The organism is Pseudomonas sp. FW305-25 (genome assembly GCF_017351415.1).
GTDB classification, from domain to species: domain Bacteria; phylum Pseudomonadota; class Gammaproteobacteria; order Pseudomonadales; family Pseudomonadaceae; genus Aquipseudomonas; species Aquipseudomonas chlororaphis.
In genome coordinates this window covers 1-50,195 of the sequence record NZ_JACNDE010000044.1, presented here as the reverse complement: position 1 = coordinate 50,195, position 50,195 = coordinate 1, and the positions used below count along the sequence as shown (strand labels likewise).

The 50,195-nt window shown below is 62.5% G+C and carries 54 protein-coding genes and 2 tRNA genes; 18 read left to right on the top strand and 38 right to left on the bottom strand.

From position 1 onward, the window contains the following. The coding region (locus tag J4E58_RS28115) for a cysteine hydrolase family protein (RefSeq protein ID WP_207255344.1) at window positions 1-556 on the bottom strand (556 nt) is incomplete at its 3' end. A gap of 147 nt (window positions 557-703) precedes the next feature. Between J4E58_RS28115 and J4E58_RS28110 the strand changes: the two genes are divergently transcribed. From J4E58_RS28110 to J4E58_RS28080, 7 genes are all read left to right on the top strand, one after another. Beyond that, window positions 704-1,348, top strand: coding sequence for a glutathione binding-like protein (locus J4E58_RS28110; RefSeq protein WP_007923035.1), 645 nt, complete (start codon window positions 704-706; stop codon window positions 1,346-1,348). Between the two features lie 184 nt (window positions 1,349-1,532). After that, the gene (locus J4E58_RS28105) at window positions 1,533-3,956 is read left to right on the top strand and encodes a penicillin acylase family protein (RefSeq protein ID WP_087091474.1); all 2,424 of its coding nucleotides are present in this window, start codon (window positions 1,533-1,535) and stop codon (window positions 3,954-3,956) included. Window positions 3,957-4,274: 318 nt separating this feature from the next. Then, window positions 4,275-5,057 carry a transporter substrate-binding domain-containing protein gene (locus J4E58_RS28100; protein WP_007923900.1) on the top strand — a complete coding sequence of 261 codons (783 nt, stop codon included), beginning with the start codon at window positions 4,275-4,277 and terminating at the stop codon, window positions 5,055-5,057. Window positions 5,058-5,113: 56 nt separating this feature from the next. Beyond that, window positions 5,114-5,842: an ABC transporter permease gene (locus J4E58_RS28095; protein WP_009042461.1), complete on the top strand. Its 729-nt coding sequence runs from the start codon at window positions 5,114-5,116 to the stop codon at window positions 5,840-5,842. After that, entirely contained in the window at window positions 5,839-6,549 is a 711-nt protein-coding gene (locus J4E58_RS28090) for an ABC transporter permease (protein WP_087091473.1), read from the top strand. Before J4E58_RS28095 ends, J4E58_RS28090 begins: the two co-directional genes overlap by 4 nt. A 20-nt stretch (window positions 6,550-6,569) precedes the next feature. Beyond that, a complete protein-coding gene (locus J4E58_RS28085) occupies window positions 6,570-7,688 on the top strand; it encodes a succinylglutamate desuccinylase/aspartoacylase family protein (protein ID WP_087091472.1) in 1,119 nt (372 codons plus the stop codon). A gap of 13 nt (window positions 7,689-7,701) precedes the next feature. Then, window positions 7,702-8,466 carry an ABC transporter ATP-binding protein gene (locus tag J4E58_RS28080; RefSeq protein WP_087091471.1) on the top strand — a complete coding sequence of 255 codons (765 nt, stop codon included), beginning with the start codon at window positions 7,702-7,704 and terminating at the stop codon, window positions 8,464-8,466. Window positions 8,467-8,543: 77 nt separating this feature from the next. Here the strand turns inward: J4E58_RS28080 and J4E58_RS28075 are convergent, their stop codons facing one another. Then, complete coding sequence (locus tag J4E58_RS28075; RefSeq protein WP_007923905.1) at window positions 8,544-8,750, bottom strand: hypothetical protein; 207 nt, start codon at window positions 8,748-8,750, stop codon at window positions 8,544-8,546. 105 nt (window positions 8,751-8,855) lie between these two features. Further along, the gene (dcd, locus tag J4E58_RS28070; protein WP_062823490.1) at window positions 8,856-9,422 is read right to left on the bottom strand and encodes a dCTP deaminase; all 567 of its coding nucleotides are present in this window, start codon (window positions 9,420-9,422) and stop codon (window positions 8,856-8,858) included. 352 nt (window positions 9,423-9,774) lie between these two features. Between dcd and J4E58_RS28065 the strand changes: the two genes are divergently transcribed. Then, a complete protein-coding gene (locus J4E58_RS28065) occupies window positions 9,775-9,984 on the top strand; it encodes a cold-shock protein (protein ID WP_002554837.1) in 210 nt (69 codons plus the stop codon). A 161-nt stretch (window positions 9,985-10,145) separates the two neighbouring features. Further along, a complete protein-coding gene (locus J4E58_RS28060) occupies window positions 10,146-11,528 on the top strand; it encodes a toxin-antitoxin system YwqK family antitoxin (protein WP_256583205.1) in 1,383 nt (460 codons plus the stop codon). A 104-nt stretch (window positions 11,529-11,632) separates the two neighbouring features. Here J4E58_RS28060 and J4E58_RS28055 read toward each other — a convergent pair whose 3' ends face one another. Further along, window positions 11,633-12,640 (bottom strand): DUF481 domain-containing protein, encoded by a 1,008-nt coding sequence (locus J4E58_RS28055; RefSeq protein WP_087091469.1) that lies wholly within the window; start codon window positions 12,638-12,640, stop codon window positions 11,633-11,635. A 164-nt stretch (window positions 12,641-12,804) separates the two neighbouring features. Here J4E58_RS28055 and J4E58_RS28050 point away from each other — a divergent pair, with 164 nt between their 5' ends. The 4 genes from J4E58_RS28050 (at window position 12,805) to J4E58_RS28035 (ending at window position 17,596) form a co-directional block, all read left to right on the top strand. Then, window positions 12,805-13,158: an MGMT family protein gene (locus J4E58_RS28050; protein ID WP_009042455.1), complete on the top strand. Its 354-nt coding sequence runs from the start codon at window positions 12,805-12,807 to the stop codon at window positions 13,156-13,158. 44 nt (window positions 13,159-13,202) lie between these two features. Continuing rightward, window positions 13,203-14,780 (top strand): AmpG family muropeptide MFS transporter, encoded by a 1,578-nt coding sequence (locus tag J4E58_RS28045; RefSeq protein ID WP_007923912.1) that lies wholly within the window; start codon window positions 13,203-13,205, stop codon window positions 14,778-14,780. Between the two features lie 129 nt (window positions 14,781-14,909). After that, complete coding sequence (locus J4E58_RS28040) at window positions 14,910-16,625, top strand: proline--tRNA ligase (RefSeq protein ID WP_007923915.1); 1,716 nt, start codon at window positions 14,910-14,912, stop codon at window positions 16,623-16,625. Window positions 16,626-16,642: 17 nt separating this feature from the next. Next, window positions 16,643-17,596 (top strand): hypothetical protein, encoded by a 954-nt coding sequence (locus tag J4E58_RS28035; protein WP_087091468.1) that lies wholly within the window; start codon window positions 16,643-16,645, stop codon window positions 17,594-17,596. A 65-nt stretch (window positions 17,597-17,661) separates the two neighbouring features. On the opposite strand, the gene dinB is transcribed toward J4E58_RS28035, so the two are convergent. Further along, entirely contained in the window at window positions 17,662-18,726 is a 1,065-nt protein-coding gene (dinB, locus tag J4E58_RS28030) for a DNA polymerase IV (protein ID WP_009042451.1), read from the bottom strand. Between the two features lie 299 nt (window positions 18,727-19,025). Between dinB and J4E58_RS28025 the strand changes: the two genes are divergently transcribed. The 4 genes from J4E58_RS28025 to J4E58_RS28010 all read left to right on the top strand — a co-directional run bounded on the left by J4E58_RS28025 (window position 19,026) and on the right by J4E58_RS28010 (window position 23,589). Further along, a tRNA-Met gene (locus J4E58_RS28025) sits at window positions 19,026-19,102 on the top strand. A gap of 187 nt (window positions 19,103-19,289) precedes the next feature. Further along, window positions 19,290-19,366, top strand: a tRNA-Met gene (locus tag J4E58_RS28020). 279 nt (window positions 19,367-19,645) lie between these two features. After that, entirely contained in the window at window positions 19,646-22,294 is a 2,649-nt protein-coding gene (gene mprF, locus J4E58_RS28015) for a bifunctional lysylphosphatidylglycerol flippase/synthetase MprF (RefSeq protein WP_087091467.1), read from the top strand. Beyond that, complete coding sequence (locus tag J4E58_RS28010) at window positions 22,294-23,589, top strand: virulence factor family protein (RefSeq protein ID WP_087091466.1); 1,296 nt, start codon at window positions 22,294-22,296, stop codon at window positions 23,587-23,589. Before mprF ends, J4E58_RS28010 begins: the two co-directional genes overlap by 1 nt. Window positions 23,590-23,764: 175 nt before the next feature. Here J4E58_RS28010 and J4E58_RS28005 read toward each other — a convergent pair whose 3' ends face one another. The 3 genes from J4E58_RS28005 to J4E58_RS28000 form a co-directional block, all read right to left on the bottom strand. Beyond that, window positions 23,765-25,666, bottom strand: coding sequence for a potassium transporter Kup (locus J4E58_RS28005; protein ID WP_087091465.1), 1,902 nt, complete (start codon window positions 25,664-25,666; stop codon window positions 23,765-23,767). A gap of 416 nt (window positions 25,667-26,082) precedes the next feature. Further along, window positions 26,083-26,331 (bottom strand): hypothetical protein, encoded by a 249-nt coding sequence (locus J4E58_RS32075; protein WP_087091463.1) that lies wholly within the window; start codon window positions 26,329-26,331, stop codon window positions 26,083-26,085. Beyond that, entirely contained in the window at window positions 26,291-26,584 is a 294-nt protein-coding gene (locus tag J4E58_RS28000; protein ID WP_087091462.1) for a hypothetical protein, read from the bottom strand. The genes J4E58_RS32075 and J4E58_RS28000 overlap by 41 nt, the downstream gene beginning before the upstream one ends. Before the next feature lie 128 nt (window positions 26,585-26,712). On the opposite strand from J4E58_RS28000, the gene J4E58_RS27995 reads away from it, so the two are divergent. Next, window positions 26,713-27,405: an SOS response-associated peptidase gene (locus J4E58_RS27995; protein WP_087091461.1), complete on the top strand. Its 693-nt coding sequence runs from the start codon at window positions 26,713-26,715 to the stop codon at window positions 27,403-27,405. Between the two features lie 48 nt (window positions 27,406-27,453). Here J4E58_RS27995 and J4E58_RS27990 read toward each other — a convergent pair whose 3' ends face one another. The 30 genes from J4E58_RS27990 to J4E58_RS27845 all read right to left on the bottom strand — a co-directional run bounded on the left by J4E58_RS27990 (window position 27,454) and on the right by J4E58_RS27845 (window position 50,114). Next, complete coding sequence (locus tag J4E58_RS27990) at window positions 27,454-27,639, bottom strand: hypothetical protein (protein WP_053259989.1); 186 nt, start codon at window positions 27,637-27,639, stop codon at window positions 27,454-27,456. Window positions 27,640-27,724: 85 nt separating this feature from the next. Next, window positions 27,725-28,519, bottom strand: coding sequence for a DNA adenine methylase (locus tag J4E58_RS27985; protein ID WP_087091460.1), 795 nt, complete (start codon window positions 28,517-28,519; stop codon window positions 27,725-27,727). 150 nt (window positions 28,520-28,669) lie between these two features. Beyond that, complete coding sequence (locus tag J4E58_RS27980) at window positions 28,670-29,158, bottom strand: lysis system i-spanin subunit Rz (RefSeq protein ID WP_087091486.1); 489 nt, start codon at window positions 29,156-29,158, stop codon at window positions 28,670-28,672. Between the two features lie 29 nt (window positions 29,159-29,187). After that, window positions 29,188-29,739, bottom strand: coding sequence for a glycoside hydrolase family 19 protein (locus tag J4E58_RS27975; RefSeq protein WP_087091459.1), 552 nt, complete (start codon window positions 29,737-29,739; stop codon window positions 29,188-29,190). Window positions 29,740-29,762: 23 nt separating this feature from the next. Beyond that, the gene (locus tag J4E58_RS27970; RefSeq protein ID WP_087091458.1) at window positions 29,763-30,815 is read right to left on the bottom strand and encodes a phage late control D family protein; all 1,053 of its coding nucleotides are present in this window, start codon (window positions 30,813-30,815) and stop codon (window positions 29,763-29,765) included. A 57-nt stretch (window positions 30,816-30,872) separates the two neighbouring features. Beyond that, window positions 30,873-31,079 carry a tail protein X gene (locus tag J4E58_RS27965; RefSeq protein WP_087091457.1) on the bottom strand — a complete coding sequence of 69 codons (207 nt, stop codon included), beginning with the start codon at window positions 31,077-31,079 and terminating at the stop codon, window positions 30,873-30,875. Continuing rightward, window positions 31,054-31,899, bottom strand: coding sequence for a phage tail protein (locus tag J4E58_RS27960; RefSeq protein ID WP_087091456.1), 846 nt, complete (start codon window positions 31,897-31,899; stop codon window positions 31,054-31,056). The genes J4E58_RS27965 and J4E58_RS27960 overlap by 26 nt, the downstream gene beginning before the upstream one ends. A 9-nt stretch (window positions 31,900-31,908) precedes the next feature. After that, the gene (locus tag J4E58_RS27955; RefSeq protein WP_087091455.1) at window positions 31,909-34,509 is read right to left on the bottom strand and encodes a phage tail tape measure protein; all 2,601 of its coding nucleotides are present in this window, start codon (window positions 34,507-34,509) and stop codon (window positions 31,909-31,911) included. A gap of 131 nt (window positions 34,510-34,640) precedes the next feature. Then, window positions 34,641-34,937 carry a phage tail assembly protein gene (locus J4E58_RS27950; protein WP_087091454.1) on the bottom strand — a complete coding sequence of 99 codons (297 nt, stop codon included), beginning with the start codon at window positions 34,935-34,937 and terminating at the stop codon, window positions 34,641-34,643. Window positions 34,938-34,962: 25 nt separating this feature from the next. Further along, window positions 34,963-35,472 (bottom strand): phage major tail tube protein, encoded by a 510-nt coding sequence (locus tag J4E58_RS27945; protein ID WP_087091453.1) that lies wholly within the window; start codon window positions 35,470-35,472, stop codon window positions 34,963-34,965. Window positions 35,473-35,484: 12 nt separating this feature from the next. Beyond that, window positions 35,485-36,654: a phage tail sheath family protein gene (locus J4E58_RS27940; RefSeq protein ID WP_087091452.1), complete on the bottom strand. Its 1,170-nt coding sequence runs from the start codon at window positions 36,652-36,654 to the stop codon at window positions 35,485-35,487. 100 nt (window positions 36,655-36,754) lie between these two features. Continuing rightward, window positions 36,755-37,069 carry a phage tail assembly chaperone gene (locus J4E58_RS27935; protein WP_256583209.1) on the bottom strand — a complete coding sequence of 105 codons (315 nt, stop codon included), beginning with the start codon at window positions 37,067-37,069 and terminating at the stop codon, window positions 36,755-36,757. Window positions 37,070-37,158: 89 nt separating this feature from the next. Further along, the gene (locus tag J4E58_RS32070) at window positions 37,159-38,520 is read right to left on the bottom strand and encodes a phage tail protein (RefSeq protein ID WP_087091450.1); all 1,362 of its coding nucleotides are present in this window, start codon (window positions 38,518-38,520) and stop codon (window positions 37,159-37,161) included. Continuing rightward, on the bottom strand, window positions 38,513-39,124 hold the full coding sequence (locus tag J4E58_RS27925; RefSeq protein ID WP_087091449.1) for a phage tail protein I: 612 nt from the start codon (window positions 39,122-39,124) through the stop codon (window positions 38,513-38,515). Before J4E58_RS27925 ends, J4E58_RS32070 begins: the two co-directional genes overlap by 8 nt. Before the next feature lies 1 nt (window position 39,125). Then, window positions 39,126-40,007, bottom strand: coding sequence for a baseplate J/gp47 family protein (locus J4E58_RS27920; protein WP_087091448.1), 882 nt, complete (start codon window positions 40,005-40,007; stop codon window positions 39,126-39,128). Continuing rightward, the gene (locus tag J4E58_RS27915; protein ID WP_009047523.1) at window positions 40,004-40,330 is read right to left on the bottom strand and encodes a GPW/gp25 family protein; all 327 of its coding nucleotides are present in this window, start codon (window positions 40,328-40,330) and stop codon (window positions 40,004-40,006) included. Before J4E58_RS27915 ends, J4E58_RS27920 begins: the two co-directional genes overlap by 4 nt. Window positions 40,331-40,332: 2 nt before the next feature. Next, window positions 40,333-40,548: a hypothetical protein gene (locus J4E58_RS27910; protein ID WP_087091447.1), complete on the bottom strand. Its 216-nt coding sequence runs from the start codon at window positions 40,546-40,548 to the stop codon at window positions 40,333-40,335. A gap of 69 nt (window positions 40,549-40,617) precedes the next feature. Further along, window positions 40,618-40,923: a hypothetical protein gene (locus J4E58_RS27905; protein ID WP_087091446.1), complete on the bottom strand. Its 306-nt coding sequence runs from the start codon at window positions 40,921-40,923 to the stop codon at window positions 40,618-40,620. 7 nt (window positions 40,924-40,930) lie between these two features. Beyond that, window positions 40,931-41,512, bottom strand: coding sequence for a phage baseplate assembly protein V (locus J4E58_RS27900; RefSeq protein ID WP_087091445.1), 582 nt, complete (start codon window positions 41,510-41,512; stop codon window positions 40,931-40,933). Beyond that, complete coding sequence (locus tag J4E58_RS27895; RefSeq protein WP_087091444.1) at window positions 41,509-42,042, bottom strand: hypothetical protein; 534 nt, start codon at window positions 42,040-42,042, stop codon at window positions 41,509-41,511. Before J4E58_RS27895 ends, J4E58_RS27900 begins: the two co-directional genes overlap by 4 nt. Next, on the bottom strand, window positions 42,035-42,697 hold the full coding sequence (locus tag J4E58_RS27890) for a hypothetical protein (RefSeq protein ID WP_087091443.1): 663 nt from the start codon (window positions 42,695-42,697) through the stop codon (window positions 42,035-42,037). Before J4E58_RS27890 ends, J4E58_RS27895 begins: the two co-directional genes overlap by 8 nt. Then, window positions 42,694-43,023 (bottom strand): hypothetical protein, encoded by a 330-nt coding sequence (locus J4E58_RS27885; RefSeq protein WP_256583206.1) that lies wholly within the window; start codon window positions 43,021-43,023, stop codon window positions 42,694-42,696. The genes J4E58_RS27890 and J4E58_RS27885 overlap by 4 nt, the downstream gene beginning before the upstream one ends. Beyond that, entirely contained in the window at window positions 43,016-43,195 is a 180-nt protein-coding gene (locus J4E58_RS27880; RefSeq protein ID WP_087091442.1) for a hypothetical protein, read from the bottom strand. Before J4E58_RS27880 ends, J4E58_RS27885 begins: the two co-directional genes overlap by 8 nt. A 1-nt stretch (window position 43,196) precedes the next feature. Beyond that, entirely contained in the window at window positions 43,197-44,228 is a 1,032-nt protein-coding gene (locus J4E58_RS27875; protein ID WP_087091441.1) for a major capsid protein, read from the bottom strand. 11 nt (window positions 44,229-44,239) lie between these two features. Next, on the bottom strand, window positions 44,240-44,590 hold the full coding sequence (locus tag J4E58_RS27870) for a head decoration protein (RefSeq protein WP_009047514.1): 351 nt from the start codon (window positions 44,588-44,590) through the stop codon (window positions 44,240-44,242). 11 nt (window positions 44,591-44,601) lie between these two features. Next, entirely contained in the window at window positions 44,602-45,822 is a 1,221-nt protein-coding gene (locus tag J4E58_RS27865; protein WP_087091440.1) for a S49 family peptidase, read from the bottom strand. Window positions 45,823-45,824: 2 nt separating this feature from the next. Then, on the bottom strand, window positions 45,825-47,432 hold the full coding sequence (locus J4E58_RS27860; protein WP_087091439.1) for a phage portal protein: 1,608 nt from the start codon (window positions 47,430-47,432) through the stop codon (window positions 45,825-45,827). 2 nt (window positions 47,433-47,434) lie between these two features. After that, window positions 47,435-47,650 carry a hypothetical protein gene (locus J4E58_RS27855; RefSeq protein ID WP_087091438.1) on the bottom strand — a complete coding sequence of 72 codons (216 nt, stop codon included), beginning with the start codon at window positions 47,648-47,650 and terminating at the stop codon, window positions 47,435-47,437. A gap of 12 nt (window positions 47,651-47,662) precedes the next feature. After that, entirely contained in the window at window positions 47,663-49,549 is a 1,887-nt protein-coding gene (locus J4E58_RS27850) for a phage terminase large subunit family protein (protein ID WP_172963052.1), read from the bottom strand. A gap of 43 nt (window positions 49,550-49,592) precedes the next feature. Further along, entirely contained in the window at window positions 49,593-50,114 is a 522-nt protein-coding gene (locus J4E58_RS27845) for a terminase small subunit (protein ID WP_087091436.1), read from the bottom strand. Window positions 50,115-50,195 lie beyond the last annotated feature (81 nt).

Here is a 50,195-nt window from a genome sequence, read left to right as displayed (position 1 = left end):
AGGGCGAATGAAGGATCTGCTGGGTCGTGGTCACCGTCGCGTACTCGCCATGCAGATTGCCCAGCGACATGGCATGCACCTTCTCGGCGCTGTGGGCCTGGCCGAAAAAGTCGGCCTTGTCGAAGGTGTAGCAGGCGTCTTCCACCACCCAGGTATCGAACCCCAGGTTGCCGGCGGTCCGCGCTGTCGACTCCACCGAGTTGTGGGTCGCCACGCCGACGATCACCAGCTGGCCGATCCCGGCCTTGCGTAAATCGGCCTCCAGGGTCGTGGCGCAGAAGGCATCCGGCACTTGCTTCTGGATCACCGCCTCAGCGCCCAGCGGCATGAACCGCTGCTGAAACTCCACTCCCGACTGTCCCGGCCAGAACACCGACTGCTCGCTGCGGGACAGGTGCTGCACATGGATCAACGGCCGCGCCGTCTGGCGCCAGTAAGCCAGCAACTCGGCGATGCGTTCCTCGGCCTCGGGGTTGTTACGCCGCCCGAGCCGGGGATGCAGGATGCCCTGTTGCTGATCGATCAGGATCAGCGCCGCATTGGTCTGAAGCTCCATGCTGACTTTTCTCACGTTGGGTCATTGAATTCCACGCACTTCAACATCACCTCTCCCGACAGGCAAGCCGTCGAACGTAGACCGGACCACCGAATACCGCTGTTTGCTGTCCGTAGCAGAATGTCCTTCGTTTACCTGGAGAGTTCCATGATCGATCTGTATTACTGGACCACCCCCAACGGCCACAAGATTTCCCTGTTCCTCGAGGAAACCGGCCTGCCCTACAGCGTGCACCCGGTCAACATTGGCCAGGGCGAGCAGTTCAAGCCCGAGTTCCTGAAGATCGCGCCGAACAACCGGATCCCCGCCATCGTCGACCATCAGCCGGCCGACGGCGGCGCGCCGCTGTCGCTGTTCGAGTCCGGGGCGATTCTGCTGTACCTCGCGGAAAAGACCGGGCAGTTCCTGCCCAAGGACCTGCGTGGCCGCCAGGAAGCCCTGCAGTGGCTGTTCTGGCAGATGGGCGGCCTGGGGCCGATGGCCGGGCAGAACCACCATTTCAGCCAGTTCGCCCCGGAGAAAATCCCCTACGCGATCAAACGCTACGTCGATGAAACCGCGCGATTGTACGGGGTGCTGGACCGACGCCTGGCCGACCGGGATTTCGTCGCTGGCAGCGAATACAGCATTGCCGACATGGCGATCTATCCATGGGTCGTTTCCCACAAGTGGCAAAGCCAGAACCTTGAAGACTTCCCCAACCTGCACCGCTGGTTCAACCGTATCCTCGATCGCCCGGCGACCGCGCGCGCCTACGCCATCGCCGCCCGGATCAACCCACCCAAATCCTGAGGTCCGATAGTCCATAGCCGGCCCGTCAGCTGCGGTGACTGCTCCGTTTCGAGCAGCCACCGGGCGGGCGGCGCGGGCTATTTATCCGGCAACGCAGAAATACTCTCGGCCCCCGCTTGCGCGGCACTCGCCTGCTCACTAACGTAGCGCCTTTATCGACGCTACCCCCCGCAGGAGCTTTGCCATGGCCTCGCCAGCCTTCTCACATTTTCTTCCCCGGTTCGGCGTTGCCGCGGCAGTGGCCGGCGTTCTCAGCCTGGCCGGTTGCCAGTCATGGAACACCCAGGACAGCCTGCCGCCGACCTCCGGCGTGCAACCGCTCAAGGGCCTGGCCCAGAACGTTTCGGTGCGGCGCAATGCCATGGGCATGCCGCTGATCGAAAGCAACACCTTTCACGATGCGTTGTTCGCCCTGGGTTACGTGCACGCCAGCGACCGGATCAACCAGATGGTGACCCTGCGCCTGCTGGCCCAGGGCCGGCTGGCCGAGATGTCCGGCGCCGATGCGCTGGACGTCGACCGCTACATGCGCGCGGTCAACCTGAAGAACAGTGCCGGCGAGCTGTACAAGGCCTCGTCCCCGCGGATCAAGCGTTTCTTCGAGGTTTACGCCCGCGGGGTCAACGCCTACCTGTTCCGCTACCGCGACAAGCTGCCGCCGGACCTGGCCGCCACCGGCTACAAGCCCGAATACTGGAAGCCGGAAGATTCGGCGCTGATTTTCTGCCTGTTGAACTTCAGCCAGTCGGCCAACCTGCCGGAAGAAATCAACGCCCTGGTGCTGGCGCAGAAAGTCGGCGCCGACAAGCTCGCCTGGCTGACCCCAAGCTACCCGGACGAAGCGCTGCCGCTGGCCGAGAGCGACAAACTCAAGGGTCTCAACCTGAATGTTCCGGGCCTGAGCGAAATCAGCAGCGCCGCCGGCAAGCTCGGCGAACTCAACCCGCTGAGCGTGGCCGGCGCCAGCAACTGGGCCATCGCGCCACAGCGCAGCCGCAGCGGCAGAAGCCTGCTGGCCGCCGACAGCCATTCGCCGGCGTGGAACCTTGTGCAGATCCGCGCGCCCAAATACCAGGCCGCGGGCGCTTCGATCGCCGGCCTGCCGATGATCGTCCAGGGCTTCAACGGCCAGGTGGCCTGGAGCATGACCTCGGTCGCCGGCGACAACCAGGACCTGTTCCTGGAGAAACTCAAGCGCCAGGGCAATGCGCTGTATTACGAAGCCAACGGCAAATGGCTGCCGGCCGTGGTGCGCAACGAAACCTACTTCGTCAAAGGCCAGCGGCCGATTCGCGAGGCGGTCTATGAAACCCGTCACGGCGCCCTGCTCAACAGCGCCAGCAACCTGAGCGCCGGCTACGGCCTGGCCCTGCAACAGCCGAACCTTGCGGACGACAAGAGCCTGGATGCGTTCTTCGACCTGACGCGGGCGCAAAACGTGGAACGGGCCTCCGACGCCAGCCGCGAGATCCGCGCCATCGGCCTGAATATGCTGTTTGCCGATGCCAGCCATATCGGCTGGCAGGTCACCGGCCGCTTCCCCAACCGCCGTGAAGGCGAAGGCCTGCTGCCATCGCCGGGCTGGGAAGGCCGTTACGACTGGGACGGTTATGCCGACCCGATGCTCCACCCCTATGACCAGGACCCGGCACAAGGCTGGCTGGGCACCGCCAACCAGCGGATCATTCCCCACGGCTACGGCATGCAGCTGTCCAACTCCTGGTACTACCCCGAGCGTGGCGAGCGCCTGGCCGATCTGGCCGGCAGCGGCAAGCACGACGGGCGCAGCATGATCGCCATGCAGTACGACCAGACCACTACCTTCGCCGCCAAGCTGAAGAAGATGTTCGAAGCCCCCGGCATGGCGCAGCCCCTGAAGAAAGCCATCGACGCCCTGCCCGAAGCAGACCGCAGCAAGGCCCGCGAGGCCTACAGCCGCCTGATGGCGTTCGACGGCAAACTCAGCCCGGTGTCGGCCGATGCGGCGATCTATGAGCTGTTCCTGCAGGAAAGCGCCCGGCAGATCTTCCTCGACAAACTGGGCCCGGAGTCCAGCCCGGCCTGGAAAGCCCTGGTGGCCAACGGCGCGCTGTCCTACTCGGCCCAGGCCGACCACCTGCTGGGCCAGGAAGACAGCCCGTTCTGGGATGACAGCCGCACCCCGCAGAAAGAAGACAAGCCGGCGATCCTCGCCCGCAGCCTGGCCGCCGCCATCAGCGCCGGTGAAAGCCAGTTGGGTGGCGATCGCCGGGCCTGGCAGTGGGGCAAGCTGCACAGCTACAACTGGAAGAACGCCAGTGGCCAGGTGATTCGCGGGCCATTGCAGGCTGGTGGCGATCACAGCACCCTGAACAGTTCACCTTACCGCTGGGGCCAGGACTTCAATGTGACCCAGGCTCCGGCGCTACGGCTGATCGTCGATTTCAGCCAGAGCGAACCGCTGAGCGTCATCAACAGCAGCGGCCAGTCCGGCAACCCGGCCAGCCCGAACTACCTGAACGGCATCGACGCCTGGCTCAAGGGCCAGTACCTGAGCTTGCCGCTGCAACCGCAGAACTTCGACCGCCTCTACGGCAAGACCCGCCTGACCCTGGCGCCAGGCAAGTAACACTGGCCAGCCCGCCCCTCTGCACAAGGGGCGGGCTTGCGCCCTGTAACACTTCAATCCCCTCACCGATCCGCCCTGCCACGCTCTCGGCAGCCGCGCCCTTTCCTACTCGAAATCTCCCACGCGCCCTATTGATGCAAGGCTTCCCACACGCTCTTTTTTGGGGCGCAGCCGACCCACGGCAGGCTCTCGCACCACCTTTTAAAACAGTTGTTCGGGACTCTGGTTCGGAAATTGCTACTTTCATTAAGTCTGACGCTTTGCAGTAACAGTACTAATGCGCCACAAGCGCTCATATTGGTTTTTAGGGATTGAATAATGAAAAAAGCATTGCTGACCCTTTCTGCACTGGCTCTCTGCATGGCCGCCGGCTCCGCGCTGGCCAAGGAATACAAGGAACTGCGCTTCGGCGTTGACCCGTCCTACGCACCTTTTGAATCCAAGGCCGCCGATGGCAGCCTGGTCGGCTTCGACATCGATCTGGGCAATGCCATCTGTGCCGAACTGAAGGTCAAGTGCAAATGGGTCGAAAGCGACTTCGACGGCATGATCCCGGGCCTCAAAGCCAATAAATTCGACGGCGTGATCTCATCCATGACCGTCACCCCGGCCCGCGAGAAAGTCATCGACTTCTCCAACGAACTGTTCTCCGGCCCGACTTCCTTCGTGTTCAAGAAAGGTTCCGGCCTGACCGAAGACACCGCCTCGCTCAAGGGCAAGACTGTCGGCTACGAGCAGGGCACCATCCAGGAAGCCTACGCCAAGGCCGTGCTGGACAAGGCCGGGGTGAAAACCCAGGCCTACCAGAACCAGGACCAGGTGTATGCCGACCTGATTTCCGGGCGCCTCGATGCGTCGATCCAGGACATGCTGCAAGCCGAGCTGGGCTTCCTGAAGTCGCCACAAGGCGCCGACTACGAGGTGAGCAAGCCAGTGGACAGCCCGCTGCTGCCGGCCAAGACAGCTATCGGTATCTCCAAAGGTAACAAAGAGCTCAAGGCGCTTCTGGATAAAGGTATCAAAGCGTTACACGACGATGGCACCTACGCCACCATTCAGAAAAAGCACTTTGGCGATCTGAATCTCTACAGCGGTAAATAAGGTCCTGGCGCCCATCCTCGATGGGCGCCTTTTTTATCGCCACAGGTCTCTGATTTATGTTCGAAGAACTTCTGCAAACCCTTGGGCTTTCTGCCTTCAGCCTCAAGGGGTTCGGTCCGTTGTTGCTGGAAGGCACCTGGATGACCATCAAACTCTCGGTATTGTCGCTGTTACTCAGTGTCCTGCTCGGCCTGCTCGGCGCCAGCGCCAAACTCTCGCGGCTGGGCCTGCTGCGCCTGCCCGCCCAGCTCTACACCACGCTGATCCGCGGCGTACCGGACCTGGTGCTGATGCTGCTGATTTTCTACAGCCTGCAAACCTGGCTGACCACCTTCACCAACTTCATGGAATGGGAATACATCGAGATCGACCCATTCAGCGCCGGGGTCATCACCCTGGGCTTCATTTATGGGGCGTACTTCACCGAAACCTTCCGTGGCGCCATCCTCGCCGTGCCGCGCGGGCAGATAGAAGCCGCCACCGCCTACGGCCTCAAGCGCGGCCAGCGTTTTCGCTTCGTGGTGTTTCCGCAGATGATGCGTTTTGCCCTGCCGGGTATCGGCAATAACTGGATGGTGATGCTCAAGGCCACCGCGCTGGTGTCGATCATCGGCCTGGCCGACCTGGTCAAAGCGGCCCAGGATGCCGGCAAGAGTACCTATCAGCTGTTCTACTTCCTGGTGCTGGCGGCGTTGATCTACCTGGTCATCACCAGCGCTTCCAATATTGTCCTGCGCTGGCTCGAACGCCGTTATGCCGCGGGCTCGCGGGAGGCGGTGCGATGATCGAGCTCCTGCAGGAATACTGGAGACCTTTCCTCTACAGCGACGGCTACAACGTCACCGGCCTGGCCATGACCATGTGGCTGCTCAGCGCCTCGATCTTCATCGGTTTCCTGGTGTCGATCCCGCTGTCCATCGCCCGGGTCTCGCCCAAGCTCTACCTACGCTGGCCGGTGCAGTTCTACACCTATCTGTTTCGCGGCACGCCGCTCTATATCCAGCTGCTGATCTGCTACACCGGGATCTACAGCATCGCCGCGATCCGCGCCCAGCCCGTGCTCGACGCGTTCTTTCGCGACGCGATGAACTGCACCATCCTCGCCTTCGCCCTGAACACCTGCGCCTACACCACGGAGATTTTCGCCGGGGCGATCCGCAGCATGGCCCACGGCGAGGTCGAGGCGGCCAAGGCCTACGGCCTCAGCGGCTGGAAGCTGTACGCCTACGTGATCATGCCGTCGGCCCTGCGCCGCTCGCTGCCCTACTACAGCAACGAAGTGATCCTGATGCTGCATTCGACCACCGTGGCCTTCACCGCGACCATCCCGGATGTGCTGAAAGTCGCCCGCGACGCCAACTCGGCGACCTTCATGACCTTCGAGTCCTTCGGCATCGCCGCGCTGATCTACCTCACCGTGACCTTCGCCCTGGTCGGCCTGTTCCGCCTCGCCGAACGCCGCTGGCTGGCCTTCCTCGGGCCGACTCACTAGAACAAGGCAAATCATCATCCATGCGCCAACAGACTCATGATCTGCTCGCCCCGCTGCCGGGGACCTCGCGCCAGATCCACAGCTTTCACTTCGGCCCCGAGCGGGCCGAAGGCAAGGTCTACATCCAGTCGTCGCTGCACGCCGATGAACTGCCGGGCATGCTCGTGGCCTGGCACCTCAAGGCACGCCTGGCGGAACTGGAGACCCAGGGCCGCCTGCGCAGCGAAATCGTCCTGGTGCCGGTGGCCAACCCGGCCGGCCTGGAACAGGTGCTGATGGACGTGCCGCTGGGCCGCTACGAGCTGGAAAGCGGGCAGAACTTCAATCGCTGGTTCCTCGACCTCGGCGAAGAGGTCGGCAACGACATCGAAGGCCAACTGGGCGACGATCCGCGGCATAACCGTGAAATCATCCGCGCCAGCCTGCGCAACGCCCTGGCGCGGCAGACCGCCGGCACCCAGTTGCAGTCTCAGCGCCTGGCCCTGCAGCGCCTGGCCTGCGACGCGGACATGGTGCTGGACCTGCATTGCGATTTCGAAGCTGTTGCCCATCTGTACACCACGCCCGAGGCCTGGCCGCAGGTCGAACCGCTGGCCCGCTATATCGGCTCGCAAGCTTGCCTGCTGGCCACCGATTCCGGCGGCCAGTCGTTCGACGAGTGCTTCACCCTGCTCTGGTGGCAATTGCAGCAGCGTTTCGGCGAGCGCTTCGCCATTCCCCACGGCAGCTTCTCGGTCACCGTCGAGCTGCGCGGTCAGGGCGACGTCAACCACGACCTGGCCAGCCGGGATTGCCAAGCCATACTGGATTATCTGAGCCATTTCGGCGCTATCGCCGGCGAGGCTCCGCCCATGCCCGAGTTGCCCTACCCGGCCACCCCGCTGGCCGGCGTGGAACCTGTGGCCACGCCCGTGGGCGGCCTGCTGGTGTTCACCGCCCTGCCCGGGGAGTACCTGGAAGCCGGGCAACAGGTGGCCGAAGTCATCGACCCGATCAACGATCGCGTCACCCCCATTTATTGCAGCTGCGCCGGCCTGCTCTACGCCCGCTCGCTGCGCCGCATGGCCACCGCCGGCATGGTGATCGCCCATGTCGCCGGCCGCGAAGCCTATCGCAGCGGCTACCTACTTTCGCCTTGAGGATGCATGCCCCATGTACAAACTGACCATTGAAGGCCTGCATAAATGCTACGGCGACAATGAAGTGCTCAAAGGTGTTTCGCTCAAGGCGAAGACCGGCGACGTCATCAGCCTGATCGGCGCCAGCGGCTCGGGCAAAAGTACCTTTCTGCGCTGCATCAACTTCCTGGAAACCCCGGACGACGGCGCCATGAGCCTGGACGGCCAGCCAATCCGCATGGTCAAGGACCGCCATGGCATGCACGTGGCCGACGCCGACGAGCTGCAACGGATTCGCACCCGTCTGGCCATGGTGTTCCAGCATTTCAACCTGTGGAGCCACATGACGGTACTGGAGAACATCACCATGGCGCCGCGCCGGGTGCTGGGGATCAGCAAGAAGGGCGCCGAAGACCGCGCCCGGCGCTACCTGGACAAGGTCGGCCTGCTCCCCCGGGTGGCCGACCAGTACCCGGCCTTTCTCTCCGGTGGCCAGCAACAGCGGGTAGCAATTGCCCGGGCTCTGGCGATGGAGCCGGAAGTGATGCTGTTCGACGAACCCACCTCGGCCCTCGACCCGGAGCTGGTGGGCGAAGTGCTCAAGGTGATCCAGGGCCTGGCCGAGGAAGGCCGGACCATGATCATGGTCACCCATGAAATGAGCTTCGCCCGCAAGGTGTCGAGCCAGGTGCTGTTCCTGCACAAGGGCCTGGTGGAAGAGGAAGGCGCGCCGGAAGAGGTGCTGGGCAACCCGAAGAGCGAGCGCTTGCAGCAGTTCCTCAGCGGTAACCTGAAGTAAGCCAGGCGCCGCTATGGACAAAGGCCAGCCCGCCGGTGGAGTCCGGCGGGCTGGCCTTTTTTATGAGTTGGCGTCAGTCAGGCGACAGGAGCGGGAGGCGGTTCGTCCGGCAAGGTCGGTTCGCCAGGTTCGGTCGGCTCGGCGGGTTGCGGGGTGTCCGGGTCGGGTTGACCGGGAATGCCGCCTGCCGCGCTGGGGTGCGCCAGCAATGACCAGGCCAGGACGCCGACCTGATTGGGCTCAAGTCTGGCAAGTGTGGCGCTTATAAGCGGATCGATCTTCATGGGGCACTCCTGAGCTAAGCACGGTCCGCTGTGCGCAAACCGGGGCAGTCTCTGGTTAGAGTATCTGCCCGCTGAGGAATTCCCGCTATTTGTCAGATGAACGACTCAGGTACGCGGCAGGGTCACGCCACGCTGGCCCTGGTATTTGCCGCCACGGTCCTTGTAGGACACCTCGCACTCTTCGTCGGACTCCAGGAACAGCATCTGCGCCACGCCTTCGTTGGCGTAGATCTTCGCCGGCAAGGTGGTGGTGTTGGAGAATTCCAGGGTCACGTGACCTTCCCACTCAGGCTCGAGGGGGGTGACGTTGACGATGATGCCGCAACGGGCGTAGGTGCTTTTACCGAGGCAGATGGTCAGCACGTTGCGCGGAATACGGAAGTACTCGACGGTGCGGGCCAGGGCGAAGGAGTTCGGCGGAATGATGCACACGTCGCTCTTGATATCGACGAAACTGCCGGCGTCGAAGTTTTTCGGATCGACGGTGGCCGAATTGATATTGGTGAACACCTTGAACTCATCGGCGCAACGCACATCGTAGCCGTAGCTCGACACACCGAAGGAAATCAGCCGCTCCGAGCCTTCGCCGCGCATCTGGCGCTCCACGAAAGGCTCGATCATGCCGTGCTCTTGCGCCATGCGGCGAATCCACTTGTCCGATTTGATGCTCATGGCGGGTGTCCTGAAATAGCGAGGTGGAAAAATTCTGTCCGGCATCTTACCGGGGTGCGCCTGCGGGTTCAAAGTCTGGGCCGCTTTTCTCGCTGAAAGCCGCAATACTTGCGGGCTGGAAGATATGTACGGCACCGCCAGTCACTAAAAGCGCGAATCCTTGGCAAAGAACATTGGCAGGTTCCGGAAAAAGGGTTAAGGTGGCGCCACTGTGCTGCTTGTGTCACTGAGAATCTCTACACGATGTTGAATTTCGATCCAACCATCTCCAAGAATTTTTCCTGCTCTTTGCACTCAGTCTCGGCCAGGGCTTTTCCTGAGTCGCAGTTAACTTTGTCCAAGGAGATACACCATGTCTAATCGCCAAACCGGTACCGTTAAGTGGTTCAACGATGAAAAAGGCTTCGGCTTCATCACTCCACAATCCGGTGACGACCTGTTCGTACACTTCAAAGCTATCCAATCCGACGGCTTCAAAAGCCTGAAAGAAGGCCAACAGGTTTCTTTCATCGCTACCCGCGGTCAGAAAGGCATGCAAGCTGAAGAAGTTCAAGTTATCTAACTTGTACTGAAACAGTAAAAAAGCCCCGCCCTCAAAGCGGGGCTTTTTTGTGCCCGGATGTTTTTGCTTAATGGCACCCAGGCTATATGATCCGCCCCCCCGGACAATCATATGGAAACTGCAGGATGCCGTTCATACACCGGAAGTTGTTGAGCGCAGCGGTGCTCACACTCGCCCTCCCTCTCGCACTCAACGCCACACCTCGCCCCGACCATCCAGCGATCATCGTCGGCATGGATAGCGGCGCCAGCTACATTGCCAAGGACTCGCAGCAACAACCCGAGTTGCGACGCGCGGTACTGCTGGAGCTTTCCAGCGCCCATCGTTGCGGCAGCAACGAGGTTTACCTCACCCCTGAATCCTCAGGCATCCCCGCTGAGTCGTTCGGCCAGGTCCTGGAAGAAATCCAGCAACTGATCGATGACCAGACCCCACTCCTGCTGACCCTCTCGGACTGTGACGGAAAACGAGCCTTTTTCGAAAAGGTCCGGCCCTGCACCGCCCAGGAATGCGGCGAGCTGACCGCATCCCTGGTCGACGGCAAGCTCTACCTCGACGAGCGCTATGCGCCGACGGGCCAAGGCCAGGCCTCGTACTTCCTGTCGATGCCGATGAGCTACGACAAGCGGCAAAAAGCCTGGAACGCGAAAATCTTCTATGTCGAATCAGGCACCCTGCGCCGGGACTATTTCGTCAGCGCCGAGGACTTCGTTTCGGGCAAGGCTGTTCACGCTTCGAAAACCTACTATCCGGACGGTCAGGTCCGCCACAGCGCTGGCTATGACCTCAATGGCAAACGCCAGGGAGAGGCGCTGACCTACTCCGAGAGCGGTGTCGTGGTTAAACGCTCGAACTATCGGGATGGCCTCCTTGAGGGCTGGCAGAGCACCTACCACGACAATGGCAAAGTCGCCGAGTCCTACAACTGGCGCCAGGGCAAACGCGTCGACGGCGAATACCTGGAGTACGACGAGAACGGCAAGCGGGTCGGGCGCATCACCTACCGGGCGAATCTGCCGGACGGCCCGATCACCAGCTATTACCCGGATGGCAAGATCAAAGACAGCGGACAGTTCGTTGCCGGCAAAAAAGTCGGCCCCAGCCCGTCCTATTACCCTGACGGCACACTGGAAAGCACCGTCGATTACGTGGACAACCAGCCCGTGGGGTGGCAAATCCAGTACCACCCCAACGGCAAGGTAAAACAGAAACAGTTCAACGACGAACACGGCACCCAGCGCAGTTATGCCCTCTGGAACGAACAGGGCGTGCAGACGCTTCAGTGGCAATGGGATGAACAGCACCGCGAGCAGGGCGACTTCAAGGCGTGGTACGACAACGGCCAGCTCAAGGAGCATAAGGTCTACAAGGACGCGAAACTCGAAGGCCCCGCCGTCACCTGGTACGACAGCGGTCAGATGGAATCATCGACCGATTACCTGGATGGCAAAGAGCATGGCTGGATGCGCCTCTGGAACGAGGACGGCAGCCTGCAGAGCGAATGCCAGTACCAGACGGGCACCCGTCAAGGTGCATGCAGTTGAGGCTGACATAACGCAACGCTATCGAGACAGCACTCTTGCGCTGCCAAACAAAAAAGTCCCGCGGGTGCAAACCGCGGGACTTTTTCATTTCCAGGCCTGCGAGCTTACCAGGCGACGCCAAACCCCGCGGTGTAACGGGTCTTGTTAAGGTCGCTGTCCTTGGTGCCGCTGATGATGTCCCGTTCGGCCTTGAGGTTGAGCGACGCCCACTCCGTGACCTTGTAGCGCAGGCCGATCTCGGCATCCAGGGCGTAATCGGCAATATTGGACAGCGGCCGCCCCACCTCGCCATTGGTAAACAACTCGACCCGCTTGCCAATCAGGTAACGGTTGTAGTCCCACTTCATGGCCAGGGAATAGAAGTTGTCTTTGCCGCCATCCTTGTACTCGTAGTCGGTGCGGTTGAGCAGCGAACCCAGGGAGAACGCACCCAATTCGTTATCCCAGAACTGGTAACCCGGACCGGTACCCACCACGCGCTGGCGCGCCAGCTCCTCGACCTTGTCACGCTTGTAATTCAACCGCCCCTGCCAGAACCATTTATCGGTGAGGAAGCGGTCCAGTGCGTATTCGCCGCGCCAGTTGTCGGTGGTGACCACATCGTTCTGGAATTCGCGGTTGTACTCGCCTTCCGCCGTGTGCCGCCATTTGCCGTGGCGCGCCGAGGTCTTGAAGTCGATGTCGTAGTCGTCGGTGTCCTTTTCCGCCCGCTGATAATCCAGCGCCATGTCGACATTGCCCTTCCACACCAGATCCTCGACCACCGGCTTGGGCTTCATGATCTGCTGGATGCTCGCCAGCTCGACAGTCTTCGGCGCCTCGCCATTGGCCAGGGTGACCTTGCCGTCTTCCGCCGCGTGCAGGGACTTGGCCTTCTCGCCGGTGTAGGCATCCTGCTTGACCAGCAGTTCCTGATCGCTCTCCAGCGTCTTGACCTGCTTCCAGTCGATCGGGATGGCCCCGGCATACTCGGTCTGGATCAATAACTTGCCACCGTCGAACACTTTGATCTTGCCGCTCAGACGGTCACCGTTCTTCAACCAGACGGTATCGGCGAGCAAAGGCGTGGCGGTACTGAAAACGGCAAGGCACAGCAGGGTTCTGGACAACATAAACAGATACAAGGCTCGAGTTCGCGAAAAAAACCGGCATTATCCACATGAATAAAACCTCAGGTAGGGACTGACTCGACTATCTATAGTGAGTTCAATTCTCAATTGTTAATAAACCCTTTGTCCTACAGACGGTTTACAGGCCTGCATCAGGAAACCCGAACGTGATCGAACCGCTCGACGCCGACCAAAGCCCCGCCGAAATCCGACGCACGGCGCTCTACCTGACCCTGGCCCAAGTCCCGGAAGGCAAGGTAGTCAGCTATGGGCAACTGGCGGAAATGGCGGGCCTGGGTCGCGCCGCGCGCTGGGTGGGACGCACCCTCAGCCAGTTGCCCGCCGACACCACCCTGCCCTGGCACCGCGTACTGGGCGCGGGCGGGCGCATCAGCCTGCCCGTGGGCAGCGCTTCGGGCGACGAACAGCGCGCGCGACTGCGTATGGAAGGTGTCTCGATCCTGAACAATCGTGTGGATATTCGGCGCCATGGCTGGCGTCCGGTAGAGCACAGCGGTTAGAGTGCGCGCTTTGTTTCCGTAATTCTTGAGGCAGACTCCAGCCCATGCCCCGTAAAACCTGGCGCGCCGCGCTCGCCGCCTATGCCAGCCCCTCGACGCTCGTGCTGTTGCTGCTTGGTTTCGCCGCCGGCCTGCCCTACATGCTGGTGTTTTCGACACTTTCAGTCTGGTTGCGCGAAGCCGGTGTGGCTCGCGAAACCATTGGCTACGCCAGCCTGATCGGTCTGGCCTACGCCTTCAAATGGGTCTGGTCGCCCTTGCTCGACCAATGGCGCCTACCCTTGCTGGGCAAACTCGGACGCCGCCGCTCCTGGCTGGTCCTGTCGCAATCGCTGGTGCTGCTCGGGCTGATCGGCATGGGGTTCTGCGATCCGCAAAAGCACCTGTCCTGGCTGATCGCCATTGCGGTTATCGTCGCCTTCGCCTCTGCCACCCAGGACATCGCGGTGGACGCCTACCGCCTGGAAATCGCCGAAGACAGCCGCCAGGCCGCCCTGGCCGCCGCCTATATGTCCGGCTACCGCGTCGCCGCCCTGCTGGCCACCGCTGGCGCCCTGTTCTTCGCCGAAGGTTTCGGCTCCACCGGTTTCAGCTATAAACACGCGGCCTGGACCGGCACCTACGTGCTGTTCGGCGTGCTGATGATCCCGGCCCTGCTGACCACCCTGTTCATGCGCGAACCGCCGGTGCCGCTGCGCACCCAGCTGTCGGCCGGGCGCTACAGTTTCGTGCACCAGTTGGTGTCGGTATTCGTGCTGATCGTGCTGCTGGTGTCCGTGCCGGCGATGTTCACCCAGCTCTACAACACCGACTTCGCCAGCGTGCTGTTCGAAGGCGCCAGCCTGCTGGATCTGCTGCTGGAAGACCGGGCGTTCCTGCGCGCCATTCTCTATATCATCCTGACCTCGCTGTGCCTGTCGGCCATGGGCCGCCGCGGCCTGGCCCCGGTGCTGACGCCGGTCAACGACTTCATCCTGCGCTACCGCTGGCAAGCCCTGCTGCTGCTGGGCCTGATCGCCACCTATCGGATGTCGGACACGGTGATGGGCGTGATGGCCAACGTGTTCTACATCGACCAGGGCTTCACCAAGGACCAGATCGCCAGCGTCAGCAAGATTTTCGGCCTGATCATGACCCTGGTCGGCGCCGGCATGGGCGGCCTGCTGATCGTGCGCTTCGGCATCCTGCCGATCCTGTTCATCGGCGGCGCCGCCTCGGCCGCGACCAACCTGCTGTTCCTGATGCTGGCCGACATGGGCCCCAACCTGCAGATGCTGGTGGTGACCATTTCCCTGGACAACTTCAGCTCGGGCCTGGCCACCTCGGCCTTCGTCGCCTACCTGTCGAGCCTGACCAACCTGAAGTTCTCGGCGACCCAGTACGCCCTGCTCAGCTCGATCATGCTGCTGTTGCCGCGCCTGATCGGCGGTTATTCGGGGGTCATGGTGGAGAAGTTCGGCTATCACGACTTCTTCCTGATCACTGCCCTGCTCGGCGTGCCGACCCTGGTCCTGATCGCCCTGCACTGGTTCCAGGAAAACCGCCGCGCCGAACCGCCGCAAGCGCCCGAAGCCACACCGCCGGCCACGCCACCCGCTACAGCTGTCAGCGAAGAACCCTAGGAAACCCCGGGGCATACCGGCATTCATCCGGCTCCCCGACCTCCCCCGGCCGCAATCCTGTACGCCAACGGTTCTCGCCCGTACAATGCTTCGTCATTTCTAGTCTTCAGCAACCGACAACGGCCTACCATGCGCACCAGTCAATTTTTGCTCGCCACACAGAAAGAAACGCCTTCCGATGCGGTCGTGATCAGCCATCAGCTGATGCTGCGCGCCGGCATGATCCGCAAACTGGCCTCGGGCCTGTACACCTGGCTCCCGATGGGCCTGCGGGTGATGCGCAAGGTCGAAGCCATCGTTCGTGAAGAAATGAACGCCGCCGGCTCGCTTGAAGTGTTGATGCCGAGCACGCAGCCGGCTGAACTGTGGCAGGAATCCGGTCGCTGGGAGGAGTACGGCCCTGAACTGCTGCGCTTCAAGGATCGCCACGGTCGCGACTTCTGCGCCGGTCCGACCCACGAAGAGGTGATCACCGATCTGGCCCGCAACGAGCTGAGCAGCTACAAACAGCTGCCGATCAACCTGTACCAGATCCAGACCAAATTCCGCGATGAAATCCGCCCACGCTTCGGCCTGATGCGCGGTCGCGAGTTCATCATGAAGGACGCCTATTCCTTCCACGCCGATCAGGCATCGCTGCAGGTCACCTATGACCGCATGCACCAGGCCTACTGCAACGTGTTCACCCGCCTGGGCCTGAAGTTCCGTCCGGTCGAAGCCGACAACGGCTCCATCGGCGGCGCCGGCTCCCACGAATTCCACGTACTGGCCGAGTCCGGCGAAGACGACATCGTTTTCAGCAACGGCTCCGACTACGCGGCGAACATCGAGAAAGCCGAAGCCGTGCCACGGGAAACCTCGCGGCCGGCGCCGAGCGAAGAACTGCGCCTGGTCGACACCCCTGACGCGAAAACCATCGCGCAGCTGGTGGAAGGCTACAACCTGCCGATCGAAAAGACCGTCAAGACCCTGGTGGTGCACGCCGAGGAAGCCGGCAAGCTGATCGCCCTGATCATCCGTGGCGACCACGAGCTGAACGAAATCAAGGCTGCCAACCAGCCTGGCGTCGCCAGCCCGCTGGTCATGGCTTCGGAAACCGAACTGCGTGACGCCATCGGCGCCGGCGCCGGCTCCCTGGGCCCGCTGAACCTGCCGCTGCCAATCATCGTCGACCGCTCGGTGGCCCTGATGAGCGACTTCGGTATCGGCGCGAACGTCGACGACAAGCACTACTTCGGCTTCAACTGGGAACGCGACATGCCGGTCCCGACCGTGGCCGACCTGCGCAATGTCGTCAGCGGCGACCCAAGCCCGGACGGCAAGGGCACCCTGGAAATCAAGCGCGGCATCGAAGTCGGGCACATCTTCCAGCTGGGCAACAAGTACAGCAAGGCGATGAAGTGCGAAGTGCTGGGCGAGAACGGCAAGCCGGTCACCCTGGAAATGGGCTGCTACGGCATTGGCGTGTCCCGCGTGGTGGCCGCGGCCATCGAGCAGAACAACGACGAGAACGGCATCATCTGGAGCGACACCCTGGCCCCGTTCCAGATCGCCCTGGTACCGCTGCGCTATGAAACCGAGCAGGTTCGCGAAGCCACCGACAAGCTGTACGCGCAACTCACCGCCGCCGGCTTCGAAGTGCTGCTGGACGACCGCGACAAGAAGACCAGCCCGGGCATCAAGTTCGCGGACATGGAGCTGATCGGCATTCCACACCGGATCGTGGTCAGCGACCGCGGCCTCGCCGAAGGCAACCTGGAATACAAGAGCCGTACCGAAGCCGAGGCGCAAGCGCTGCCGGTGGCTGACGTGCTGTCCTTCCTCCAAGCCCGTATCCGTCGCTGAAACCAGATAGAGAAGTCATGCTCAAGCGAAACACCTTAAGCCTCGGTGGCGCCGCCTTGTGCGGCGCCCTGTTGCTCAGCGGCTGTGCCAACCAGATGTCGCAACGCAGCGAGCACGAGGAACGTGTCGAGCGCAAATTGCTCGATCACAGCCTGCAGATCGATGTCGGTGAGCCTAAGGTGCTTGAGCTGCCGCAACGCCGGGTGCGCATCCACGAGCAGAAGACCTTCGAAGTCACCGAGTTCGAAGTCACGCGTCGCTACGATCGCTACACACCCTATCAACCCTGGCGGGAGCTCTACGAGATCCCGCTGGGCGCGGTAGCCGTGGTCGCGGGTGTCGGCGCCAACGTGGTCAATGTGTTTGCCCTGGGCAACCTGCCGGACAGCGTCACCAAGGACTGGATCAGCTACGGCGTGGCCGGGCTCAACCCGTTCATGAACGTGCAGTCCCACGGTCGGGCGCAGCAGAACCTGGCGGGGATCGATGAAGTCCAGCGCGACAAGCGCGTGGAGTATTCGAGCCTGCCCTGGAGCGAGCGTCCGGTGCAGGTCAAGGCCGGCAAGGAAACCCACGAGCTGAGCACCGACCGCAACGGCGTACTGCGCCTGAACCTGTTGGACAGCCCGTTTTCCGAACAGGACCTGAACCACATCGGCAAGCTGCAGATCAGCGTCGCGGATGCCCAGGACGACGTGCATTCCGACTCGTCGCTGGCCATCAGCAACACCCTGCGCGGCAAGCTGCTGGAAGCGCACAACCTGATCTACGACGACCTCGAAGATGACGAAGTGAGCCAGTGGGTGCACCGGGTCAAGCGTCTCTCCGAACTGGGCCTGGAAGAAGAAGCCAGCGAACTGGAGCAGAGCCTGATCGAGCTGACCCGCAACGATCCGGAACTGCAAAGCGAATTTCTCAAGTCGCTGACCAAGAACGCCGGCCGCCTGGTCGCCGACCCAGGCGCCCATTGATCAGATAACCATCGCGAGCCAGCCTGTTTCCGCACTGCGGGGGTGGACTGGCTCGCGATGCTGTTTCAGGAACGGCTGAACAGCTCCAGTTGCTCATGCCCGCCACGCAGATCCTGCAAACGCACACCAATCCCCAATAGCCGCACCGGCCTGTCCCCGCGCTTGAACGCCTGGGTCAAAAGCTGCCGGTAACTCTCCAGGTCCCGCCCTGCCCCCGCCTGTTCGAGCGTGGTCTGGGTGAAATCGTGAAACTTCACTTTGACGAAGGGCTTGCCCGGACGATAGCTGCTGTCGATTCGCTCGATCCGGCCGGCCAGGGTCTGCATCAGCTCCGGGAGTTTATCCAGGCAGCTCTGCAGATCGGGCAGATCGACGTCGTAGGTGTTTTCCACGCTGATGGACTGCCGACGACTGTCGTTCTGCACCGGCCGCTCATCGATACCCCGGGCGAGGTTCCACAACCGCTCGCCAAAACTGCCGAATTCGCGCACCAGCGCCAGCTTGCTCCATTCGCGCAATGCCTCGCAGCTGACAATGCCCAGGCGTCCCAGCTTGTCGGCCGTGACTTTGCCCACGCCATGCAGCTTGTTGACCGGCAAGGCCGAAACGAAGTCCTCGACCTGGTCCGGGGTGATCACGAACAGGCCGTTGGGCTTTTTCCAGTCGCTGGCGATCTTGGCCAGGAACTTGTTCGGCGCCACCCCGGCCGACACCGTGATATGCAGCTGGTTGGAGACCCGGCGACGAATGTCCTGGGCAATGCGCGTGGCGCTGCCGGCGAAGTTGGGGCTGTCGGAAACATCCAGGTAGGCCTCATCCAGGGATAAAGGCTCGATCAGGTCGGTGTAGTCGCGAAAGATCGTATGGATCTCTTTCGACGCTTCCCGGTAGGCCTCCATGCGCGGCTTGACGATCAGCAGGTCGGGGCACAGCGTCAGCGCATGCCGCGAGGACATGGCCGAACGCACGCCAAAAGCGCGGGCCTCATAGTTGCAGGTGGCGATCACCCCGCGTCGCTCCGCCGAGCCGCCCACCGCCATCGGCCTGCCGGCCAATTGCGGGTCGTCGCGCATTTCGATGGCGGCGTAGAAGCAATCGCAGTCGATGTGGATGATTTTGCGCTGCGTCATATAAAGGCAGAGTTCATGGAAGCAAGAGGTCGATCACAAGACAGGGCGACAGTATCTCACCGAGAACTGTATATAGCACCAGTAGTTTGATTTCTCCTGTCTGCCACCAGAAAAATCGGAAGATGAATTTATTTTCTCAATTGGTCAAAGCCCCTCAATAGAGCTGAAAGCCTTGTGCAGCATGCCCTCAGGGCCGATCCAGGGGCTGCATTTTCAAGCTAAGCAATTGAACGAGAACAGTTTTTTTCGGCCAATCGGTTGACAGGCCGGCGATCCTCTGTAGAATGCCGCCACACAGACGCGGGATGGAGCAGTCTGGTAGCTCGTCGGGCTCATAACCCGAAGGTCGTCGGTTCAAATCCGGCTCCCGCAACCAAACATCAAAAAAGGCTACTCGAAAGAGTGGCCTTTTTTGTGCGCGCTCGTTTTGTTGTCGCGCAAAACAAAACCCTTTGCAGTACCGGGACTTAACCCGCCTTGCGAGTCATTCAACACTTATTTGACTCAATGGACCTTTAACGGTTGACACTCCGGCGTTCGTCTGTAGAATGCCGCCACACAGACGCGGGATGGAGCAGCCTGGTAGCTCGTCGGGCTCATAACCCGAAGGTCGTCGGTTCAAATCCGGCTCCCGCAACCAAACAACAAAAAAGGCTACTCGAAAGAGTGGCCTTTTTTGTATCTGTCGAAAAAATCTTTTCGCAACAATGACCTGGCAACCTCCCGTGAACCGTCAGTCACCTCCCCCACTCTTTCCAACCCGCTATGCTCATTGCCAGGCAGCCGCTTGAAAACGCTGGCCGTCCGGGCTCGCAGGGCCATGGTGAGACGCGTTAATATTTGAAACTATTTTTTCTGCAGGGATTGGTAACTTGGCTGGATACCCCCATCCTGTCGCGCACAATCCACGAGGTGATTGATGCGCGCCAACTCGTCTGACTCACAAGACACCGATACCGTTACAGCGAACCAACCGGTTGCGGCCACCCGCTTGCGCTGGCTGGAGCTACTGAGCAAATACCGCCAGCCCATCGGCATGGTCGTGACCCTGCTGCTGTTCGGAATCGCCCTGATTGCCTGTCGTCACCTGCTCAGCGAGCTGGATCTGTATGCCCTGCATGATTCGATCCTCGACGTGCCCAAGCCGGCCCTGCTCGGCGCCCTGGCCGCGACCGTGGTCGGTTTCGTCATCCTGCTCGGCTACGAATGGTCCGCCAGCCGCTACGCCGGGGTGAACCTGCCGCCACGCACCCTGGCCCTCGGGGGCTTCACCGCCTTTGCCATCGGCAATGCCATCGGCCTGTCGCTGCTCTCCGGTGGTTCGGTGCGTTACCGCCTCTATGCCCGGCATGGCGTGGGTGCCGGCGACGTCGCCCATATGACGCTGTTCGCCAGTTTGTCCCTGGGTTGCGCCCTGCCACCGCTCGCGGCCCTGGCGACCCTGAGCAACCTGCCCGCCGCCTCCGCCGCCCTGCGCCTCTCCGAAGGCCTGCTGGCCAGCATTGCCGGCGCCGTACTGCTGCTCTGCGCGATCCTGGTCATCGGTATCTACCGGCGCCGCCTGCCTGAACAGCCACTGCCGGACAACCTGTTGGTCAAGGCCGGGCGCCGTACCCTGCGCCTGCCTGGACGCCGCCTGACGCTCCTGCAACTGCTGATCACCGCCCTCGACGTCGCCGCCGCAGCCACAGTGCTCTATCTGCTGCTGCCCGAGGCACCGCCCTTCGGCGCCTTCCTGCTGGTCTACCTGCTGGCCCTGGCGGCCGGCGTGCTCAGCCATGTACCCGGCGGCGTCGGGGTGTTCGAAGCGATTCTGCTGGCCGCCTTCGCCGACAAGCTCGGCGCGGCGCCACTGGCCGCCGCCCTGCTGCTGTACCGGCTGATCTACGTGATCCTGCCGATGCTGGTGGCCTGCGTCCTGCTGCTGATCAATGAGGCCCAGCGCCTGTTCCAGACCCGTCAATCGCTGCGGGTGGCCTCGGGCCTGGCCGCACCGATCCTCGCGGTGCTGGTGTTCCTGTCCGGCGTGGTGCTGCTGTTTTCCGGCGTGACCCCGGAAATCGACACCCGCCTGCAACACATCGGTTTTCTGATCCCGCACCGCCTGGTGGATGCCTCGCACTTCGGCGCCAGCCTGGTCGGGGTGCTTTGCCTGCTGCTGGCCCAGGGCCTGCGCCGGCGCCTGTCCGCGGCCTGGATATTGACCACCATCCTGCTGCTGGTCGGTGCCGTGCTCTCGCTGCTCAAGGGTTTCGACTGGGAAGAAGCCAGCCTGATGACCCTGACCGCCAGCCTGCTGGCGGTCTTCCGGCGCTCCTTCTACCGGCCGAGCCGCCTCACCGAACTGCCGTTCTCGCCGCTGTACCTGGTGGCCAGCGTCTGTGTGCTGGGCGCATCGATCTGGCTGCTGCTGTTCGCCTATCAGGACGTGCCCTACAGCCATCAGCTGTGGTGGCAGTTCACCCTCGACGCCGATGCCCCACGGGGCCTGCGCTCGCTGCTGGGGGCCGCGGTGCTGCTGGTGGTGGTGTCCCTGACCTGGCTGCTGCGCACCGCGCGCCCGGTGATTCACCTGCCCAATGGCGAGGAGCTGGGCCGCGCGGCGAAGATCCTTATGGCCTCTTCCCAGCCCGACGGCGGCCTGTCCCTGACCGGCGACAAGGCCCTGCTGTTCCATCCCAACGATGACGCCTTCCTCATGTATGCCCGGCGCGGCCGCAGCCTGGTGGCGCTGTACGACCCGATCGGGCCGACCCAGCAACGGGCCGAGATGATCTGGCAGTTCCGCGACCTGTGCGACGTCCACCATGCGCGCCCGGTGTTCTACCAGGTGCGCGCGGAAAACCTGCCGTACTACATGGATATCGGCCTGACTGCGATCAAGCTTGGCGAAGAAGCCCGGGTCGACCTGAACCGCTTTGACCTCGAAGCCAAGGGCAAGGAGATGAAGGACCTGCGCTACACCTGGAACCGCGGTACCCGCGACGGTCTGGCGCTGGAAATCCATGAGGCCGGGCAGGCGCCGATGGACGAGCTGAAAGTCATTTCCGATGCCTGGCTGACCGGCAAGAATGTCCGCGAGAAAGGCTTCTCCCTCGGGCGTTTCAGCGAGGATTACCTCAAGCATTTCCGTATCGCAATCATCCGTTTTGAAGGACGTCCGGTGGCCTTCGCCAACCTGCTCGAGACCTACAGCCATGACCTGGCTAGCCTCGACCTGATGCGCGCCCACCCGGAGGCTCCCAAGCTGACCATGGAATTCATGATGGTCGGCCTGATCCAGCATTATAAAAACCATGGGTATGCCCGCTTCAGTCTGGGCATGGTGCCGTTGTCGGGTCTGCAACCCCGGCGTGGCGCGCCACTGACCCAGCGCCTTGGATCGATGGTTTTCCGTCGGGGTGAGCAGCTGTACAACTTCCAAGGGTTGCGCCGTTTCAAAGACAAATTCCAGCCTGACTGGGAACCTCGTTACATGGCCGTGCCCGCCGGACTGGATCCGCTGGTGGCACTGGCCGATACCGCCGCCCTGATTGCGGGCGGCCTGACTGGATTGGTGAAACGCTGATGATTCAACGCTCCTGGCGGTATGTATTAGCCACCCTGGTGGTGCTTGCCCTGATAGCAGGAGGCGGCTACTGGTACTGGAATCGTCCGGCACCACAACCGACCCTGGAACACCTGGCCCAGACCGATGGCTCGACCCTGACCCGTGTTACCCCGGCCGCCCAGGCCAAGGCCCGGGTCGCCGTGGCCGTCCTCGCCGACGAAGCCCTGACCGATACCCAACTCCTGGCCCTGAGCCGCGGCGGCGCGGCGCAGATCGTCCAGGTGATCCTGCCCAAGGACGACTGCAAGCTGCAGGAACAAGCCCTGCAGACCGCCTTTGGCCAACTCGCGGGCCCGGCGACCCTGGTCAGCGGCATCGGCCCTGGTGCCGCCCTGGCCTGGCGCTGGATCGCCACCCAGAACGACGACAAGGCCCAGGCCGTGTCGGTGGGCTTTACCATCAACCCGGCACCGGGTTGTACCGATCCATTGCCCAAGACCCTGGCCCACGGCCACTGGCTGGTGGCCTGGAACGACAACCCGGATGACGAAAGCGCCGGCTTCGTGCGTGACACCCCCAATGCCAGCACCAGCATCAGCGACTACGACATTCACCTGCCTCAGGTGCTGAACAACGAGCTGCGCAAGCTGCTGGTAGGTTCGGACAACGGCGGCCTGAATATCCCGGTGGTCGAAGTGCCGGCCGGCCAGGCCAAGGACACCGTGACCCTGTTCCTCTCCGGTGACGGCGGCTGGCGCGACCTGGACCGTGACGTGGCCGGCGAGATGGCTAAGATCGGCTACCCGGTGGTCGGCATCGACACCCTGCGCTACTACTGGCAGCACAAGACCCCGGAGCAGAGCGCCACCGACCTGACCGAACTGATGCAGCACTACCGGCAGAAATGGGGCACCAAGCGCTTCGTGCTGACCGGCTACTCGTTCGGCGCCGACGTGTTGCCAGCCATCTACAACCGCCTGCCGGAAGCCGAGCAGCAGCGAGTCGACGCCATTATCCTGCTGGCCTTCGCCCGCACCGGCAGCTTCGAGATCGAAGTCGAAGGCTGGCTGGGCAACGCCGGCAAGGAAGCCGCCACCGGCCCGGAAATGGCCAAGCTGCCAGCGGCCAAGGTGGTATGCATCTACGGCGAGGAAGAAGTCGACGAAAGCGGTTGCACCGACAAGACCGCCGTCGGCGAAGCCATGAAACTGCCGGGCGGCCATCACTTCGACGAAAACTACCCGGCCCTGGCCCAGCGCCTGGTCAACATCATCGAGAAACGCCAGGGCAAGGACAAGGTCGCCGACGAGTGATCTGAGCTCCCCAGACAAGGCCCCCGCTGCCAACCGGCACCGGGGGCTTTTTCATCCTTGAAATCCCCCTCTGCGGGAGCGGAGCAAGCTCGCTCCTACAGGGGAAAGCGCCCTCCTCCAACAAAAAAGCCCCCGTCACCACAGCGGTGACGGGGGCTTCTGCTGTCGCGCCAGCTTACATCTCGATCTGGGTCCCCAGCTCGATCACGCGGTTCACCGGCAGCTTGAAGAAGCGCAGGTTGCCGTTGGCGTTCTTGAGCATGAAGGCGAACAGCGTCTCGCGCCAGCGCGCCATGCCGACGATCTTGGAGGTGATGACCGTCTCGCGGCTGAGGAAGTAGGTGGTGCGCATCGGGCTGAAGTCCAGCTCGTCGAGATGGCACAGTTTCAGCGCTTCAGGCACGTCCGGCTCGTCGGTGAAACCGAAGTGCAGGATCACCCGGAAGAAGCCTTCGCCATAGGAATCCACCTCGAAGCGCCGTTGCGTCGGCACCCGCGGGATATCTTCATAGACCACGGTCAGCAGCACCACTTGCTCGTGCAGCACCTGGTTATGCAGCAGGTTGTGCAACAGCGCATGGGGCACGGCGTCGGAGCGCGCAGTGAGGAACACCGCGGTGCCCTGGACCCGATGCGGCGGCTGCACACGGATGCTGTTGATAAAGATCGGCAGCGGCAACGCGCCCTCGCCGAGGCGGTCCATCAACAGTTCCTTGCCGCGTTTCCAGGTGGTCATCAGGGCGAACAGCACAATCCCCGCCAATACCGGGAAAGCACCGCCCTGGAAGATCTTCGGTACGTTGGCGGCGAAGAACAGCCCGTCCACCAGCAGGAAGCCCACCAGGATCGGCACCGTCAGCACCGGCGACCACTTCCACAGCAACAGCATCACCGCCGACACCAGGATGCTGGTGATCAGCATGGTCCCGGTCACCGCCACGCCGTAGGCCGAAGCCAGTGCGCCGGAAGACTCGAAGCCCAGCACCAGCAGGATCACCCCGACCATCAGCGCCCAGTTCACCGCGCCGATGTAGATCTGCCCCTGCTCCGCGCTGGAGGTGTGCTGGATGTACATGCGCGGGATATAGCCCAGCTGGATCGCCTGGCGGGTCAGGGAGAACGCGCCGGAGATCACCGCCTGGGAGGCGATCACGGTAGCCAGGGTCGCCAGGACCACCAGCGGGATCAGGGCCCAGCTCGGCGCCAGCAGATAGAACGGGTTACGTGCCGCTTCCGGGTTCTCCAGGAGCAAGGCGCCCTGGCCGAAATAGTTGAGCACCAGCGCCGGCAGCACCAGGGCGAACCAGGCGCGAGCGATCGGCTTGCGCCCGAAGTGGCCCATGTCGGCGTACAGCGCTTCGGCACCAGTCAATGCCAGCACTACCGCGCCGAGAATGGCCACGCCCATGCCCGGATGCACGATGAAGAACCGCACGCCCCAGACCGGGTTCAGCGCCTGCAGCACTTCCGGATGCTGGACGATGCCGTAGATCCCCAACACGCCCAGGGTCACGAACCACAGGACCATTACCGGCCCGAACAGCTTGCCGATGCGATCGGTACCGTGTTTCTGGATCAGAAACAGCGCCACCAGCACGATCAGCGCCATAGGTACAACCCAGTGCTCGAGCCCGTCGAAGGCAATCTCCAGCCCCTCCACCGCCGACAATACGGAAATCGCCGGGGTAATCATGCTGTCGCCGTAGAACAAGGCCGCACCGATCAGGCCCAGGATGACCAGGACCACCCGCAGCCTCGGATAGGGCGTCGACGCCCGCCGGGCCAGGGCGGTCAAGGCCATGATGCCGCCCTCGCCCTGGTTGTCGGCCCGCAGGATGAACAACACGTATTTGATCGAGACCACCCAGATCAGCGACCAGAAGATCAATGCAAGGATGCCGAATACACCGTCGTGGTTGACCGGAACCCCGTAATGCCCCGCGAATACCTCCTTCAAGGTATAAAGCGGGCTGGTCCCGATGTCGCCATAAACCACCCCGACCGCCGCCACCAGCATCCCCAGGGGCCTGGCCCTGGAATGCTCGCCGCCTACCGCCTGACTACTTGCCTGACCCATCCACCACTCCTACTACCCAGATCGGGGCTTCTTATAAAAGGCATGACATTCAAGACAACGCCAAGCTTGCAAGACTCTCGTGAATGCCAATGCAGCATGCGCCCTTTTACTTACAGTTACAGAGGTTCTGTTGACTATAAGAATTCACCTGGACGCAACGGCGCGAAGCATAGCGCAGCACTCGTCGTATTTCCCTGCATAAAGCTGGTCAAGTGCGCCGGCCATCGCTAGAATTGCGCACTTTTTGATCAGAGGCGCCCCTAGCGCCCGTTCGTCGCCAGCGATTTTATCCAGATCGCCGAGCGACCCGACACCTATACCGAGGTTAGACATGTCCACCCCTACCGCGCCAGCCAACCCCAAGGTCGGCTTCGTTTCCCTGGGTTGCCCTTAAGATAACCAATCTAGATCAGTATCTATTCATCCATCTCTTGCGCGTTAAGTGCCCATAACCTGGCAGCTTCAGACAACTCCAGCATGTCAGAAAGCACGGCGGCATTAATCTCCAGGCGGCGCCTTACGGCATAGGCCATTGCATCAAGGACTGCAGCACGTCCGTCAGGGTCCACGATCAAGGCCGAATTATCATAAAGCTCGTCTAGCCATGGCTGCGGAATGCCCGCCCTATTCAGCACGACACCACCACGACTGCGCGTAGAAGGCATCGCCAATCTGCTCGATGCCATTCAAGTTCATCCCCCCCTGAGCCATCCCGGTGATTTTCACGTCATGAAGCCGCGGAAGGATGTCAGGGCCAGGGCCCGGATTGAAAACCCAAGCACTGAAAGCCGCCCGGCCAAGCTCTTCGTTCTGGCATTCATAGATGTGAATGTCGCCCCGAATCGCGGGGGTCCTCCGCAATTCCTCCTTGGAAAGCGCAACGCCCAGAACTCGGCGCGGTGTGATCAGGAAATACATTGGACAACCCTATACTGTATAAAAACACAGCATATTATCCACAACTCCCCGACCATCAATCGGGCGCTGACGAGTGGAGCGCCCGCTGGTCTACCGTGAATTAGATGAACTGGCGTTTGGAGGTGGTTATGTGTGGTCGTGTCGCTCAGTACCGATACATCGATAACTACTGCGACGTTCTAGGACTCGCCGGCAAGTGGCTGTCGTCGATCGAGAACAAGCCGCTGGCCCGGTACAACGTGGCCCCTACGGCGTTGGTCGCACTACTGCGCCAGACTGAAGACGGATTGCACGCCGACCTGGTGCGCTGGGGATGGCGCCCGCATTGGGCCAAAGACCGGGCCGCGCCAGTGAACGCCAGGGCCGAGAAGGTGGCCCATGGCCCATTCTTCCGCCAGGTCTGGCCGCACCGAGCGCTGTGCCCTATTGACGGGTGGTTTGAGTGGGTAGACGAAGGCGGGCCGAAGAAACAGCCCTACTTCATCCGCCGACAGGACGGCGCTCCTACCCTGTGCGCAGCCATCGGCCAGTTCCCTGATACAGACGAAGACCCGGGCGAACATGACGGGTTCGTAATCATTACCGCGGACTCTGCAGGCGGCATGGTCGACATTCACGACCGCCGTCCGGTTGCCTTGGCCCCGGATCTGGCGCGGGAATGGATCGACCCGGCCATGCCCAAGGAGTACGCCGAATTGATGTTGATACACCAGAGCGAGCCAGCCGATGTGTTCGAGTGGTACCGGGTCGACACTGCTGTAGGCAACGTGCGCAACCAGGGTCCGAACTTGGTTGAACCAGTCCAATTACCAGCCTCATGAACACTGTCCCGGGCCGGCCTCGCCCGGGAAAGTGCTGGAGCTTCGAGATTACTTACCCGCCACCTCTGTCATCAATCGGGCGGACTCAGCAAAGCCAACCCATTGACCGGCGGAGTCTAGACCGCGGCTCACCAACTGCTGCTTGGCCAGTTCGTTAAGATCAACCTCACCGCGCAAAGCCGCAAGCAGGACATGTGTTGGGAAGGTTTGGAGGTACATCTCGGCGGTTTCCATGAAGCGGTTTCCTTTGTGGGCGTGGACACAGTAACGCTCCACGCAAATCGAATAGCAAGCGAATCAGATCCTGTGCGACGACCATCTAAAATAGCCCTCCCAGAGCTGCGGGAGTCCAGTTCATGATCACCAACTCACCTGTCACGTCGGCTTTGCCATGCCGCTGATTGGCTGTGGTGTAACGGATGTCCAAGGTCTCGAAATGAAACCCTTCGAACACTCGCCGGATATCCGGATGGTCGTTGATGCTGACCATCACCTTGCCCTTGCAGCGGCGCATGAAGTCGGCCATGCGTTCGTAGTTCTCGAAAGGGAAGTCCACGCCATACCCAGCGGTCTGCCAGTAAGGCGGGTCCATGTAGTGAAAGGTGTGGGCACGGTCGTAGCGTTCCGCGCATTCAAGCCAAGAGAGGTTTTCGACGTAGGTGCCAGACAGCCGCTGCCATGCGGCCGAGAGGTTCTCCTCGATCCGCAACAGGTTTATGGCGGGGCCAGTAGTGGCGGTACCGAACGTTTGCCCCGTGACCTTGCCACCGAAGGCGTGCTGCTGCAGGTAGAAGAACCGGGCAGCGCGCTGAATATCGGTCAGCGTCTCGGGGCGGGTCATCTTCTGCCACTCGAAAATCTGACGAGAACTGAGAGCCCATTTGAACTGGCGGACGAACTCTTCCAGATGGTTCTGCACCACCCGGTACAGCGTCACCAGGTCACCGTTCAGGTCGTTCAGCACCTCCACCGGGGCTGGCTGGGGGCGCATGAAGTACAACGCGGCACCGCCGGCGAAGACTTCGACATAACATTCATGAGGGGGAAAGAGGGGGATCAAGCGGTCGGCTAGGCGGCGTTTGCCACCCATCCAGGGGATGATAGGAGTAGACATTAAGAGCAAGACCTTTACTGTATATATAGACAGGTGCTAGGCTCGCCGCGCTTTGTGCACGGAGCAGGAGCCTTGGCTGGACTTGCAGGGGCAATCTGCAGGGACGGCGGCCGGGGTGGATGTTGACGCATCCAGACCGGCCGCTCCTTTTCACTTCTGTGTAGATACTTTTCTGGCGTAGGCCTGACAGGCCGCCAGGGCGATCAGTCCTTGATCGCCGTCGTTGGTGATTCCGATAATTCGTTGAGCATGCGCTGGGTCAAGCCGGCCGCGTGCGGCTCCATGAACCACGCCGCCGGCGGTGGTGGTGGCAGGCACTGCACATCCGCTGCTGGCATCGGCAGCGTCGAGGAGGACTGACAGGCGCAGATCAGCAGTGGCAAGACGGTCACGCAGGCGACCTTGATCACGTTGTGCATCGCTTAAAACTCGGTAATGGGTTTGATCACTGGCCAGCAGCTGCTGCTCCAGGGCCAGGCGTTTGTCTTGTTCTTCACGCTGCCGAGCAGCTGCGGCCAGATTCAGCTGATTGAAGCTTTCCGCCTGCAGCCGGGCTTGTAGCTCCAACTGCTTTCCGTAGCGCCAGTCCTGCAGGATCCAGCCACCCCGGCCACCCAAAGCCAACCCCAACAACAACATCAAGCCAGCAAGCCGCCAGTTCAGCACATTCACATCAGCACCTGCTCAGCGCGCTTGTAGATCGCCAGACGATCGTCCAGCCCGTTGAGTCCGCCGTTGATCCGTCGGGTGATGGCCTCGAACGCCGCCGGCCCCTTGTCGGCCAGTGAGTTGAGGCCGGCCTGGTGCCAGAACCAGCCGGCCGAGTCGGCAGCGTGCTCTGGCCGCTCGAGCAACTCGGGATGGTTGAGCAGATCGAGGCCCAGTGCTTCACCGCAATGCTGGTAGTTGGTGCGGCCAGTCACCTGAATCAGGCCACGGCCGCGATACTTTTGGCCGTCGCCGTCGGCTTCGAGCGTGTTGCCCAACTGCGCAGCGAGCTTGCCGGTGTCGTACTTGGCCAGGTACTGATCGCCGCCCAGTTCACGGACGTAGCGCAACTGGCCAGACTCATGGCCGACCTGGGCCAGGAACGCACGCTTGCGCAGCGGGGTGACGATGCCCCACTTCACCATCGCCGCATTCAGTACAGGAAGAAAAACGCCGGCTTGGGTGCCGGCGTTGGGGAGGATCTGTTGCAGCTGCTTGAGAGTGACAGTCATCTTGAATCTCCAGTTTTGGCCACTCAGGCCGGTTTCACATCGACCACCTTCAGTGGCTTGTCGGATTTCTTTTTCTTGCCCTTGGCCTTCGCCTTGCCCTTCTTGCCGCCGTTGCACTCCACCGCGGTCGACCAGCCGGAGGCATCGAAGGTCTGCTCGACGCTGTCGACCAGGTACTGACCATCCAGACCCACCTTGAAACCCTGGGCATTGATCAAGCGCTCGGCGAACAGGTCGGTGCGCCCGGGCATCTGCAAGCGCACGCTGGCAGTGGTGCGGTTGAACGCTGCGAGCTTTGCTTTGGCCGCCTGTTCGGCTGCGGACTTGTTCGGGTAGATGTGTCGATCGGTGTGCACGCCCGGCAGCCCCGATGGGGCGTCGTCATTACCCAGCTCGACCACCACCAACTTCCCGCTCTTTTTGTCCTGATGCTGGGTCTTCACGGCCTTCTGTGCGCTGCGGTCACCGAGACGGAACTGCCACCGGCTCACGTCCGCCGGCGTGATAGTGACCACGCCAAAGGCCTTGCCGCTGGCACCCTGGCTAGCTTCACGGGGCAGGACCAGCAGCTTGCCGTCCGCGACTTTCGCGGTGCAGTCGTATTGCCTGGCCAGGCGGGTGATGAAGTTGAAGTCCGACTCGTTACGCTGGTCGACGCGGTCGACCTTGGTCTGCACGGGGCAGGCCGGTGCCCAGCCATTGCGAGCCGCAATGTCGCGGACGATCTGCGACAGCGGCACGCCCTCCCAGTTGCCGCTGCGCGTGGTCTTGCCGCTGCCACGCATGTCGCTGGCCTTGCCCCGGATGACCATCGTGCGTGGCGGCGCGGAGACTTCGATCTCATCGACGGTGTACCGCCCGAGGCGGGCCAGCGCCTGCCCCGCATAGCCCAGGTAGACCTCGATCCGCGCCCCTCGGGCGGGTAAGGCAACCGCTGCATCACGGTCATCGATCCGCAGCTCGAACTCGTCGGAGTCCATCCCAGGCTTGTCGGTTGTTCTCAGCAGCAACAACCGGTCATTGATCAGCGCCGTGATGTCCGCGCCATCAGCGACGATGCGAAAGGTAGGTTGCATAGGCACTCCAGAATGAAAGAGCCCCGCACTAGGCGGGGCTCGTTGAGGGCTGGGGGGTTACCCCCACAGCTCGATGGTTTCGATCGATGGCGCCGCAAGGTCGGGTAGCACGATCACCACCCCGGTGCGGTAGGGCTGCGGCTCATCAGCCAGACCCGGATTCTCCTGCAGCACCCACTCGACCGTGCCGTTAAGGTGCCCGTAGTGCTGGTAGCACAGGGTGTCGAGCAGATCCCCCTCAGACGTTCTGCATGTCGTTGCCATACTTCACGAACTCCAGTGAGAAACCCTGCTTGCGTGGGATGCCGCCAGCCAACAACGCGCCCTGCTCTTCATCGATGCTCAACAGACACCAGGTGCCGAGCACATCGCCATAGCCCGTAACCAGGCTGACGGGCTGCAACCGGCGGACGATGGCGCGAAGGGTGTCCAACTGCTTGATCCCTCCCTTGAAGCCGGGATAGATCACGCCCTTCAACGTGATCTTGTCCTCGCCCTGCCCCACCGCCTGCTGTGCGATATCCCGCGTCAGGCGCTCCTGGCCAGCCCAGCGCGCTGCCGTCTGCCGCCGCAGCTCGTCGAACGCGGCGGTGTCCAGGTTGAAGTAATACGGCTGCTGTTTGGCATCGAGCGGCTGCAGGATGAGCAGATGCGGGAAGGGTTTGATCGCCTCGGCCGCCGGCGTCGCCAGCGAGGCAAGCGCGCTGGTTGGCAGGATGTTGGCCAACGACGGGCTGACCTGGCCGGCTATCCGGTTGATTGCCGCCGATGCCTTTCCGGCCTGCTCCTTCAGCGAACCGAGTCGGTCTTGTACCGCCGTGGCACCGCTGACCACCTGGCTGTAGGTGGAAGCCACCCGCCCCACGGTGGATTGGGCTGCGCTGATCGCCCGCATTGTGCGCTGCAGTTTCTGGCCAAGGGCCGGGCCAATGATCGGCAAGCCCTCCAGCTCGGCTGCAGCCCCCGTCATATCGCTTACAGCACCGGTCAGCGGCCCGAGCATGCCGTCGAGGCTAGTACGGCCAGCCTCCCCCGCGGCAATCAATGAAGACAGCGTCGACTGCATAGACTCCATGTAGGCCATGGCACCTCCTTAAACATGGGGTTCGTCGAAGAGTTGCCCAGCAGCCTGCCGAGCAAGGTTTTCCCGCGACCAGGTATCCCAGCTATTGCGGATGAATCCCTCGAGCGAGCGGAACAACTGTTGCGGATCCTTGGCATCGCCTTGAATGGTGATCGGCATATTCGGCATGTAGGAGAACTGCTGGTCGACTTTGGGCGGATCGGACTTGGGCTTGGCCTGTTCGAGCGCCTGGGCGACCACCGGAGCTGTCGGTGCCGGCGCTGCGGCTCCAATCGAGCGAGCCACGTCCCCAGGCGCCGCGCCCTTGTCCTTGTCGGCCTTGGCCAACTGCTCGTCCTCGCCGAACAGCTTCTTACCGAGCCAACCACCTATGCCCTCCCCGCCCATACCGCCGAAGGCTGCACCAATGGCACCCCCGATGGCGGTACCAATGATCGGCACGACCGAGCCAATCGCCGCCCCTACAGCACCACCCGCCAGGGCACCGGCCAAACCGCCCGCCGCAGTGCCGTAGCCTTCGGCTTTCTCGTCCTGGGTTTTCGCGTTGAGGGCCGTGTCGACCAGGGTCATGCCGGCATCGAGCACTTTCCCGCCCGGCAGTTTGCCAACGAACTTGGAAGCCTTGCCGACCGTACCCAGCACCCGCCCCATCCGTCCGACCTGAGTCGCATCCGCAGCCGCGCTCGCGGCCACCAATCCGGTCGAAGCACCTCCACGCACCACCCGCCCGACTGAACTTGCAGCAGGGGACCTGCGCGTCGCCGCACCACCGCGCCCCCTTCGCTGCCTGCGGCGGCGCCGGCCGCCTGGCTCTGCAGCACCAACCGAAGAACCCACCCCGCCGAGATCCCTGGCATTGACGACAAAGACTCGCTGCGGCTCATTGCCGAGCACGCCACCACCATCGTTTGCAGCAGCTCCGCCAAACACTTTGCCAAGCACACCAAGGCCAGCATCCACCGCCTTGTTGCCGGTCTGAGGAACACCGCCACCGCCAGCAGCACCGCGTCCCAAGCGATGGCCACGCGCAACATTCCAAACGCCGCGCCCGATCTTCGCCGTGCTGTACAGCGTGAGCAGCGCACCGATACCAGCAGTGATGCCGGCAATGCCCATCACTACGCCCGGCGCCTTGTCCGACAGCTCCGTCAGTTTGCGGGCCACAAAGTTGATGCCCTGCCCGACTTTGTCCGTCACCGGCCGGATGGCGTCGCCGACACTGCGCATGCTGTCATCGACCGACTGCAGCGTCTCCTTCCAGATCTGCGACGACGTCTCGCGCCGCTCGGCCAGGTTCTTATCCAGAATCCCGGTGGCATTGGTCGAGTCGTTCTTCAGTTGGGTGTACAAGCCCCTGTTCTGCGCATAGGCCGTGAGCGCCGCCTTGACCTGCATGTCCGCGAACAAGTCCCCGGTACGCAGGGACTTCTCCAACGCATCCAGGGCAGCCCTGGCCTTCTCCGGGTCAGCTTCCTTGCTGACACCGGCCTGGGCATCCTTGATCTTTTTCGCCTTGGCCGGGTCCGTGGCCTCGACATACTTCAGGGCCAGGGCCATCGACGATTCGATCGTCGACATGCCCTTCTGGATGCCGGTGTTCAGCGAGGCTTGGTAGTCGATGCCAGCTTTCTTGTAGGCATCGACTACCTCACCAGAGCCAATCTTCTCGATCCAGTTCTTGAAGTTGTTCGCCGCTTCATCCGAGCTGCCGGCAGTTTTCATCTGCACTTGCAGCATCGACCCCAGAGACGTCACTGCCTCTAGCCCCGTGCTGCCGCTCTTCTCCATACCGGCCAACAGCTGCGGGAACCAGCGGGCCATGTCACTGGCCTCAAAACTGCCCGCCTGGCCTTGGTACGCGATGGCCTCGAGCGCCTGCTGCATGACCTTGGGGTCGGTGATCTTGGCGTTCTGCTGCAGCGCCATGATCATCGATGCCGTATCGACGCCACTGGCACCCTGCCCGACCGCGAACTTGGCGGCGGTAGGGGCATAGGCCAGCGCCTTGTCCAGTTCCATACCGGCACCGACGAGCTGGTTGACCAGGTCGGCAACGTCGTTGCGCGACATGCCCGTGTCCTTGGCCGTATCGATGACCGTCCTGGTCAGCTGGGCCTCCTCGGGTTTGTTGGCCACGTCGGCCTTGATCGCAATGTCACGGATCACGGCCTGGTAATCCGCGCTGATCTTCGTCGGGACTGCGGCCATGCCTACGCCGACAACCGCGGCGCCGATGTTCGACTTCAGCGAAGACTTGCCCGCATCGATCTGCTGCCGTCCCTTCTGCTGCAGATCTGCTGCCTTCGCTTCGCGCCCAAGGCGCTGGTACTCCCGAGCAAGGCGCCCGACCTCGACGCCCTGTTTCTTCAGGGCATCGAGATTGCCTTCCAAGCGACGCAGCAGACCGGATGCTGCTGACGACCCACTGTCATGGGCCTTCTTCCATTCGTCCCTGAGCTTGATCGTTTCGCCGATGGTGTTCTTCAACACCTTGGCCCGACTGCCCTTGTCCTCGAGCTTCTTGATATGTCCCTGGGCAGTGCCGAATGCCGCACCGAGCGATGCTGCAACGGCACCGCCGATTTCCAGCGCTATCGCCAGCTTTGCCATGCGCTACCCTCCTACAGGCTCAATCCGTGAGCCACCAGACGATGTCCATCCAGGACATCACCGAGATCTCCGCTGCCGAAAAACCCAGCTCTGCAGCCAGCCGTTTGGCCAGCTGCTTCTGGGTCTGCGGGTCAAAGCTCGTCGTCTTGCACCAGGCGAAAATAGCCGGCCTGTAGACGGGTGTAGTCCTTCAGTGCCAGCCCTTCGAGATCCTTCACGCTGACTTCAGCCAGCGAGGCGAACAGATTCAGCTCACGCTGCTCATCATCGCCGTCGGCGGTGACCTGGGCGCCGCGAATATCTCGAACAGTCGGTGCCCGCAGGGTCAGCGTGTCGACCGTGACGCCGTTGCACTCAGTTGGCTTGCTCAGTTTGACGGTGACGCGATCGACGTCGACCTGCAGGAATGCGGGGATTTTCTTGGTCATGGAAGTGTTGTCCTTGTCTGTGAAGTTACAGGCCCAGGGCCCGGCGTTGCTCGGCGAGCTGGTCGACACCGTTGATGACCCGCTTCATGCCCAGAGCATCGATCTCGTAGACCACGCGTCCGTCGACCTCGAGCTTGTAGTAGGTCACTGCGACGTTGTGCTTGATCTCGGCCTTGTCACCTGGCTTCCAGTCGCCCATGTCGACCTCTTTCAACGCCCCGCGCAGGGTGACGATGACCGGGGTGATCTTGCCCTTGAGGCCCTTGTAGGCCCCGCGGAAAGTGCCGTTGAAGGCGGTGCCGTCAGCCAGGCCGAAGAACTTCAGCGACTCACGGCGCACGCCGGTGGTGGTGAAGCCGGCCTCCTGCTTTTCCATGCCCTGGTCCAGTTCCACCGGCACATCCATGCCTCCGGCTCGATGCTCTTCCATCTTCAGGGTGAGCTTGGGCAAAGTCAGGCTGGGCACATCGCCCTGGAAACTGATGCCATCGACGAACAGGTTCAGGTTGGCCAGCGTTTCGGGAATCATTGCCATCGGATACGCTCCTTATGCGGCGTTGTTGTCGAGGACTTCGGTCAGCCACTGATTGGTGACCTCGACGCGGAAGTTCGGGTTTTCGGCCGGCGGGACGTCGGTGAAGCGGATGTTCCAGTACACCTTGCCCTGCGCCAGTTGGCTCTCGGTGTTCAGCTCCGGGTCGGCGTACACCTCAAAGTTGATGATTGCGCCCTGAGCTTTCAGGTCGCGCATGAACGCCCGCAGCCCCTCGGTCACATCGTTGACGTAGGTGGCAGTGATCGATCGGTCGACAGCCCACTTATGGCCGTACAGGATCGCGTCCATCACGATGTCCATGGTCCGCACGCGGGTGACGAAGGCCCACTTCGGATCACTCGACAGCGTGCGGTTGCCCCACAGGCGGTAGCCGTCGTCGCGAATAATGGTCGTCACATTGGCGTTGTTCAGCAGGTTCGCCCGGCACGTCTCGTCACCGTCGAGAAACTCGACCGGGCGCGTTGTACCGGTGATACCGACAAACTCTTTGTTCGAGGGTGAAGCCCAGAAGCCGTACTCGCTGTCAGTCCAGGCAAACAAGCCGGCAACATAGGCCGAGCTGGGCGCGTTGACGGTCGCACTGGTGTCCGTGTCCCAGTACTGCACACCGGGGTCGACCAGAAAGGCCCGCTTGGCACCGAACTCGCCGGCATAAGCGATGGCCGCTTCGTCGGTGGTGTTCGGGCCGTCGATGATGGCGATACCGCGCAGCTTGTCCGCCAAGGCCACCAGTGCGGTGCCCACGGCCTGGGTGGCGCTGTACTTCGGTGTCACCAGCAACCGCGGTTGCGCGTTGAAGCGACTCTTGCCATCGAGCAGTGCCTGCATACCGGTACGCTTGCCGTCGGCCAGCACACCGCCGATGATCGCCGAGATTTGCTCCGCAGGATCGGCCAGCTTGTCCACGCCGCAGGCGACGATAACTGCCTTGGCTCGGGTGTAAATCGCTCGGCAAGCCTTGGTGATCGCGGCATTCTGGCCGAACGCCGCGATCGCCTCGCGCTCGTTGGTGATCAGCACCAGGTCATTCGCTTTGGCCTTGGCGTCAGGGCCAGGGGTGAAGGTGTCGACCAGGCCAATGATCGATGACGACGGTAGCGCGATGGTGCGCGCCCCGGTATCGACGTTCGTTACGGTAACGCCGTGAAAGAAGCCACTCATTAAAGTCTCCAGATACGAAAAAGCCCCGCATGAGCGAGGCTTTGGTGGGTGATGATTACGGGTGGTGGAAATGAAAACGCCCCGTCAGTGCGGGGCGTTATCAGGTTTGTTCGGGCACCCAGCCAGGAACCGTAGGCCTGCCCGCAACCGCTGGGAATCCCGGGGATTGAGGCCAGTCGCGCAGTTCCTGCACGTAAGTCAGCAACTCCCGGTACTGATCACTGCCCAATGTGGTCGAGAGGCCCAGCTCAGATTGGCCCCGATGGCGCTCGACCAACCATTTAACGCTCTCAATGGCCGCGTCCCGCCAGCTTCGTTCGAGTGCTTCAACCTCTACCGTCGGCGGAGCCGGCGGGGCCTTGAAGCTCCCGTCTGAATGCAACCACCCGACCTGTGTATCGGCGTTGCAAGGCATCCAGATAAGCGCTTCATGGAAGCGCCCTGTTGGGTCAATCTGGGTCAGTTCCTTGACCGTACCGCCTTCGAGTCTTGCCCACATTGTCATCACCATTGAATTGTCACCGCCCCGTTTGCCCCATTTGGCGCGGGGCCGTCAGCCCGGCCGCCGCCGCCCATTCCTGGGGTTTTTGGTGGGTTGTTGTCCGCACGAGCCGCAACGGATTCACCGCCGCCACCCGCACCACCCAAGAAGGTCGTATTGGCTGAGTTGCCAACGGGCACACCACCAGCCCCTATTGCTTCATTTTCATCACCGCCGAAACCTTTACCGCTACCCGGAGCATTGCCATTCACATACCCGCCATCACCACCAGTGGCAGAACAAAAGCCCACTGCTGACGATGATCCCCCCGCACCACCCACACTGCCTTCGGTTATCGCCCCCAAGCCACCAGCGCCCACCGTGATCGATACCTGAGTGATGCCGGTCAGGTCGACCAGCCGGCGCGAAATCCCACCACCGCCGCCACCCGAAGGACCGGGCACCACCGAAGATCGGCCACCACCGCCACCGCCACCCGTGACTTGCACCCAGGCCTTCGTGACACCGGACGGCACATTCCAGGTGTAGACCCCCGGCACCGCGTAAACGGCGCGCCCGCGAAACGGGAACTGAGACGCAAGCTTTTTCGGGGAAACCATCGTGCTGTCATCGGCGCCGGCGTTGACCAACTGTTGCGTTGCGAACCGGGCGATACCGAGTAGGGTTTCTGTAGCCTGCACCACCTTCACCGCAATAGCCTGAAACACGCGCAAAGCGCTCATGGGTTTGTTGGTATCAGTACCCGCCTCGGCTTCCGGCTGGCTGGCAAAGGCAATGCCATACCCCGCCAGCGTGGTCGGGTTGCTCCCCGCCTGAACAACGCCACGCTCGTCAATCGTGACCGAGCGGTAAGTGCCTGCCACCTTGCCCGGTGGCAGTACCCCATTGACTGTGACATCCACGTACTCGCGGGTGGCCAGCACCACAGACGGGTCGATTTTCAACTGGATGTTCGACGTACCGCTGGTGATGATGTGCATCCGCACTACCTGGTTGCGCCCAGAGTTCTGCGCCAACTTCGGCTTGTAACTGGGGGGCATATTGCCCACCGCGGAAAACACACCATCCTTGTCTTCCAATGCCAGCTCGCGCATCCACCAGCCACCGACATCAGCCGGCAACACCAGCTCAGCAATAAGCACATTGGAGTCAGTCGGAGAAACCCGCAGCTGATTGAGCTGGGCGCGATAGACCTGATTAACGAGCTTGGTTTGCGTCGGGCTAGGGACGGGGTCAGCCCCTCCCCCGTCGCCAATCAACATGTACTTGGGCTCCCAAGGAATGCCCAAGGCGTCGCAGTTGGTTTTCTTGGCGGCACCGAGCGTTGTCAGCATGCCGCCGAATATAGTGTTCTGATCAACCATAGGGATACATATCCAGTTCGTCGAGGGTATAAACGCTTACGCCGCTGTAACCCTGGATCACCATATCGATGTCAGGATTGTTCCAGGGGTACACGTCGATTTCGTCGCCGTCATAAATGGCCACGCCCACGAAGGCGTCGATGCGGCTTTCTAAAATGATGTCGAGTCCGGTCAACTGCCGACTCACGGGCTTGGCGTCGTCGATCAGGCGCTCCAGTTCCCGATACATCTCCTCCGTAATGCCGGTTTCGAGGACACCCACTTTCAGCGCGAAAGTACCGGGCACGCCTTCGGGCACGGTCTGCCACCATTCGACCACTTCGATCAGGTAGCCCAGCGGTTCAACGACACGACGCAGCGCGCCAATTGTTCCTTTGTGTGCATGGATGTAGAACGACGACGCGATGGCCGAACGCTTCACCGCCTCGGACCAGCTGTCATCCCAGCGATCCACCGACCACGCCCAGGCCAGCTGATATAGCAAGTGCGCCGGGCAGGTGGCGGGGTTGTACAGCGTCCGAAGCGGGATCTCGGTCACTTCTTCCGTGGCGACTTCAATGCCCCGCTCCAGCGGGGTGCTGTTCAACGGCAGTAGGCTTTTCATATCAGCTACCCCGCGTCACGCTGATATCCTCACACCAGGCCGCCTGGGCTTTGGTGGGACGGATATCTGACCACCCCACCAGCTCCACCCGACTGACACCAGCAATGTGCAGCTGCGCGTCTACCCCTGACCGCGCTACCTCCAACCCCAAGCGGCGCCTGGGGTTCACCCAGGCCCGCAAGCGCTGCTCGCATTCGGCGAGGATCGCTTCGTTCTCCGGTCCTGTGCCTGACATGTAAACGAGGGCCTCGACCCGATAAGTCAGGATCTGTGCAGATTGGACGGTGAGCCGATCGGCAACAGGGCGTACATCGTCGTCACTAAGATGCAGACGCACCGTCTCCAGCAGCTCAGGCGGAGCCAACCCTGTGCCCTCCAAGTCCAGCACTGTCACGACCACTTCGGCCGGGGCCGGGCTCTCTGCTGTAGCATCTGCCACACGTCCCGAAGCATTGCGCGCATGCAGGATGTAGCTGTTTCGTGGGCCGGCGGTGGTCAGGCCCTCATAGACCAGCTGCACGCGCTCCCGCAGGGCATCGTCGGCCTCGAGAACCCGTTCCACCGGGGGCACCGAGTTCAAATCCTCAGCCTGCACCACCAACCGCTGCAGGTTCACATTGGCGGCCAACTGGTCAAGGTCAGCCTTCGTTGCATATGCCAGTAGCAGAGACTTCGCAGCGTCGTTGACCCGTGCACGGTTCTGCATCCGGCGGAACGCGCCCAGTTCGAGGAGCTTGGTGATCGGGTCACTCTCGAGCAGCGCATCCCACTTGTCGCCCATGTACTCGCGAAAGCGCTGCAACTCTTCGCCGTAAATCTCCTCGAAGTCCAGGCTCTCCAACACCTGCGGCGCCGGGAGCTGCGATAGGTCTACTGCGCTCATACACTCACCTCCATCACTGCGCTGTCACCCAGGTACTCGCCGGTCAGTTGCAAGCTGATCTGCCCATCGACAACGGCCACAACGCGCACGCGCTCCAGCCGTAGCCGTGGCTCCCACCGGCCCAGAGCACGGGCGACTTCGGCCTGAACCGCACTCTTCCAACCCTCATTCACCGGCAAGTCCACGTAGCGGCGTAACTGGCACCCATATTCCGGACGCATCCGCCGGCTGCCGACGGTGGTACCGAGAATGTCCTCGATGGACTGCCGCAGGTGCGCCAGGCCGGAGACCGGCTGCCCCGTTCGACGATCCATGCCGATCATGGTCAGGCCTCCTTGAAGTCGGCCCGGTTGCGCATATAGGCCAAGCCAGGGGCATCATCGCCCGCGAGGGTGACCTGCCCCTGGACAACCTCGAGCACCAGCCAATCGGGCAGGACCAGCGTGCGCCGGGTGTACTCCTGGTCGATGAAGGTGACTGCCTTGCTGGGTTGCGGTAAGGGCTCGACGACCTCACCGGCTTCTTTCTGTGTCTTGGCCATGGAACCTCCAGGCATTAAAAAGCCCGCATCAGCGGGCTGGGGTGAGTGGTGCGGGTTACTTTGAGCGGCTCAGCGAACGCCTAACGCGCCACTGAGTGCGTCGGCCAATGCCTGGGCGTCAGGGTTGCCCGAAATGCTGATCGTGACAGCCATGCTCCGGCCAGGGCCGGGGTTGCGGATGTAGCGGCCGCTTTGCAGCGCCATCGCCAGGCCCTGGGCGATTTCCTCGGGGTCGTTGTCGCCAGCCAGCAACCGACGCCAAAAGCTCAGCATGCGGATGTGATCGGCAAAGCCGGTGATGCCGTGCTCCACCATCTTTTCAACTACGCTTCGATGCGCCCCATTGATCGGCGGCAGCGGGTCTTTCTCAGTCATAGGTACCTCAGTGCTTGTGGTTCGGCGTGTTGCCGGTGGTGTCGATGATCCGGCCACCTCCGTTAATGTCGCCCGTCACCGTGAGCGGACCGTTGATCGTCACTTGGCCGGTCAACGTAATCGTCTCGGCCTGTGCACTGATGCTGCTGGACTTGGCCATGATGGCCTCGCCTGTCAGTACCGCCTGTGAGGCGCCCACCTGGACGGTCACCGTGCCGCTGGGCAACTGAATGGTGTAGCTCTTGGCCTGCCAGTCGTAGATCAGCGAGCCGCCATCGTCGAAGCGCCAGGTCTCGACGTGGTCGCGGTTGTCCGGCTGAGCACCGGCGTTGCCGTACAACCCCGCAACGAAGGTGCCCTGAGCGGGCTCGCCGCTCGGGCTGATCAGGACACCCTGCTCATTCAGGCTTGGTGCCCGCCAGTGACGCGCCTTACCCGCCGCCTGGCTGTGCCAACGCACCCAGGCACTGGTCCAGCCGCTTCCGTCCGAGACCCGGACCATGGCGGCGGCGAGGTCGACCGCGACCACCCGACAAGGGATCACCAGGCTGGCCAACATGCGGTCGTGCATTGCCGATACATAGCTCACTCCATGGCCTCCGGTGGCAGGTAACTGCCTTCACTGCCTGGGCCGGTGTCGGGAACAAAACCCCAGACAAGCGAGCCTGGCGGCTGATTGGGCCAGGGCCACTCTTCCGTACCGAGGTAGATGATCTGGGTCCACTCGACCACCCAAGCCGCCAGCCCGTCCAGCTCTGGCCTGCTCCAGTCGGGTTCAGCCCGAACCAGCTGGGCCGGCTCAACCTCTATCCCCCAGGTTTGCATACGCAGCAGCACCGCCAACTGAGCAGCGATAAACGCCGCAACGTGTAGATGATCGTCATGCTCGGCACCGACGATAGCCCGCGCCTCGAAACGCGCCTCGATCGCTACCTCGCCCGTGCCTGGGTCATAGTCAGCGGGCTCGAACCCAGACAGCTCCAGAACAATCCCAGGGACGGCGATGGCTTGAAGCATTCCGGGCATCGTGCCCACGTAGTGCAGGCCAGGAATGGCCTGAGCTATGGCCTCCTCCATCGCGGCGTACACCCTCGCCAGAGGGATCGGATCATCAGCCATTACCAGTTCTCCGTAAGAGTTTGTGCATTTCGAAGTTCAGCTCCTGCTCCATCCCCACCAGCAACCGCTGGTGAGCCTTGTTCGTCCATGACTCGAAGTGAGGCCTCACCGCCTCGAGCGAGATTTTGGCCTTGGCCAGCGGGAAGCGACTGTCGTTCTCGGCGATCCAGCCCGAGCTGGCCCCACCCGCTTTCGAAACCTCGCTCTCGGGATAGTCGCTCGCTCTAAAGTGCTTGCTGGCCGTGCGGATCCAGATGTCTGGATTGCCGCCGTACACCTGCCGATAGAACGCGCCCTGGTATCGACGCCCCGCCACCGAGACACCTGCGCGGGTCTGCCTGGCCCGGCCAGCACGGCTGGCCTCGATCGGGTTGAGGCCAAACCAGAGTCTGCCCTGCCCGTTGCTGCCCACCGTGTAAGCCCGCAGGCGCTGCCGCACCGCCGCGATGGCAATGCGCTCCTGCTGGCCTACCGAACGCGCGACGTGAGTACGCAACCAGCGCAAGGTCTTGTTGATGGCCCGGCGCTGGGCTGCGTTGATCGCCTTGGGCACCAAGTCGGCAAACTGCTCGAACCCCTTCACCTGTCGAGGGTTCGCCTGCAGTGTGATCAGGCCGGTGTCGGAGGACTGCTTGTGATAGCTGCCTACATTCATCGAACCTCCCGTAAAGCGAAATTGATCCAACCCGTACCGTCCGGGTCACGCTTGGCGATGACGTACCGTCCACCGCCATCTGCAGGCGCAAGATCGCAGACCAGGTGCAGGCCTTCCTTGATGCCCGCCGCGTCACCCACACGCACAGAGAAGACAGGTTGACGGAGGCCGGTGTTGATAGTGCCGACCTTTGGCTGCTGCCACGGCACGGACATGAACCCCTTCACCGACTCGTCGAAACCTTCGATTTCGACCTCATCACCCAGCTCTTCCAGTAGCGCAGCATCCATGCCCGCCACCTGATCGCGGAAGCCCACGTCAGTCACCGCCGTCCTGATCATCTTTCGGCAGCTGGCCGCGGCGAGCGATCGTGCCTTCGGCCACCAACAGCGCGGCGACCTCCTTGCTGGGCGGGTCGTAAACCTCACCCTGGCGGATCACCTCGGTACCGTCCTGAATACAACCGTCTACCACCACGTATTCCGTTTTCGCTGCCATGTCACACCACCTTTGCGTAAAGGAAAGCATTCGGTTCCAGCATGCCGGCCAGAGGAGCCGACTGGAGCTTCAGCCAACGCACACTCGGCTCCTTGGTGACCCAGCTCTTGGGGAAGCGCGCCGCTTCGACCAGGCCGCTCTCGATGGCTTCCAGATCCTGAACGGCCGCGTAGAGCATGGCGTTGCGGGTCGAGGTGGAACCCAGAATCAAGCCGCCTGCCGGAATCACCGGTTGCTCGTTGCCGGTTGCGTCCAGGTACCACTCGTCGTAGACGTACAGATCGATGCCCGGATCGTTGAGGTAGCCGAGGTAGGTCACCCCGTCCGGCAGTTCTTCAGGCTTGATCAGCCCCATGTCCACGCGCCGGCTGTTCAGCTGTTTCAGCACCGTCTCATTGCTTTGGAAGGCATCCTGCGCCTCGGCGCTCAACACAGCTACGTTTGCCGATCGACCGGAATCCTTGGCGATCAGACGGCGCCACTGGCGCATATTGGCGATCGGGTCAGAGCCGGCTGTGTTCCAACGCCCGGTGGCAAGCGTGACCTTGTGGGTGTCTTCCATGAGGAAGTCGATGGTGTCATCCACACCGTCGCCGACTACCCGGATACGCCCGGTCGTCAGCGCTTGGGCGCACATCCACTCCTCGCGGCGAGTGATCTCGTCATCGAGGTCCACCAGGTCACGGCCGAGCAGCTCACCGGCTCGCTCAAGCGGGGTGCGTGTCGAGAATGGGTTCTCGCCCGCACCGCGCTTCAGGATCAGCTCAGCACGGGTTTCGCGCTTCGGCTGAATGTACGGCGGCTTGTAGGTCGACGAGTTGATGCCGGTACGCTGCGACACGCTGCCTGGCAGGGTCGGGTGTACGAACGGCGCCATCTTGCGCTGGCCCTTCACGATGTCGATGGAGACCGTTTCAGTGCCGAAGGTCTCGGGAGCACCGCCGTTGAAGAAGGTGTTCATGAGGAAGCGCCGCGGCGTCGCCATCTGCTCGACGGCTTCCAGCATGGTCAGGGTGTCGAAAATGTCAGTCATGGGTGCTCCAATCAACGAATGAAGAGGCAGAGAGGACGCAGAGCGGCCTTCGCAGCGGCCAGGGTCAGGCCCTCGCCAAAGGTGAGTTGGCTGCCCAGCACCTGGCCGGTCAGACGGATCGGCGCGCTCTTGGCGCCGTCGGTGGTGTCGACGTCCTGGTCGAGGATCACCGCGGGCGTCTGCGAGCCGTCCTCGGCAGCGGCCTTGCACAGCAGGTACTCACTGGTGGTGGTGACCTGGCCCAGCACCGCACCGCGGGCCAGCTTCTGGCCAGCGGCAATAACGCCGGTGTCCATCACGATGGGGAAGTCGCCCGCCGAGAGCTGGCTCGGCAGGTAGGTCTTGCGTTCGGGGTTGCTCATGAAACTCTCCTTCAGCGGCGCGACGCGCCGGCCACAATGGCGCTGACAGCGGCTTTGCGGTCAGCTTGCTTGCTGTCAGTGGATGGGGAAGTGCTGGTGACGCCTTGGGCATCGCCCTTGATGGCAGCCAGCGAGATACCGCGGTCCTGGGCCGCCTTGAACAGCACCAGGGCGGTGGCTTCTACAGAGCTGCCATCGTCGATGGCCGCCCCGACTTCCTTCTCGAAGCCTTTGGCGGCCAGGGCGTTGATGCCCTTGATGCGCTCACGCTCGGCGGCGGCAGCCTCGGTGCGGATCGCCGCGGTGTCAGGCTGGGCCGCCTGAGCGATCTCGATGGTGTTGGGGTCGGTGCCAGCTGCAATCGCCGTGCGCAGTTCTGCCGTGGTAGTGACGGTGGTCATGGTGTGTATCCTTGGGGAGTTGAGGGCCGGCTTGGCCAGTTCAGTAATCAGGGATTCCAGCGAGCCCACGCGATGGGCCAGGCCGTGCTTGACGGCATCAGCACCGACGCGGATCCCGCCGTGATCGCCCATCTCGGGTACCTTCTCGGCAGTCACGCCGAGGTTGCGGGCAACCTTGCCCACAAAGACTTCGCCCAGGGCGTCGATGGTCTCGCCCAGCTTCGCCCGGCCTTCCTCGGTGTTGAGGTCCGGGCGCTTGTTGGGGGCATTGCGGCTGACGATCTGGTAACGGGTCCGCCCGCTCACCTTCTCGTTCTCGACTACCGCCTCAACAACGACGCCGATGCTGCCGGCCAGGCTGGCCTCGTCGATGACAATTTCGCTGGCCGCCGAGGCGATCCAGTAGGCCGCACTGGCCCCGATCCCGCCGATGTACGCGACGATGCGCTTGCGCGCGCGGCCGGCGTAGATCATCTCGGCCAGCTCATTGATGCCCGACGCGACCCCACCGGGGCTGTCGATGTTGAGTACGATCGACCGGACCTTGGGGTCATCCAGCGCTCGCTGAATGTCCGTGGCCAGGATCTGCGTGCTGGTCGCACCGCTGATCTCGGTGAACAGGTTCGCGTAGCGGAAGATCGGTCCAACGACCGGTACCACTGCCACGCCGTTGCGCATGGTCACCTTGCGGGTGTCCTCCAGCTGCTCGCCACGCTTGGTCGCCAGTGCCACCGGATCGCCCATGCGGTCGGAGATGGTCAGCAGGTTGTCCAGCGCGTCGGGCAGCATCAGCCAGGGCTGCGAGGCCGCCAGCTCAAGTGCTCGAGGCATGTCTATTCCTCTTCGGGTTTGGGGTCAGGCGGGGACTCAAGCCCGCTCTTGGGCAGGGCCTGCATGTTGTTGGCACGGCGATAGGTGACTTCGCGGGTTCGCTGACGAATCACCTGCTGCCAGGGCTCGCCGGTCATCGCCGCTGTCTCCAGCGTTTCGTTGCTTACGCCGATCTCAATACGCTTGCCGGCAGCGTTGGCCTCTTTCAGCTCATCGATGGCCCCGCGCGCCGGCCCGATCCAGATGGCTTGGCAATAGGCTTTGCGCCTGGCCGGAGCGTTGTATCCGGGCAGGTCGATTAACCCCCTGGCCACAGCCTCATCGATGACCAGTTCGCGGCTCGGCTGGCAGAAGTCGCAGGCCAGCCACCAGCGGCGCAAGCTGTAGAAGCGCCAGGCCTGGAGCATCGCGGCACGGGCAGCGCTGTAGCTGCTGCTGTAGTGCAACAGCAGCTCCTCCAACGGTAGTTCCAGTGCCGCGCCGATCTCCTTCACCACCGCGGTGAAGAACGGGTCGAACTGGGCGTTTGGGCGGCCGGGGTTGGCCACCATCGGCTCCTCACCCACGCCGAGGTCCACGATCGCGCCCTCACCCAGGGCGAGCGTGCCGTCAGAGGTGTCATCACCTCCAGGCTGTTCTTCAGTCAGAGCCGACATCGGCAGGTTGCCGGTACTGAAGTCACTGCTCTTCTTGATGAACACGGTGAACATCGCCGAGATCACGGCCGCCATCAGCTCGGCGCTGCTGTAGCGCTCCAGCTTCTGCAGTGGCTCCAGCACCGGGGACAGGTACGGTGCGCCGCGCTTCTGCCCAGGCCGCTCCTTATCCGCCATGACGTGCAGCACGCGACGCCGCCCAGTTTCAGCACCGAACACGGTCAGCCGCTCCCAATGCAGCGCCTTACCCGCCAGATGCTCACCGGGGTAACCGGAACACACGTGGTACGCCACAGGCGAACCCAGCCCGTCGAACTCGACACCTTCCACCAGGTCCACCCGATCCATGCTGCCGTTCGGGTTGCCGACACGGTCGGACTCGATCAGTTGCAGCCGCGTACTGAAGATGCAACCGGGGCGCTCCTGGTCCGGGCTGGCCACGAACACGTCTCCCGCCACCATCGACGACACCAGCACCAGGGCTTGCAGCTGGTAATGGTTGAGCGTCGCTTCGGCGTCGCACTCCCTCGGGTCATCGGCGTACAGCGACCACAACCGGTCCAGTTGAGCGTTGAGCTGTTCGGCCTCCTCTTCGGTCAGGCCCAGCGCTTCATGGTCGACCTGGGCGCGGCAAACCAGCCCCGTGCCCACGACGTTGGTGCGCAGCCGTGTGATGGCCGCGCGGGCCACCAGGTGGTTACGCATGGCATCACGGGAGCGCGCCACCAGCATCCGGCGCTCGTTCTGATTGAAGTCGCGCCGTGGGCTGCCAAGGCCAGGCAGCCAGCTGGCTACACTGCGCAATACCCGTGACGCACCGCGCCAGCGGGTTTCAACCCCACCGCCGCCGCCCTGGGCAACGATCTGTTGCCCATCGACCGACGCCCTGGCCACGCGGATCGCTTCGGTCATCAGCTGCTCGGCAGCCGACTCCTGTTTACGGAACGGCCACATGGTCAGATCCCCACGTAGGAAACACGGCTGCGGCCGCGGCCCTGCAGCGCTGCCCGCTCTTGGGCGACCTGTTCGGCGTACTGTTTCTCCAGCAGGCGCAAGCTGTTGAGCTCGGCCAGCTGGACCTCGCGATCTTGTCGACGCAGGCGCTGGCCGTTTTTCAGGACGCGCGAGATCGCCGCCCGGACCTCGTCGAGGCGTTGTTGTGCATCTGTCATGGTGAACCTCGGTTAGCTGACGCGACTCCGCGTGCCCCGACCGCGCGTGACAGCCCGGCGAGGAACCGGCGCCACCGCCTGTTCAGTAGTGAAGAGGGTGGGCTGAAGCTGTTGCTGCTCCAGCTGGTCCCATTCGTTGTCGCGCAGCAGATGGGTCTTGAGGCTGCGGGCTGCGTGCAAGGCGTACACCTCGCAGTCCAGTGCCTCGTTGCGTCGGCCGGCCTTCTTCTGCCAGACCATCTTGCTGGGGTTGCGCGCGTGCGGGGCCAGGACTTCGTTGGTCACCTGCTCGTAGTAGTCCGCGCGGATCTCGCTGTACCAGTGCATGCGCCCTGGCCCGCTGCCCTTGAGGCGCATCCGGCCATCGATCAGCGTCTTGGCCTTGTGGGTACCGACGATGAATACGCGCAGGCCATACCTGGCGGCCTTGGTGTTGTCCTGACTGGTATCCGCCGACTGGGCCGGCTTGGTGAAGATCTCCCGGTCCCGGCTGTCGATGGACGCGCCCTTGATCGCCATGATGTTGAAGCGCTGGCGATCCCGCACGTAGGTGTACACCGCGTCGCTGGTGTTGCCGTCGGAGCTGTCGATGCTGACCGCCGACACGGCCAGTTGCGCACCGCTCTCGGTGGGGATCGGCGTGGCGATGATCCGGTCGAGCTCGGTCCACACCCCGTCATTCGGGTCGATCGGGTTGCCGGGCAGCTCGCCCCAGTACAACCGCCAGGACTCCTCCCCTCGCCCCCAACCCACGATGACCAGCGCGAGACGATCGCCCTGGACGTCGACACCGACCGTGACCAGCAGCGTGCCCTTCGGGGCAGTCAGCTCGGCGTAGGGTTCGGCGCGTTTCTCCAGTTCGTCCGTTTTCGGCGCGTTGCTCTTGTACTCGTAGCTCTCGCCCATCGAGCTGTTGGTGAAGGCGATCATCGGGCCGATGTTGCCAAGCGACGCCGCGTGTTCGGACTGCAGTTTCTTCTCCATCAGCACTTCGAAACGCGAGCCATGGAACGTGGCATACAGCTCGTTGAGGATGTAGCCGGCGATGCCGCGGAACTCGGCAGTTGCCTCCCAGCGCCCACGCTTGAGGTTGGCGTTCTTCTGGTGGTCATCCCAGATCTCGCCGCAGTGAGGGCATGCGTAGTACGCCGTTTCCGGGCGGCGCTTGCCGTACACCTCATGGAAGTAGTGCTCATCCTCATCGCAGTGCAGGTGGTCGAAGCTCAGCGCATGCGCCTGGCCGCAGCCGTGACACGGAACCAGGCCCACGCGCTTGTCCGACAGTTCCAACTCGGCATCAATCGCCGACAGCCCTTTGATGGTCGGGGTGCCGCCGATGATGATCTTCGACCGCCGGAACGTCTTGAGGCGCTCCTTGGCCAGCTTGATGCTGTCCCCCTGCCCCCGCAGGTTCAGGTTGCAGTCGTCGGGCTCTTCGATGGCGACCCGCGGAACCGGCGTCGATTTCACACTGGCCGGGCTGTTGGAGCCGACCATCTTGAGGAAGCCGCCGGGGAACCGTTTGAAGTCCTGACGCTGCTGCAGCTTGCGGCTGCGCAGGTCTACTTTCTTGCGTAGCCGCGGCGTAGCCTCAATCATCGGTTCGAGCTTCTCGCCGACATACTGCTTGGCTGCTTCGGCCTTGGGGAACAGGATCAGGATCGGCGACGGGTCGAGGTCGATCCACTTGCCGAGGGCATTGCCCAATACGCCCGACGTCCAGGCCACTTGGGCCGACTTGCGGCCCACGATCTCACCAACGTTCGGATCGTCCAGCGCCTCCAGTGGACCACCGGGCCAGATCAGGTGCGGTGTCTTGTCGAACCGGTACTTACCTGGTGTGGCTGACTCTTCAGGGGCCAGCCAGCGGAACTTGTCCGCCCACTGGATAATTGTCATGCGCGGGGGCGGCGCCCACTTGCGGCAGACCCGGCCCATCGCTTTACTCGCCGTCTTCCTCAGAGCCCTCCTCATCGTCCGGCTCGTCAGGATCCCCAGCGAGATCGTCGCCCTCGTCATACGCGGACAACCTCCTCAGTATTGATTCGATAGGATCGCGGATCAGTTGGTCGTCTACCTGCACGCCGTACTGGGCGGACAGGGTTGCCGCCAGCTCATCAGGGAAGGTATTCAGCAGTTCGATCTTGGCCGCGGTGATTACCGCTTCGAAGCGCTCGACCATCTCGGCTTCGATCACGACTTCCCCCAGGTCCTTGGCCAACGCCAGTTCTTCGCGATCTCCGCGCAGCCTGTCGAGTCGGTCGCGGGTGGATTCCTTCTTGCCGTTCAATGCGGCCTGGCGCATCAGCCATTCGATCACCGCCTGGGTGTCGTACTGGTTTTCGTTGCCACGCCCCACGCCGAACTCGATCACCGGCATGCCTTCCTTCTGCCACCGGCTCAACGTGCGCTCGTCTCGACCGACGATCTCGCCGAGCTCGACCTTACTGACTGTCATCCCCATTGCTAAGTCCTTGAAAAGACGGACATCCCTGCCGAAATCTCAGCTGCAGGGAACCCGCGAGTCTGCGCACCCGTGTAGGGG

Excerpts from the sequence above, each read along its gene's own strand:
- J4E58_RS28080 (WP_087091471.1), top strand. The coding sequence starts at position 7,702 with ATGTACAAACTGACCATTGAAGGCCTGCATAAATGCTACGGCGACAAT.
- J4E58_RS27935 (WP_256583209.1), bottom strand. The coding sequence starts at position 37,069 with ATGCCTTGCAACGCCGATACACAGGTCGGGTGGTTGCATTCAGACGGG.
- J4E58_RS27910 (WP_087091447.1), bottom strand. The coding sequence starts at position 40,548 with ATGGCCAAGACACAGAAAGAAGCCGGTGAGGTCGTCGAGCCCTTACCG.
- J4E58_RS27945 (WP_087091453.1), bottom strand. The coding sequence starts at position 35,472 with ATGGCAATGATTCCCGAAACGCTGGCCAACCTGAACCTGTTCGTCGAT.
- J4E58_RS27990 (WP_053259989.1), bottom strand. The coding sequence starts at position 27,639 with ATGGAAACCGCCGAGATGTACCTCCAAACCTTCCCAACACATGTCCTG.
- J4E58_RS27905 (WP_087091446.1), bottom strand. The coding sequence starts at position 40,923 with ATGACTGAGAAAGACCCGCTGCCGCCGATCAATGGGGCGCATCGAAGC.
- J4E58_RS27950 (WP_087091454.1), bottom strand. The coding sequence starts at position 34,937 with ATGACCAAGAAAATCCCCGCATTCCTGCAGGTCGACGTCGATCGCGTC.
- J4E58_RS27845 (WP_087091436.1), bottom strand. The coding sequence starts at position 50,114 with ATGGGGATGACAGTCAGTAAGGTCGAGCTCGGCGAGATCGTCGGTCGA.
- J4E58_RS27890 (WP_087091443.1), bottom strand. The coding sequence starts at position 42,697 with ATGAATGTAGGCAGCTATCACAAGCAGTCCTCCGACACCGGCCTGATC.
- J4E58_RS27995 (WP_087091461.1), top strand. The coding sequence starts at position 26,713 with ATGTGTGGTCGTGTCGCTCAGTACCGATACATCGATAACTACTGCGAC.
- J4E58_RS27975 (WP_087091459.1), bottom strand. The coding sequence starts at position 29,739 with ATGACTGTCACTCTCAAGCAGCTGCAACAGATCCTCCCCAACGCCGGC.
- J4E58_RS28100 (WP_007923900.1), top strand. The coding sequence starts at position 4,275 with ATGAAAAAAGCATTGCTGACCCTTTCTGCACTGGCTCTCTGCATGGCC.
- J4E58_RS28090 (WP_087091473.1), top strand. The coding sequence starts at position 5,839 with ATGATCGAGCTCCTGCAGGAATACTGGAGACCTTTCCTCTACAGCGAC.
- J4E58_RS27855 (WP_087091438.1), bottom strand. The coding sequence starts at position 47,650 with ATGACAGATGCACAACAACGCCTCGACGAGGTCCGGGCGGCGATCTCG.
- J4E58_RS28005 (WP_087091465.1), bottom strand. The coding sequence starts at position 25,666 with ATGGGTCAGGCAAGTAGTCAGGCGGTAGGCGGCGAGCATTCCAGGGCC.
- J4E58_RS27920 (WP_087091448.1), bottom strand. The coding sequence starts at position 40,007 with ATGAGCGCAGTAGACCTATCGCAGCTCCCGGCGCCGCAGGTGTTGGAG.
- J4E58_RS28035 (WP_087091468.1), top strand. The coding sequence starts at position 16,643 with ATGCTCAAGCGAAACACCTTAAGCCTCGGTGGCGCCGCCTTGTGCGGC.
- J4E58_RS32075 (WP_087091463.1), bottom strand. The coding sequence starts at position 26,331 with ATGCCTTCTACGCGCAGTCGTGGTGGTGTCGTGCTGAATAGGGCGGGC.
- J4E58_RS28000 (WP_087091462.1), bottom strand. The coding sequence starts at position 26,584 with ATGTATTTCCTGATCACACCGCGCCGAGTTCTGGGCGTTGCGCTTTCC.
- J4E58_RS27895 (WP_087091444.1), bottom strand. The coding sequence starts at position 42,042 with ATGGCTGATGATCCGATCCCTCTGGCGAGGGTGTACGCCGCGATGGAG.
- J4E58_RS28105 (WP_087091474.1), top strand. The coding sequence starts at position 1,533 with ATGGCCTCGCCAGCCTTCTCACATTTTCTTCCCCGGTTCGGCGTTGCC.
- J4E58_RS28065 (WP_002554837.1), top strand. The coding sequence starts at position 9,775 with ATGTCTAATCGCCAAACCGGTACCGTTAAGTGGTTCAACGATGAAAAA.
- J4E58_RS27850 (WP_172963052.1), bottom strand. The coding sequence starts at position 49,549 with ATGACAATTATCCAGTGGGCGGACAAGTTCCGCTGGCTGGCCCCTGAA.
- J4E58_RS27865 (WP_087091440.1), bottom strand. The coding sequence starts at position 45,822 with ATGCCTCGAGCACTTGAGCTGGCGGCCTCGCAGCCCTGGCTGATGCTG.
- J4E58_RS27915 (WP_009047523.1), bottom strand. The coding sequence starts at position 40,330 with ATGATCGGCATGGATCGTCGAACGGGGCAGCCGGTCTCCGGCCTGGCG.
- J4E58_RS28095 (WP_009042461.1), top strand. The coding sequence starts at position 5,114 with ATGTTCGAAGAACTTCTGCAAACCCTTGGGCTTTCTGCCTTCAGCCTC.
- J4E58_RS27985 (WP_087091460.1), bottom strand. The coding sequence starts at position 28,519 with ATGTCTACTCCTATCATCCCCTGGATGGGTGGCAAACGCCGCCTAGCC.
- dinB (WP_009042451.1), bottom strand. The coding sequence starts at position 18,726 with ATGACGCAGCGCAAAATCATCCACATCGACTGCGATTGCTTCTACGCC.
- J4E58_RS27860 (WP_087091439.1), bottom strand. The coding sequence starts at position 47,432 with ATGTGGCCGTTCCGTAAACAGGAGTCGGCTGCCGAGCAGCTGATGACC.
- J4E58_RS27970 (WP_087091458.1), bottom strand. The coding sequence starts at position 30,815 with ATGCAACCTACCTTTCGCATCGTCGCTGATGGCGCGGACATCACGGCG.
- J4E58_RS27955 (WP_087091455.1), bottom strand. The coding sequence starts at position 34,509 with ATGGCAAAGCTGGCGATAGCGCTGGAAATCGGCGGTGCCGTTGCAGCA.
- J4E58_RS28085 (WP_087091472.1), top strand. The coding sequence starts at position 6,570 with ATGCGCCAACAGACTCATGATCTGCTCGCCCCGCTGCCGGGGACCTCG.
- J4E58_RS27880 (WP_087091442.1), bottom strand. The coding sequence starts at position 43,195 with ATGGCAGCGAAAACGGAATACGTGGTGGTAGACGGTTGTATTCAGGAC.
- J4E58_RS28075 (WP_007923905.1), bottom strand. The coding sequence starts at position 8,750 with ATGAAGATCGATCCGCTTATAAGCGCCACACTTGCCAGACTTGAGCCC.
- J4E58_RS27875 (WP_087091441.1), bottom strand. The coding sequence starts at position 44,228 with ATGACTGACATTTTCGACACCCTGACCATGCTGGAAGCCGTCGAGCAG.
- J4E58_RS28045 (WP_007923912.1), top strand. The coding sequence starts at position 13,203 with ATGCCCCGTAAAACCTGGCGCGCCGCGCTCGCCGCCTATGCCAGCCCC.
- mprF (WP_087091467.1), top strand. The coding sequence starts at position 19,646 with ATGCGCGCCAACTCGTCTGACTCACAAGACACCGATACCGTTACAGCG.
- J4E58_RS28040 (WP_007923915.1), top strand. The coding sequence starts at position 14,910 with ATGCGCACCAGTCAATTTTTGCTCGCCACACAGAAAGAAACGCCTTCC.
- J4E58_RS27980 (WP_087091486.1), bottom strand. The coding sequence starts at position 29,158 with ATGTTGTTGTTGGGGTTGGCTTTGGGTGGCCGGGGTGGCTGGATCCTG.
- J4E58_RS27960 (WP_087091456.1), bottom strand. The coding sequence starts at position 31,899 with ATGGCCTACATGGAGTCTATGCAGTCGACGCTGTCTTCATTGATTGCC.
- dcd (WP_062823490.1), bottom strand. The coding sequence starts at position 9,422 with ATGAGCATCAAATCGGACAAGTGGATTCGCCGCATGGCGCAAGAGCAC.
- J4E58_RS27965 (WP_087091457.1), bottom strand. The coding sequence starts at position 31,079 with ATGGCAACGACATGCAGAACGTCTGAGGGGGATCTGCTCGACACCCTG.
- J4E58_RS27925 (WP_087091449.1), bottom strand. The coding sequence starts at position 39,124 with ATGAAAAGCCTACTGCCGTTGAACAGCACCCCGCTGGAGCGGGGCATT.
- J4E58_RS28055 (WP_087091469.1), bottom strand. The coding sequence starts at position 12,640 with ATGTTGTCCAGAACCCTGCTGTGCCTTGCCGTTTTCAGTACCGCCACG.
- J4E58_RS27870 (WP_009047514.1), bottom strand. The coding sequence starts at position 44,590 with ATGAGCAACCCCGAACGCAAGACCTACCTGCCGAGCCAGCTCTCGGCG.
- J4E58_RS27940 (WP_087091452.1), bottom strand. The coding sequence starts at position 36,654 with ATGAGTGGCTTCTTTCACGGCGTTACCGTAACGAACGTCGATACCGGG.
- J4E58_RS28110 (WP_007923035.1), top strand. The coding sequence starts at position 704 with ATGATCGATCTGTATTACTGGACCACCCCCAACGGCCACAAGATTTCC.
- J4E58_RS32070 (WP_087091450.1), bottom strand. The coding sequence starts at position 38,520 with ATGGTTGATCAGAACACTATATTCGGCGGCATGCTGACAACGCTCGGT.
- J4E58_RS28010 (WP_087091466.1), top strand. The coding sequence starts at position 22,294 with ATGATTCAACGCTCCTGGCGGTATGTATTAGCCACCCTGGTGGTGCTT.